The following is a 57,671-nucleotide window of genomic DNA, read 5'->3' on the forward strand; positions in this document are numbered from 1 at the left end:
GCATAAAATACAACAAATTCACCCAAAAAGTGCTGTATATCCATCTTTATGAAGCAAATGATTGTATTAAATGCAACATAGCATGCTCTAGCAGCATTATTAGGTGTATTTGATTGCATGAAGTGCAATCAAGAGCTGGCACGCATTTGCACATTGGCTAGAGCGAGCAGCCTGCACTTATGGAGCACCCGATTCCATATCATTGGAGCTGCTCCGATTCATTTTAACTTGTTTAACTTCCCTTTCTCGCACCATTCTCTCTAATAAGCACATTTGCTGCATCATTGTCACTTGGAGTAGCTCCTCCTACATCGGTGGTATAGCACCGATTTCTCTTTAACTTGTTCCCCCCCACTTCTCACACCATTTACTCTAATAAGCACATCTCTACCCAAACGCAAAAAAAGCCCTCAGCCAAGGAAAACTCCTTAAACTGAAGGCTTCTTTTATTAACCCAGCACCACGCGGTCATCCGACAGCTTGCTGCCGCTGATGTTTTCGAACTCACCGAGCAGCTGCTCCACGGTGAGGTCCTTTTTCCGCTCCTCGCTCACATCGAGGATGATGCGGCCCTTGTCCATCATGATCAGGCGGTTGCCTAGACGAATCGCCTGCTCCATGTTGTGCGTGACCATCAGCGTGGTCAGCTTCATTTCGCGCACGATTTCCTCGGTCAATCGTGTGATCAGCTCCGCCCGCGCAGGGTCAAGCGCGGCGGTATGCTCATCCAGCAGCAGAATCTGCGGCTGGGTGAAGGTCGCCATCAGCAAGCTGAGGGCTTGGCGCTCTCCGCCGGAGAGCAGACCCACCTTCGCGCGCAAGCGATTCTCCAAGCCGATGCCGAGGCGCTGCAGCTGTTCCAGGAACAACGCGCGTCTACGCGCGTTGGTGCCGAAGCTAAGCCCGCGCTTCTTGCCGCGGGTATACGCCATGGCGAGATTCTCCTCGATCGTCATTCGAGGAGCGGTCCCCGCCATGGGATCTTGAAAGACGCGGCCGATCCAGCGGCTGCGCTCATACTCAGGCAGGTGGTGGATCGTCTCACCACTGATCGCCACCTCGCCGGCATCCGGCGTCATCACACCGGAGATGATGTTCATCAGTGTCGATTTGCCGGCGCCGTTACTGCCGATGACCGTGACGAAGTCGCCGGGCTTCAGGGTTAAGTTAATACCGATCAGCGCGATTTTCTCGTCGGCTGAACCAGGGTTAAATAGCTTGGAAACATTCGAGAGCTTCAGCATCAGCGGCCACCTCCCTTATTCATTTGCACGGCGCGGGCGATGAGCTCAGCGGAGCGCCGTTTGGCGGTTGCTTTTTGCCGGACAGACCGCTGCACGGATGGCAGGACGAGTGCGATAATAACGATAATCGCAGTGATTAATTTTAAATCAGAAGCATTGAGCCACTCCACGCGCAGTGCCAAAGCAACCACGATACGGTACACAATGGAGCCAAGAACAGCGGCAAGTGTCGCTCGGAACACGCTCTGGGAACCAAAGATCGCTTCCCCGATAATAACAGAAGCCAAACCAATAACAATCATCCCGATGCCCATGGAAATATCCGCAAACCCGGATTGCTGAGCAATCATCGCGCCGGAAAGCGCTACTAATCCATTAGATAAGCTGACACCAAGAATGGTGGTATTATCTGTATTTGCCCCAAAACTGCGAATCATGCGGGCATTATCGCCCGTTGCACGCAGAGACAGTCCCAAATCGGTATGCAGAAATCCGTCCAGCAACAGTTTAAACAAAATGACAACAAGGAAACCTACCGCAATCGGGGATATGGACGTGAACATGGTATCCGAGCCAAGCAGTGAAATGTTCGGTTTGCCCATAATCCGCATATTAATGGAGTACAAGGCAATCATCATCAAGATACCGGACAAAAGACCGTTAATTTTCCCCTTCGTATGAAGCAATCCTGTACAAGCCCCGGCAGCCAGTCCACCTGCAAAAGCAGCCAAACAAGCGAGCAGCGGAGAATATCCGTGTGAAATCATAATGGCTGCAATTGCGCCGCCAGTCGTGAAACTCCCGTCCACCGTCAAATCAGGAAAATCGAGAATGCGAAAAGTGATGTAGACACCAAGCGCCATCAGGGCATAGAGAAGACCCAGCTCGACAGCACCGCTCATGGAATCCATCATGTTGAAACAACCTCCTAGTTTAAAATAAACAACGCCTAACCTCAGGTAGACGGGAGAAAAAAAGAGATGAACGAAAGTGACGTCCACCCCTTTTGTATCCCAAAATCTTACTGAATAATGTTTTTCTCTTTGTCTTTTACAGCATTTTTCATAGCATCCGTTACTTCAACGCCTTGCGCCTTAGCTGCTTTCAGGTTCAAGATCAGATCCAGCTTATCAGGAACAGTTACTTTCATGTCCGCTGGCTTTTTCCCGTTTTTCAAAATTTCAACAGCCATTTGACCAACTTGGTAACCATGATCGTAGTATTTGAAGCCAACCGTTGCAAAAGCTCCTTTTTCCACGGTATCGCGGTCACTGGAGAAGAACGGAATGTGCTTTTCGTTAGCAATTTGAATGATGCCGTCTACACCGCTAACAACCGTGTTGTCGAGTGTAATCAAGAAAGCGTCTGCGCGTCCAACAAGGGATTGAGCCGCTTGTTTTACTTCAGATGTATTTGTTACTGGCGCTTTTATAAGTTTAATGTTGTTTTTTGCCAAAGCTTGTTCAGCATTTTTCGCCATGATCACAGCGTTTGGCTCACCTTCGTTGATAACAAGACCGACTGTTTTCACTTTAGGCATGTTAGCTGCAACGAAATCCATCAATTGTGCGACCGCCATTGGGTTCGTGTCCGATGCTCCGGAAACCGTGCCGCCCGGTTTGTCTACATTCGTTACGATTTTAGCTGCAACCGGATCTGTAACAGCCGCAAAGAGAACCGGCGCTTTTTTCACTTGCTGAACAACCGCTTGAGCGGATGGTGTTGCGATACCCAGCACTAGGTCGTTGTCAGCGGAAGCAATTTTTTGCGCGATGGATAAATTGTTCGTTTGATCGCCCTGCGCGTTGTTGAAGTCTACCTTCAGGTTCGTGCCTTCTACGATTCCAGCGTCTTTAAGCGCTGCCAAAAAACCCTGACGAGTAGCATCCAAAGATGGATGTTCCACGATTTGCGAAATCGCGATTTTGTATGTCTTTGCCGCAGCTGCCGTTGCTGCTGGAGCTGTTGATGCGCCGCCTGCTGCAGGCGTTGTCTCTGTCTTTTGACCACAACCGGCTACGACCATAAGAGCTGCTGATAATACAAGTGATGCAAGTGCTTTCTTTTTCAACCTAATTACCCCTCTCTTTTTTCCCTTTTGGTTGACTTGAACCCATTGCCCGCTCACCACTTTAACGCTTTTGCTCGACAAAGTGTGTAGGCGCTGTTTGGTATCCAAGCTGTGATGCTAATTTACCATAGTTTAATTGGCTGGCGTGTTTCCGTCAATCGTTTTATCTATTCTGTTAATATATGGACGGGATTAGTGCTGATTCTGGTGGTAAAAGTCGCGCAGCAGCTCATCCATGACCCGATTTGTCCGCGCGGCCGTCCGTCCTGTACTCGGGCTTTTCCCCACGCCTCTCAGCTCATCCACCACCATCCCGATCAAAGGCTGTTGCACATGGGCCGGATTCGGGATTGAAAAATCCTGCACTTGACCGTCCGCTGTTTCCAAGCGAAGATCGCCGCCAAATGTTGAAAACGTGACCTTGCCCAGACTTCCGACAATCTCGTTCACATCGCTGCGCTTGTAGCTGTTAAAGCTCCAAATGCCCGTCCCCATCACGCCTGACTCAAACGCATACGCCGTTGTCACGATATCTTCGACTTGCAGCTGGCCGCTCTGATTGCGCGCAAACCCTTTGACCTCGCCAATCGGCCCCAGCAAATAGTCCAAAACATCCAGCGTATGGCTAGCTAAATCGACAAAAAGTCCGCCTCCCGAAAGCTCAGGCTGCAGCCGCCACGGCAGATCCTGACCCTGGTCTTCTCTGAGCATTTGCAGATAAGTCGTATGAACGAACCGGATTTCCCCCAAAACACCGCTGTCCAGCAGCTCTTTAATTTGAACAAACTTTGGCAAACCCCGACGATAATAAGCAACGAAAAGCGGTACCCCAGCCTCTTCACACGCGGCGATCATCTCCAGGCACTCCCCGTGATTCCGAGCCATGGGCTTTTCCACATAAACCGGCTTCCCTGCTTTTGCCGCCATCAATGTGTATTCATGATGAAAACCAGGCGGCGTGGCGACATATATGGCATTGACATCCGGATCATGAATAAGCGCATTCGCGTCATCATACCATTTAGCAACGCCGTGTCTTCTCGCGTAATCTTCCGCCAACACGCCATTGCGCCGCATGACGGCCACGAGCTCAGAGCCCGCCACCTTTTGGAGGGCTGGCCCGCTTTTAATTTCAGTCACATCTCCACAACCAATAATTCCCCACCGCACTTTATCCATTCACGTATCCCTCCAGATCATCATTTGAATGCTACTCTACTTATTCGACAACCGCGTTCTTCCTCCTTTTGTATACTGGTACACCATTTTCCATTCAAATTGGCACTATATTGGGACCATTCCCCTTGTTACAATATCATTAAATTTAAAAAAGCAGGTGAAAAGCAACATGTACATTCCTTCCTATTTTAAAATAAAAGATGACGACATCATGTATGAGGTTATCGAACAAAATGGCTTTGCAACCCTGATTTCCCAGCATGACAACCGCCCGATGGCTACCCACTTGCCGCTTACGCTCGATCGCAGCAACAAATGCTTGTATGGACATGTTGCTCGTCCGAATCCGCAGTGGAAAGGTCTACAGCAGCAGGAAGTTCTGGTTATCTTTCAAGGGCCGCACAGCTATATTTCCCCCTCCTGGTACGAAACGGGCGATTCCGTTCCGACATGGAATTACGTGGCTGTTCATGTTTACGGGCAAGCCGAGCTCATCGACGATGAACATGAAGTGATGTCCTCCATGATAAGCTTGATTGAAAAATACGAGGAGCCCGATAGCCTCTATGATTTAGAATCCGTAGATTCCGCCTACTTGTCCGGTCTAAGCAAAGTCGTTCAACGCCAAGAACTCGTCATTCAGAGGTTGGAAGCTCTCAATCGAGAGAATGAACGGAATATCGCTGCTTTGATGCGAAAAAACCTTGAGCTTCGTAACACATTTTAATTGAAGATGGGGAACGAGGGGCCTCTATTCCGTGCGAATGAGCCAATCTCAACAGGGATGGGGAACTACAGGCTTCTATTTCTCCCATCTTGCTTCAAATGTAAGATTCTTTGGCGGAATAAGAGCCTGTAGTTCCGTTCAGACCCTGAATTCACCGAATTTAGCTCAAATAGCGCCTTGTAGTTCCGCTAAGCTGCCTTACTCTCAAGTGCAACATACTCTCAACCGCACAAAGGGCTGATTCAAAAGCAAACTAATCTGCTTTTGAATCAGCCCTTATTAGAAACCTGATCTGCAGCAAGCCGCTGCAGGTTACCCTAATTACCGCTGCGAAGGAGCCTCCACGGGAGCCAACGCTTCCTCAGGCACGAAACCCGAATCCGCGGCGAACTGCTCCTGCAGCTGAAGCTGCTGCGTAGCAAACTCGCGGTACATGTCATGCGACTCCAGCAGTTCCTGATGCGTTCCGCTGCCGGTCACCACGCCTTTGTCCAGGAAAATAATCTGGTCGGCATCCACCACCGTCGATAAGCGATGCGCGATGACCAGCGTCGTCCTTCCCTGCATGAGGTTCTGCAGCGCCTGCTGCACCACAACCTCTGACTTGCTGTCCAAGCTGGATGTCGCTTCGTCCAGCATCAAAATCTTCGGATCGCGCAGCAAAGCTCGCGCAATCGCAATCCGCTGCCGCTGTCCGCCGGACAGCTTAATGCCGCGCTCGCCGACTTCCGTTTCATACTGTTGCGGAAGCTCCTCAATAAACGTATCCGCATAGGCCATCTGCGAAGCCCGCTTCAGCTCCTCCAGCGTTACCTCACGCTGCAAGCCATAACAAATATTATCCCGGATCGTGCCTGCTATCAGCGGACTCTCCTGTGAAACATAACCGATCTGGCTGCGCCAGGAAATAAGTGAGAACTGATCAATTGGATCAGATCCTAAGGTAACAGAGCCCTTCTGCGGCGTATAGAATCTCTCGAGCAGGGAGAACGTCGTCGTCTTCCCGCTTCCGCTCGGTCCTACGATTGCCGTCACTTTGCCGGCTTCCATCGTAAAACTGACATTTTTCAGGACAGACTCCCCTTCTTTGTAGCCATAGGTTACTTGATCGAAATGAATCGGCTGTGAAGCATTCGCTACGGGCACACCTGCATGTGGATTTTCTTCTTCATGATCCAGCACTTTGAGGATAGTATCCGTTGCTCCCATCGCCTTTTGAGCCTGATTGAAAAACTGTGTGATCTGCGTAATCGGCATGACAATTTGGAATAAATAGAGCATGAACGCCACCAATTGACCCGCGGTTATCGCGCCTGAGGCTACTCGCATACCGCCGTAACCGAACAGAACAACAAACAGCATCAGCATAACAAACGTAACAAGCGGCGCCATTAAGGCTTGAATCTTGCCTTCGCGAAGTCCAAATTTAAACAGTCTTTGAATCCCTGAGCTGCCTTCCTGGTACTCTACAGGTTCGGCATTGGCTGCCTTCACCAAGCGGATCTCGGATAGGACACGATTGAGCACAGAAGTGAAACTTGCCGTCTCAGCCTGCATGCCCTTGGAGATTTTGAACATTTGCCGCCCCAGTGGAAAAAGAATGAGGAAGGCTATCGGGAATACGCTGAACATGATGAGCGTCATTTTCCAATCCATATACAAAAGCACCGCAATTGAACCAATAATTGAAATAATACCTGTCACGAACCCTGACATATGCTCGGCGATTAGGCCCTTAATCACAGCGGTATCATTGGTCATCCGGGAAATCGTATCGCCCGTCTGATTGTTATCGTAATAGCGAACCGGCAGCACCAGAAGCTTTTTCCATAGTCGCTCACGAATACCGGCCACAACGCTTTGACCCGCGTGATTCAATAAATAAACCGAGACGCCCGAGGCAATTGCCGAGCCAACAAAAGCGATCGCCATGCCGCTAATCTGCATCCAATTCAAGTTGTCGAGCGAAAAGCTGTCGACCACATTTTTCGTAAATAACGGTATCACAAGTCCTGCCAATGTTGAAATAATGCTTAATCCTAATGCTATGCCTAGAAGAAGCTTGGGTGGATTCGCCTGCATGATCAAGCGGATGAATCCCCGCCAATTGCTTGCGCTCTGAGGCGCTTCTTTCCTTGTAACTGCCATGTATCTCTACTCCTTTACCCGATCGAATATTCATCCGTCATCTGAATGATTCTTTGCTTTTCAGTATCTCTTTGCAAAATGAATCATACACCTGTATTTTAAACGGAATATAAACAGGAACGAATCGGTCCGGGGATGTAGAGGGGCTGCTCTCACCCTTTAAACCTCCGTAGAAATCTGCCAAATCACACCGAACGGGTCTTCAAGTCGACCGAACATCGCCCCCCAAAACATGCGCTCAAAGGGCATGATCACCTTACCACCCCGGGATAACGCTTCAAAAATACGTCTCGCCTCCTCTTCACCCTTAAATTCCAATGTCAAATCCAACCCCTTGCCTCTATCCACCGATTCCGTACCTGCATCCGCCATGAAAAAGCGTAAACCAAGCGCCTGAAGCTCCAGATGAAGCACCCGATCCTTCATGGACTCATCAGCCCCCGGCATATCTGCGAACGTACGCAAGCTGACGATCTCTCCGCCAAACGCTTTTACATAAAAGTCCGACTGTTCTCTTGCATTTCTGCTATAAAAATAAGGTGTTAATGTTGCCATGGTGATTCCTCCTATTATGGAGTTGATACAAGCTAGAACCGGTTCTGCGCCTTCATCCTTCTATTTTTGTTTTTTGCTGTTTCTTTCTATACAATATAGGGGTAAGACTACATATAGATGATCTCGAGGAGGTAATTCGATGAATACATTTACTTATTATAATCCAACCACGCTGCATTTCGGACAGGGGACACTCGAGAAATTAACTGCGGAGGTACCCAAATACGGTAAGAACGTGCTGCTCGTATATGGCGGCGGAAGCATTAAACTGAACGGCATTTACACCCAAGTTGTTCACCTGCTGAAAAGCATCGATGCTTCGATTTTCGAGCTGAGCGGTGTTGAGCCTAACCCAAGGCTTACAACGGTCCACCGCGGTGTGGAAATGTGCCGGACTCAGAACATCGACTTAATCCTCGCTGTAGGCGGAGGCAGCGTCATCGACTGTGCCAAAGCGATTGCCGTCGGCGCCAAATATGAGGGTAACTTCTGGGATATCGTTACGCGTAAAGCATCCGCAACTGGGGCGCTGCCGCTGGGCACCGTGCTGACGATTGCCGCAACGGGCTCGGAGATGAACTCCGGCTCAGTGATTACGAATTGGGAGACCAAAGAGAAGCTCGGCTGGGGCAGCCCATTCTCCTTCCCAAAATTTTCAATCTTGGATCCTGCTCACACAACTTCCTTGCCTGAAAATCAAACCGTATACGGTATGGTCGATATCATGTCACACGTCTTTGAGCAATATTTCCATCATGTCGATAATACGCTTCTTCAAGATGGCTTTTGTGAAACCATTCTTCGCACCGTGATCGATACGGCGCCTCGCTTGCTACAGGATCTCACAGATCTGGAGAACCGTGCGACGATTCTATACAGTGGCACAATGGCGCTGAACGGGACACTTAGCATGGGAGTTCGCGGCGACTGGGCGACGCATAATCTCGAGCATGCGGTGTCAGCTGTCCATGATATCCCGCACGGCGGAGGCCTTGCCATTCTATTCCCGAACTGGATGACCTACACGCTGGATGCCAATGTAGCGAGGTACAAGCAGTTCGCGCAGCGCGTCTTCGGCGTTACAACTACCGGCAAAACGGACCGCCAGGTAGCCGAGGAAGGTATCGCGGAGCTTCGCGGGTTCCTTAACTCCATCGGCGCGCCGAGCCGCCTCGCGGATTACGACATCGACGATTCCACGATCGAGCTGATGGCTGACAAAGCGATGGTGTACGGCGATTTTGGAAACTTCAAGAAGCTTACACGCGAGGATGTCGTTAACATTTACCGGATGTCCCTATAAAAAGGAGCTATCCTTGAGCAGATTTTTTTGCTTGAGGATAGCTCTTTTTTTATGGGCAAGCGGCCGGATCACTTATTCCGCCAGCAAAGGGGAACAGCAGGCTGCTATTTATGCTGAATCCGCAAATTTCAGCGGTGAAAGGAACTACAGGGTCTTATTTGTCCTCTGATCGACCCTTTTTTCACCAAATCCGGCGAAATAGCGGCCCCTAGCTCCCTCCATTCTGCCAAATGGTGGATTCGGGGACAAATAGCGAACTGTAGTTCCCGTTGCCTACCGCAGCACTGTATAGTCGCGCCACTCCTCCGGCAGCAACCGCTGATACAGCGGCTGCAGGTACCGGTCGTCAATCAGCAGCAGCACGCCGCGATCCGTTTCGGAGCGGATGAGCCGGCCGCCAGCCTGCTGCACTTTGTTCATGCCGGGGAAGACGTAGGCGTATTCGTAGCCGTTTTTGCCCGTGTCTTCGAGGTAAGCCTTGATCAGATTGCGCTCAGGCCCAAGCTGCGGCAGCCCTACGCCAACAACCGCTACGCCGGTCAGCCGCTCGCCAACCAAATCGATGCCCTCCGAGAAGATGCCGCCCATCACGGCAAAGCCGACCAGCATGCCATCACGTCCCGCTTGGAATTCGGCCAAGTACTGCTCCCGCTCCTCTTCCGGCATTTGAACCGTCTGAACCAGGACACGCAGCTGGCTATCCTCTCCGCGCTCACCTACAAGATCCGTGAAAGCCTCATAGACACTACTCATATACGCATATGAGGGGAAAAACACGAAATAGTTGCCCGAACGACGGGTCACCATCTGATAAATCGAACGGGCAATCGCCTCCCGGCTTCGCTCCCGATCCTGATAGCGGGTCGACAGCGGCTGGACGAAAACCTCCAGCTGTTCCTTGGCAAAAGGCGAAGGCACGCTCACGGAGTAATCCTCCTCTCCCGCTCCCAGCGTGTCCATGAAAAAGGACAACGGTGAAAGGGTCGCCGAGAAGAACACATGCGAGCGATAGCCTTTCCCCATCTGTCTGAGCAGGTGGGAAGGGTCCAGGCAGAAGAGTTTCACGCTGACTTCGTTACGATCGGACGTGAACAACGTCATATAGCGTTCATCGTACAGCTTGGAAATACGTACGAAATTGTGGGCTGCGAAGTAAGTCTCCAGGAGCAGCGGGCTCGCAGGGGTTCCCCCGCTTGCGGCCAGCTCTTTTTCAGCGACTGCAAGGAAACCGTCCAGCAGCGCCAAGAGATCCTCCGGCAGCTCCGGCTCCACCAGCATCTGGCGGTCTCCGATTCTTTTGCGCAGCGTAATGAAATATTGGTTGATGGCCTTAGCCGCATCGTGCAAATCTGCGCGAAAGCCTTTGAACTCCCGCTGCAGCGCAAGAAATCCGGATTTGGAGAGCGTGCTGCTGTACATCTCCCGCGCCCGGTCAATCAAATTGTGCGCTTCATCCACGAGCAAAGTCGTATGCCGCCTCTGCTCCTCGAACAACCTTTTTAAATTGACTCGCGGGTCAAAAATGTAATTATAATCGCAAATAACCGCATCGGCGGCATAAGCGACATCGAGGGAAAATTCAAAGGGACAAACCCGATGCTTCTGAGCATACGACTCAATGACCGTACGCGTCATAATCGTCTCCGATTGAAGAAGATCGAGCACAGCGCCGTTAATGCGGTCGTAATACCCATCGGCGAATTCACAGTACTCCTTCGTGCAGCGGACTTCGTCCTTCAGACACACCTTCTCCTTCGCCGTGATGGTCACGACATGAAGCTCAAGACCATGTGCCTGAAGCAGGCCATATGCTTCCTCCGCCGCCGTGCGGGTGATGGTCTTCGCTGTCAAATAAAAAATCCGCTGAAGCAGCCCCTCGCCAATCGCTTTCACCGACGGAAACAAGGTCGACATGGTCTTCCCGATGCCGGTCGGCGCTTTGGCAAACAGCTTACGCCCTTCACTGATCGTTTTGTACACCGCTCCTGCCAGTTTCCTCTGGCCTTCACGATAGGCTGGAAATGGAAACGCCAGCTCTTTGATACTGCGATTCCTTCGCTGCTCATGCTCATAAATCGCTTGTGCGTAGGGGTAATACTGCTCCACCACGTCATGCACGAACTGCTCCAACTCGTTGATCGAAGCTTCCTTCACAAAGCGGCGCGTAGCTTCCGTCTCCACCTGCATATACGTAAGTTGAACACGCATATGATGAAGCTCGCGATCTTTGGCTACCATATAGGCATAGCACATCGCTTGCGCCCAATGCACGGGGTACGAATCTTCTTCAATCTCGCTGATATCAGAGGAGGTAGACTTAATCTCATCCACTGTCACAGGACCCCCGTCCGCATCTTGAAGAAGACCGTCGCACCGCCCGTCAATCACGAACAGGAGCTCCCGACAGGCAATTTCAGCGGAAACATACACTTCATGCTGATCCGATTCGCCATATTGCTTCTGCAGTTTTTGGTGTGCCTTCGTGCCTTCAACCAGCGCAGTGCTTGTCCGAAAGCCGGACTCAATACTCCCTCTGCGAAACACATATTCAACCAGAGAGCGCACGGAAATGTTGATCGTTTCAGCCATTCGTCCTTCTCCGTTCTAGAACATTTGTTCTTTATTGTAGCATGCGGACGGACCAAATATCTACTTTTTCAGGAAGGGAGCCCCATGTTCTATTTCAGTAAGATATTCCTTAAACTGCTGCGAATGAACAATAAGTTCATCTATAGTCTGGCCTTTCTTTTCATCCTTCTATCAGCTATCAGTGCTTATATGCTGGAAAAAGAAACCTTCGGCAGCGTCTTCAATGGACTTTGGTGGGTGATGACGACCGTGACCACCACCGGGTATGGGGACTATACGCCAAAAACCGTGGCCGGCAAATGCCTCGGCCTCTTTCTATATGTGTTCGGCATTGGCCTCATCTCCGTCACGATCAGTAAAGTCATTGATTCATTATTCGTATACAGACAGCGAAAGGAAGCGGGCAAATTGAGATATCAAGGCGAGCAGCATTTTGTAATTATTAGTTGGAGCAAAAATGCGGAGCTGGCGATTCAAGAAATTTTGAACACCGACACATCAACAGAGGTCGTGCTGATCGATACCCTCGAGAAAACCCCAATTGTACATAATAGAGTTCATTACATAAGGGGTATTCCTACACATATGGAAACTTTGGAGATGGCCAATATGGAAAAAGCCCGCTCCGTGTTCGTCTTCGCCAATGAGATCACGGAAGAACACGCGATGCTGCGCGACCCTTCCTTTGTCGATGGCAAAACGCTGCTAATCGCTACAACCATCGAGCGCAGTTACCGCAACGTCCACTCCATTGTCGAGATTAAAAACAGCGAAAATATGCAAAATTTCCAGCATGTTAACGTGAATGAATTCATCCTTGGCTCCGAGACGATTTCCCAGCTTGCCGTTCGCTCTGCTTTCTCGCCGGGATCATCAAGGATTGTGTCCCAGCTTTTGACCAGGCAGTCCAGCAGCAACTTGCAAGTGCTTCGCAAAAGGAGCTCTTGGCGCACGTACCGCGACGCCTTTGAGCAGCTGCTCCTTGAGGGGGCGACATTGATCTCGGACCGCGATCAATTGAATATTAATCAGAAACTAGATCAACTCATTCCCGAGGATGCGCAGCTTTTCGTCATTTGCGACACGGAAACCTACGAGCGTGTTTCTAAGCTAAAATAAAACAAACAGGACACCGGCCTCTCCGCATAGCGAAGAATGGTGTCCTATAACTTTATTTATCTGCTCAACCCTTCTGCTTAGTAGCCTGTGCCGGCTGAACCCAACGAAACGGTGTCGTATTCCAAAATAAATCCGGATTCACCTGTACATTATGCGCCCAAAATGTAAAGTGCAAATGCGGTCCCGTCGAGAATCCGGTCGTGCCGACGAGCCCGATAATGTCGCCCTGCTTCACATGGTCGCCTGTTTTCACCCGCAGCTCGGAGAGATGCGCGTACTGCGAAAAAAGCCCCATCCCATGATCGAGATAAATGGAATTGCCGGTCAAATACAGGCTCTCGGCCAGCGCCACGATCCCGTCATTGGTCGCTTGGATCGGCGTGCCTTCCTTCGCGGCCAGATCAACCGCCATATGAGCGCTATCGTACTTCCCGTTCACGTAACGGGTGTACCCATATGGCGTCGTCAAAATCCCCTCGATGGGCTTCACGAACGGCCCGCTGAACAGAAATTCCGGCTCGGACTTGCTTCGCGCCAGATCGATTTTCTTCTGATCGGCGTTGATACGCGCCGTATCCTGCTTCATGCTCTCCATCTCCGACGTGACCTTGAGATACTGCGTCTCAAACTTCTTCGTCACGATGGTGAGCGTCTGATCGCCGATCGGGTATTTGCCGGGCTTCGCACTCATCGAAATAGGCAAATAGGTGAAATAGCCCGCTCCATATGGCTGGAGCGTGTATGTTTTGTTCAGCCAGGTAATCGTCCCTGGCTCGTCGTGACGAACAAGCACCGCATCTCCGGGCGCAGCGCTCTCAGGCATGAGCTTCCATTTGGCACTCATGATCCCTTTCGCTGCTTCCTTCGTGGCGTAAAGATCCCTTTCCTTCGCCAGCTGGTCCAAATGGCTCTTCTCTTTGAGGATGGCTTCCTTGACATCCCCGGTCATGCCATCCACCCAAGACTGCCCGCCGTCGACGGTGATCAGCAGCGGATTCTTCGCATCCTTGCTGCTGGCGGGCAGCGCCCAACCAATACGCGGTGTCAGGAACTGCGTTTGCTTCACCGGTAGCGCAGCCCCATCTAACGTGGCCGTCGACGGGGCAGGAGTAGAACCACCTCCAGCTTCCAAGCTGAGCAGCTCAGCAAGATTGCCGTCGACTGCTGTTTCCGCAGCAGCCACTTCTCCAGCGGCCGGTTGCCACATACCGCCGCCATCCTCTGTCGCCGCGATCCCGTCGGCGTATTTCACCCAGCCATGGTCCAGATCGACCATGCGGAACTCCAATGCCACTCTAGGCGGAGGCGTGGGCACTGGTGTTGCTGCAGCCGGAGCATCCTTCCCGGCAGCCTTCCAAGATGAGACCGGGCCAAACGGCGATTTGCCGATCACGATGACGACACATGCCGCAAGCACACAAGCGCCTACCAGCAGCGGCCATTGCCGGCGTTTTTTTGATTTCACAGCATCTATACCTCCCTCGCTTGCGATGGGCTAATTTCTTCCAATACGTGTCCATAATAACATAAAAAACCCGAAGACAGCAGGGTCTCCGGGTTTTTGTTATATTAAATTTGCACGCCTTTTTTGGCCGCTTTCTGATCAATGCTCGTGTTATTAACTAAAGGAAGTAACTTGACGCTTCGAACCATAGTGGACTGACACAAGTGGCAAGTCGGAACGTGATCAAATGTAAAATTATCTCGCATCCAGCCTTTACAACCTTCTTGTTCACAAGACCATATTGTCACATTTTCTAGAGGCATCTCTTCAAAGGACTTTTTTCTGGAATACATGATGGACCTCCTCAGCGTTTTACGTAAGTAAACTTCAATAGCTAAATTGAAAAAAGACTGCCATTACAGAGTAAAGGCAGTCTTTTAAATTATATTACAGTTTTACAACGTTTTCTGCTTGTGGTCCGCGGTTGCCTTGAACAACGCTGAACTCAACTTGTTGACCTTCATCCAAAGTTTTGAAACCTTCGCCTTGGATAGCGGAGAAGTGAACGAATACATCGTTGCCGCCTTCAACTTCGATGAAACCGAAACCTTTTTCTGCGTTAAACCATTTTACTGTACCAGTAGCCATGAGAAATACCTCCAAAAATTATTAACATGTTTTTTATTCTTCAAAGAGAAAAAATTCACACATTGCAAAAGGTTCACTAACAAAAATGAAAACCCTTTACAATATGTGAATTCAGGTTCTTTTTGTCGATTGGATTCATCATAACATATCACATTTGAAAACGCAAACTATTTCCAATTCTTACATGCTAATGAAATCGCTTACCCGACCCACTTGATAAATAAAAAAGAGAGCGTCCCCAACTTTAGTCTAGGTAGTTACTTGGTCCCCGGACCGTTTGCCGCTTCAGGCAGCGTCTCTATACTGAAGGTATCGTAAACACTTAGGAGGGGCTTCATTTTGTACAACATCAGTATTGGAACTATTCTGGCAGCTTCGTTGCTATTTGTGATATTCACCTGGATCGGGAGTGTGAAAGCTTCTCGACTGCTCTATAGCCGCACCATTGAACGCATGCATCGCAAAACGCGCAAGCTGTTGTTCTGGGCCTGGTTCCCAATCATTCCGGCTGCAGCTATTCTAGGGGCTATCGCCTGGATGCAGCAGACCATGCTCACTGCCTTTTGGATCGATCGTGCGCTGATTCAAGCACCGCTAATCCTTTTACCGCTTCTAACCATCTGGTTCGTAGCCGTGCCTAAACTGTTCAAGCTGCGCTCGATTACCAAACAGCCACAAGGTGACAAGGAGCAGGAAGCGACTGTTGATTCAACAGCACACTTGAGAGCTGCCGCTCCAGGCCTCATCATTCCTTTTCAAATGACAGCGCTCGCCGCATTAACTTCCTTTTATTTCGCGCTAGTTCCGCCTGTGCCGTTCAAATGGCTTGATATTTCCATACCGCTGGCTGTCTTCGTGCTGGCAACGGCAGGACTTTGGTGTAGGCATCAGTTCCGTTACAGGGGGGTAAATAAAATGGAAGCTTATACGGCTCCGGCCTTTTGGAAACGAGGCTTGGCTATGGTCAGTGTACTCGCCATCCTGGGAGCATCAGGCTATTATCTTTTTAACTATGCCATGGACAAAAGTGAGCTGCCGCCCGAAATTGATATGGCAAGCGGGACACATGATTATGGCGGCGTAATGCCGGCCGATACGAGTATGCATAATCACCAAAGCGGAATGGCCGCAATGACGAGCAATTCGGGCAAAATGATCTCTGTCGCCGACCTGACGGGCCCGCGCGAGGGGATACCGGATCGTCATTTTACACTAACCGCTCAGAGAAAGACCGTCACGCTCAGTTCCGGCAAAACTGTCGATGCCTGGACGTACAACGGGCAAATTCCGGGTCCCGAGCTTCGCATGAAAGAGGGAGAGTTAATTGAGGTTACACTCATTAACCAAGATATTGAGCAAGGCGTTACGGCGCATTGGCATGGTCTGGATGTGCCGAATGCTGAAGATGGCGTTGCCGGAGCCACGCAAAATGCGGTCATGCCGGGTGAAACGTATACGTATCGCTTTCGCGCCGAGCAGGTCGGCACGTTCTGGTATCACTCCCATCAGGACTCACGCGAAGCCGTCAGCATGGGACTCTTCGGGGCGTTGATCGTGGAGCCGAAAACGGAACCTTTTCAGCCAGTCAAAGACATTACCGTGATGACGCATCGTTGGAAAGGAGCTTCGATTGCCGTTGGCGCCTCGGATCAACTCGAACGCATGGCGATCGCTCCAGGAACGCCTGTCCGAATGCGGCTGATTAATACGGACGATTGGGTGAATCAGAACTTCACACTCGTTGGCACACATTTTGAAGTGGCGGCTATTGACGGAACAGAGCTGAATAAGCCCGATGTGTTAACGAATACACACGTAGTTGTCCCTACAGGTGGAAGGTATGATATCACGTTCATCATGCCTGAACGCCCGGTCTACCTAGATGTAGGAGAGAATCGGAGCGGAGGCATCCTCATGTCTTCAGATGGCAGTGGGGACGTCCCTGAAACTCCGCCAACCGTAGCGTTCGATCCTCTTACCTATGGCAGCCGGGCGGCAACCGCTTTTGATGCGAGCAGCCGCTTCGACAGAGAATTTACTTTGATTCTGGACAATAAGCTCGGTATTTTTAACCGCAAATTTGATTTCCTCTATACTTTGAATGGAGGAGTATTCCCGAATGCGCCGATGTTTATGGTGAAGGAAGGGGATCTCGTGAAAACAACCTTCATTAATCGAGGGAATGTCGACCACCCGATGCATTTGCACGGACATCACGTGCTTGTCCTGTCGCGCAATGGCAAGCCCTCAACTGGCAGCCCTTGGTGGTCCGATACGCTGGACGTACTGCCCGGGGAGACGTATGAGGTCGCCTTTGTAGCCAATAATCCGGGATTATGGATGGATCACTGCCACAATCTTGTGCATGCCGCCGCAGGCATGTCGATGCACCTCATGTATGAAGGTGTGACGACCCCTTATGTCGTGGGCAGCGGAACACAAAATCATCCCGAGTAAAAAGAGGGAAGGGATGTAGGGTTCGTGTTAGCATTCATAACATTTCGTTGACAAAATGCTGATGTCCGTTTACGCTAGAGAAAAGCAGGAACGACACGAACTGAATAATCTCTTTCGTATAACCTTAATAATCGGATTAAGGGTCTCTACTTAGAAACCGTAAATTTCTAGCTACGAAGAATGTGCGCATTTGCATATTTTTCGTGGCTAGTTTTTTTATGTTCCTGACGTCATACAATAAACAGAAGCAGGAGGTTTATGCCCATGGCGACAATTCTTATTAAGCAGGCAGAAATAGTAACAATGAACCGCGACGGGGATATTTTCGTTGGGGATATTCTCATTGAAGACGACAGGATTAAGGCCATTGGACCTGACTTGGATGTGGACACTGCACAGGTGGATAAAGTGATTGACGCTAAAAACCGAACGGTCATTCCAGGCTTCGTGCAGACTCATATTCATCTATGCCAAACGTTGTTCCGAGGCAAAGGGGACGATCTGGAGCTGATGGATTGGCTGAAACAGCGGATATGGCCGCTGGAAGCTTCCCATGACGAGGAATCCATCTATTATTCCGCATTGCTCGGCGTCGGCGAGTTGATTCAAAGCGGTACAACGACCATCGTAGATATGGAGACGGTTCATCATACCGACTTCGCCTTCCAAGCCATCGCATCGAGCGGGATCCGCGCTTTGTCCGGCAAAGTGATGATGGATAAGGGCGATGAGGTGCCATTTCCCTTGCAAGAAAAAACATCCGAATCGCTTCAGCAAAGCGTCGATTTGCTGGAAAAGTGGAATGGCCACGATGGTGGCCGCATCCAGTACGCGTTCTCGCCGCGATTCGTCATCTCTTGCACGGAGGAGCTGCTGCGTGAAGTACGCAGCTTATCCGAGCAGTACCAAGTGAAAGTGCATACTCACGCATCCGAGAATCTGGGCGAGATTGAGATTGTGCAGGCCGAGACCGGCATGCGCAATGTCGTATATCTCGACCATCTGGGCTTAGCGAATGAGCGCCTCATTCTGGCGCACTGCATTTGGTTGGATGATGAGGAGAAGCGCATCATCCATGAGCGAGGCGTCCACGTGAGCCACTGCCCGGGCTCGAACCTGAAGCTTGCTTCGGGCATTGCCGAGACGCCCGACATGCTGAAGCTCGACATCTCGGTCTCGCTTGGCGCTGATGGCGCCCCGTGCAACAACAATCTCGACATGTTCAACGAAATGCGGTTGGCTGCGCTCATCCAGAAGCCCGTGCACGGACCGACGGCAATGAACGCGCAGACGGTCTTCCGCATGGCGACCATCGGCGGCGCCCGTGCGGTCGGTATGGAGCAAGAGATCGGCAGCCTCGAAGTCGGCAAGAAAGCCGATTTGGCGATCCTCGATCTCATCAATTTCCACACGTATCCGTCCTTCGACGTGGACCCGATCTCGCGCATCGTGTACTCCGCGACACGTGCGGATGTGGAGACGACGATCATTAACGGTCGGATCGTCATGGAAAACCGCATCATGCGGACGATCGACAAGGACATTGTCCTGCCTGAGGCAAACCGCTCGATCCAGCGGCTGCTGAAGCGCGCAAATCTGCGCTAACGAGCTAAAGCCAGCCTTCTACCGTATTCCGGTGGGGGCTGGCTTTTTATCCACTATTTACCCCAAAGCAGCTTCCCAGCCTCCAGCTTCGTAAGTTTCGTAACATCGCGCCCTGCGTCCCAGGCATAGGCATCGGTTCGAATTGCACTTGATTCCGATACATAATAGGCTGATCTATTTGAAAATATTATAATATCGGAGAAATATTTTTCTTTTTATAGAAGCATAAAGTAGATGGTAATCAAATACGTCGAAGCACTTTTAATGAAAAAAGTAAGCATAGTAACAGATAAAATAATAACTCGAAAAGTACTGTTTTCGTAACACATGCCTGCTCAATCTAAGAGAATATCAAGTATAATGCAGGTATAAATACCTAAATATTTAGATATTTATACCTAGTTCAATATTTGTGTGCTTGCGAGCTGCTCAGGAGGCGAAGAAGATGCAAAAAGTTAACGGTACTCCCTTGAAATGGGGCTGGACAATTCGGAACAAGCTTATGGCCTTTTGTCTATTGTTGTTATTGATCCCTACACTTTCCCTATCAATAACCAGTTACTTTAACGCCAAAGATGAAACCGACAGGCTTATTGAGAAAAACCTCGAGAACAGCGTCAAACTGATGGTTCAAAATATCATTCAACTGAATAATCTGGTGAAGAACGGTCAATTAACCAAGCAGCAAGCGGAGGAAGACGCTAAACTTATCATGCTAGGCAGCAAGCAGGCAGATGGGACAAGACCGATTAATCGCAATATTGATTTGGGTGTGAATGGCTACTATTTTGTGCTAAATGACAAGGGAGAGCTGCAAGCGCATCCGAGTCTGGAAGGCCAGAACATCTGGGATAAACAGTCGTCGGACGGCATTTATTACATACAGGACATGATTAAACAGGGGCAAAACGGCGGCGGGTTTACGTTTTACAATTGGCCGTTGCCGGGTAGCAGCAAGGAAGCGCTGAAAATCGCCTATGCGCTCAAGGTGCCGGAGTGGAATTGGATTGTTGCGGCGGGATCCTACTACCAGGACTACAATGAAGGGCAGGCTCGCATGCTGCACTCCACGATCACGGTGCTGGTGATCTGCCTTGTGCTCGGAGCGGCGGGAGTTATTTTATTTTCAAACCATATTTCCAAACCGATTAAAAAGATTGCCGCCGAGGCTCGGAAGATGGCGACAGGCGATCTGACTTCGGATGCCTTGCGCATTAAGAACAGGGATGAGATCGGCAAGCTGGCCAGTGATTTTACGACGATGAGTACGAATTTAAAATCGCTGGTGAAGCAAGTGATGCATAGCTCGGATCAAGTTTCCATTGCCTCCCAAACGCTGCAGTCCTCTATTGAGGAAACGACGCAAGCTTCAAGGAATATAGCGGAGTCCACGCAGCAGATTGCGGCCGGCATTGAAACACAAGCGATGAGCACGGAGCAAAGTTCCAGGGCGATGGAAGAAATGACGCAGGGCATTCTGCGCATTGCCGATACCTCCTCGCAAGCTTATGAAACGTCGATTCAATCGAAGACGGAAGCGGAATATGGCTTCGGGCTGATCGAACAGTCGATTGCCAAAATGCAGTCCGTGCAGCAAGCGGTCAACAATATCTCCAAGGTGATGGAGACGTTGAATGTGCGCTCCCAGGAAATTAGCGGCATCGTCACTGTGATTTCGGATATCTCCTCGCAAACGAGCTTGCTTTCGCTGAATGCGTCCATTGAGGCCGCACGGGCCGGGGAACAGGGCCGGGGGTTTGCCGTTGTTGCGTCCGAGGTGAAAAAGCTGGCGGAAATGTCGAAACATTCGTCCGAGCAGATCAAGGAGCTTGTCTTCCAAGTGCAGGCGGACATCGCTTCGGCTTCCAGTTCGACTGTCCAAGGCATCGACGAATTCCAGCAAGGCATGCTTGCTATCGAGCAAACAGGAACAGCATTTGCCAAAATTGTGGAAACGGCCCAAGGCGTCGTAGGTCAAATTCAGGAGGCTTCGGCAGCCTCTGAGCAAATGTCGGCAAGCTCCCAAGAGATTACCGCCACGTTGCAGGAACTGGATCGCATTGCCAGGCATTCGGCCAGAAGTTCTGGGGCGATTACCGCTGCCACAGAAGAACAAATTGCCACGATAGATGAGATCGCGCAATCCTCCAGCTCTCTGAATCACATGGCGACGACCCTCAAGGAGATGGCACATCGGTTTCATATTAAGGAATAGGCGGTATAGCAAACGTCTTGTATACGCGCAGTTCTACAAAGAGAGCGACCGGAAAATTTTCCGGTCGCTCTCTGCTTAGTTGAACCCTCACCTTGCCCCCACGACCCACTCGCAGCTGTTCCTGACGAGTTCCCGGTATACGGGATGCTGGAAGGACGCCGCCACCAGAGACAAACCCGAGCAGGCCAACCCCCTTAACGGACCTATAGTTCTCTAAAACTCATCTGAGGCTATAGTAAACAAGTTTCCGATTTCGTTCTTCGACCATATACTATTGCATTCATTAAATACAGGGAAGGAGGGACTACAATGGTCCACTTCTCAAAGCCCCTTATACAAACTAAGGTCCAAGTAAAGATTAAACAAACCCATAACCCGCAAGTTATCAAAATTGTGCCCGTGGCTGGTCAAGTCAGCGATATTCGCGTTAATTCAACTACAAACCGCGTCTATTATGTCTTTGACGAAAATCTAGTAGGCGTGCTGGACGGTAACACGAATAAAGTGATTGGCAGCGTGCAGACGGGAGATGGCGCTACATTTCTTGCTGTGAACACGCGTACCAACCGAATTTATTCAACAAACTTCCGTGCTGCTAACGTCACTGTTATTAATGGGAAAACAAACAAGGTCATCACCAACGTACCTGTCGGTGAGCGCCCTTTTGGCATTGCTGTCCATCGCATAAGCAATCGCATTTATGTCGCCAATACGAGTGGAACGATAAGCGTGATCGACGGCGTCACCAACCGTGTCCTGAAAACCATAAAAGTCGGCGGATCACCGGCCCTTATCGCTATCGATGAACGAACCAATCGGATCTATGTCACTAATGTAATGAAAGACTCCGTTCATGTTATCGATGGCACTACGTTGAGCGTAATTAAAACGATTAAAGTAGGCAAAAATCCAATCATTACGCCGGGTATCATCCCTGAGACAAACCGGATTTATGTAGCTAATAACCTAAGCCGATTTGCCTCTGTGATATCAGGAACAACGCTCGGTAAAAGCAAGCCCATTCAACTCGGAAAGCTCCAAAGCGAGCTTGCTGTAAACGACCTAACGAATCTCGTCTATCTGACAAGCGCTCAGCAAGAGGGGAAAGGCAAATTGTTCGTTGTTAGCGGGCTAACCCATACGATTACAGCAACCTTATCCATTCCCACGTTCTCTTCGCTCCTCGTCAACCCGTTGACGAACCGTTATTATGTCGGAGATACAGACACGCGAAATTTGTTCGTATACAGCGGACTAACCAATCGGCTGCTGGTCAAGCTGCGAACGGGGCAGTCAGCAGGGAGCATGGCCTTGAATAAGCGGAGCAACCGGATTTATGTCGGCAATGAAAACTCGATCACCGTTGTTCAAGATCATAAATAACAAATAAGCCCCAAAACCCACAGAAGGTGGGCTTGGAGGCTTATTTGCGTCGATGTCGGTCTTGATCGGTCTTGATCGGTCTTGTCCTTGGTTCGTTTTGTTCTTGGTTGGCCTTGAATTTGCTCTTATCCCTCGTTGCTTGCGCGAAGGGTGGTATTTTTGCGCTGTACAGCTTTCATCAGATCAGCATTGGCCGCATGTTCATCGGCCATATGAATCAACGCGCCGACGTCTTTCGGCAAGCATTTGCCGCCGTAGCCGCGATTGTTCTCATAGACAAAGGTGTGGCTTCGCCCTATTCTCGGATCCTCCAGCCAAACCTCTCGAAGCTCGTTGTAATTGATGCCATGGGCTCCGGCAATATCGTAAAACTCATTGCAAAAAGATACCTTAAGCGCAAGGAAGCAGTTCTCCATATACTTCGCCAACTCTGCGGTACGGGCATCCGTCTGCCGAATTCGAACCTCTGCATTATATACTTGCTGGTAGGCACGAATGACAATGGAGATGTCAGCAGATTGCCCACCAAACGTTAACCATGTCCGGTGACGCAAATCTGAGAAATGATGGTCGACGGTTTCCCCATAATATTCGGGTTGAAACACGATTCTTTTTCCTGTCCGTTCCTTCATTGCATCTGTAAAGCCGACAGGAACGGTCGATCGAATCACAATCACAGCAGCGCTCAGCCACGAGATTACTTCCTCAACAATAGAGGTATCACATTGACCATCCGGAAGCGAGGGAGTTGGCACACAAACAAAAGCTACCTCGCAAGCATTTACTTCCGATTTGCTGCCTATTTCCATAGGTGCATCATACACTGACGCATTCGGAAATAATACGTGAATCGCTTTTCCCACATGCCCGTAGCCAACAATACCCATTTTTATCATATAACCCTCGCTCCTTCTCATTCGCTGTTTACAACGTGCTAGATGCTGTTATGCTGCAACCTGATCTTCCTTTTCCTGCTCCCGCTCATGGCGCTTTTTCTGTACACCCAGCAGGATGAAGACCAAGAAATAATATCCCCAATAACCAACGAACTCCTCTAAGGAAGGATTTTGCGTATAGCCTAGGAACGCTTTAAAAAATATCCCAACTTGACCGCTGAGCAGCGGCTCTTTGCCGTAATCCCGAAGATACTGCACACCGTCGATAGGGTGTTCCGGCATGAGGCCCGTTATATTATAGATTTCACCTATTTGGTGACCTGCTGTTCGATATAAACTACCTATAATGCCTAAGTCTTGCATGATTCCAATAGCCTGAACGAATAGGCCTGCTGAGATCATCATCAGAAATACAGCGGTTATGCGGAAAAATGTACCTAAGCGAATCTTTTGGGTTCCTTTGAAAAAAAGAAGCCCAACCACAATGGCCAGTACAAGTCCAAATAGCGCCCCCCAGCTTTCAAGCGCCTTCTGAATGTTGCCGCCTGTGATTGCTGCGAAGAAGAAAACCGTTTCCACTCCTTCACGCACCACGACCAGAAAGGAATGAACAATCATATTCATTGCGCCGCCAATGGTCAGAATATGAGCAACCTTACTCTGAACTTTTCCTTGCAGCTCACTGCTTTGCTTGCCCATGAACATGATCATATGGGTTAACAGACCGGATGAAATCAGCATAATGCCGATTTTCATGTAATTCTGACTACCCATACTTGCAAATCCCGTTAACAACACCTGGAAAGCTAGGGCTAATCCATAACTAACGATTACGGCGAAAAACACGCCGACCCACACCCATTTATGCCACTTCATCGCATCAATACGGGTTAAATAGGTAAGAATGACACCAACAATAAGAATAGCTTCAAGCGCTTCGCGAAACGTAATGAGAAATGCCTGTAAATCCATAGTTCGCCCCCAGTCCTCTATCATCCCTTCATACGGAAAGACACTTGCGCGTTAATAGCGGCACAAGTGTCTTTCTATGAGCGAAAAGATTAACGAAGAATAATGATGTCCCCGTTTTGGTAGAATACGCCGTATCCGAACAATTCAGCTACTGCACGTAATGGAATGAAAGAACTGCCGTTTTCAAGAACAACAGGTTGATCCAGTTTGACCTTCTCATTCACTTTCCCATTCTCAACAACTTGGTCAGAACCAGCCATGATTTCTGTTTTCTTACCATCTTTTGTAATAACAATAGTCTGCGTAGCTTCTACCCATTCTACTTGCGCATCAATCGCTTGAGCAATAACACGAACCGGTACTAGGGTACGGCCGCTCTCTTGATTGACGAACGGAGCGTTCTCAGCCGTGAATGCAGCGCCATTGACTTTATAAGCCTTGTCGCCAACTTTCAAGCTTGAACCATCTTTGTCAACGAGATACTTTAAGATTTCGAAACCAGCTTCTCTGGTAGCCGCAACATCGGATTTATCAACAGCTTCTGTTAATTCCGTGGCTGCAACACTTGCAGCAGCATATTTCTCTTTACCTAGGAAAACTTCCTGGCTAGCAAGGAACATGGTGCCTTCCGCTACATAACCACGAGCACCTTGTAAGTCCCCAGCATCTTGTTTAACAAATACTTGATTGATGTACTCGGAAACTTTCCCAATCATTGTACGTTGAAGCGCGTCGCCAATCTCATCCTTTTTGATTTTGCTAGCATCGCCAGATGCGAATGCATTTTTCACGAAATCAGCATCAGCTGGGCTTCCGCCTTTCAGGTACGTATACACAGGCATGAAGAGGAAGTAGCCTTCTGTAATAGCTTTCGGTTGATCAGCAGGTGCTGCTAATCCAACATTTTCAGCGTATGTATAGGCGGCTAACGCATAGTTCTTAATTAACGTTTTGTCAAGAATTTGACGGTGGAAGTTGAAGTCGTTCAAGTTGTTATCTTTGATATCTTTCTGGATTAATTCAATCGTTGTTTTCAAAAGAGTGACCATGTTCAAGCTGAATTTTGTATCACGTTTCGTAACGTTCGCCTGCAAGGCGCCTTCATAGACTTGAACCACTTTATCGAAAGCAGCAGTCGCTCCAGCAACGTCACCTTTGGTCAACGCAGGACGAACTTGGTTGCTCATCAGATCACGAAGGTAAAAGAAGAAATACCATTGCAGACCTTTGTCGATAGCTTCTTTGGCTTGGCCTACTTGCAAATCGCCTTTAATGGCTGCATCCAGTACTAGCAAGATATTTGCATCGATTTTAGGATCATCAGCTTTAATGTTCACATCAAGACGTTTTACATCCGTTTGGAATTTATCTACGTATAATTTCTTAACATCAGCAAGTACGGTTTTATCTGTAAAAAGAGCTTTGATATCCGTGAACGCTTGAAGTCTATCAGAAATCGTTTGATCTTCTTTGATTTGGAATTTAGTTTCTGCAAAAGCAACGGATGTTACAGTAACGACACTGGATAAAGCGATGGATGCACTTAAAACTACAGCTAGAAATTTACGCATGAGTTTCTCCCCTAATCATTTAATGTATTGGTTGACCTTACGATTTAAATCCACTTCCTCTTGCGGGCAAACCATATGCCCCCGCCTAGTAAAACAATGACCCCACCGATGACAGCTATGCTCACAAATGAGTTTGTTTTGTCTGTACGCTGCATAGGTGCGTGTGCGGACGCCTCTTTGACAGGCTCGGCTTGTTTCGCTGTTGTGCTTGCAGTGTCAGCCGCTTTAGCAGGCGCTGCAGTTGCTGCTGCTGTTGCAGCAGGCGTTGCCGAAGCCGCTTCTGCAGTCGGCGTTGCACTTGCACTTGGACTCGGGCTAGGACTAGCCGATGCAGACGCAGACGGCTCGGGTGCCTTCGCCTCTACGGCAGCTGCCGCATCCGGAGCTTTTGTTTCCGTTGGTTTAGCTTCTTGCTCCGCAGCAACAGGCTGATCTGGCTTAGCTGTCGGCTCAGACTTCACTACGGGCTCCGTCTTAGGTGTTTCTGTCGGTTGAGCGACAGGCGTCGGCTCACTTGTCGCAGCAGGCGCTGCAGCCGCTTGGTAAGGAAATACCGGCTTCACTTTACTGTAGATGAAGTTAACCTTCTCTTTAAAAACGTCAGGCTGTACCGGCTTCTTCCCGACTCCGAACAAACCTGGGTTCCCTAAGGCATCGAGCGCCTCATCAAAAGCTTTCTCGATATCCGCTTTGCCTGAACTCATATAAGGCTGCAGCGTATCATAGGTCGCTTTGGCCTTAGCAAGCAACAGTTTGGATGCTGCATAATCATCGATCCCCTGTATGGCGTAAGTAAAACGCCGATCCAAGTTCATGACGAGCACCCCTTTAAAATTCGCAATGACCGCCTTGCTGTCTTTCGTCTTAAAATTAGCATCTAAGGTACTGCCAACCGCTTCGCCAAAATGAGATATGATTTCTGCTCTTCTCTCTTGATAGGCACTCTCCGCAGCGTTCCAATCGTTCGCCCCGTTACCAATGCTGGATTGCACTAGCTTGAACGTTTCAGCTACGTCTTCTGTATTGGCATCACCGTAGGAATAAGCCAGAGCTGATACTGGCAGAATGACTAACGTTGTCAGAATTACCAGTAGACCAGCCAAAAAATGTCGTTTCAATTCTTCACCCCCAAACTATTTTTTAAATATTTCGAATATTTTTTATTCCGAGTCTATTGCACGATGATAATGATATTCAATATCATTTAAAGTGTCAACAAGTATTTTTAATCACTTTTTCTATCTTTTTCGCTTACCCATTCGTATAAAATGATGTCGTGATAGGCGGGGTCAAACAAAGGCTCCGAAGTAAATTCCGCGATCCGTTTCAAGTGCCCCTCTACAGGCTTCCCCTGTTGAATAAACCCTTGTACGACATGGTCGGTCAGCAGGACACGCCGGCCCGAATTCGAATCTGCTAACGCTTGAAAATACGCGTACGTATAAATCCGCTCATGGTCGTAGTCCGCTTTCAAATAGTGCAGCACCCGCGTCTCCTCCCATGTAAAAAGGACGAAAGGCTCCCGAATCTGACGGACATAGTCATGCAGCTGGTAAACAGCCGGTTCCTCTACGGCTTGACGTTTTTGCAGCGCGGAGCCGTAAATCGTTTGTATCATAATCAGACCAACCAGCAGACTGTACAGAACCGCACGCATGGAGCGTACAACAGACTGCTTAGCTGCCTCTACTCGTTCCGCTAATCGGGCGGTTAGTACGAAAAGCAGCAGGAGAATAGGGGCAAGCAGCGGTACAATGTGGCGTGGCTTTTCAATATTTTGACCTAACAATGCCCAAAGCCCGTATAGAATGGCGCAGCCGACTAGTCCATATATAAACCGATGGTTCTCCCTGCTCTGCGTTTCTTTCCCGAGGAGCAATCGACCAGCGCCTGCCGTGATGGCAAGCAAGCCAAAACCAACGGCTATAAGCGTTGAACCTCCAGTTAATGCAGATCCTAATAGATTTTTGAAAAATAGCTGCGTTATGCGCTCCCAAATAGGCATGGGTGTAGAGATAACTCCACCGCCCCATTCGGAAAAGTGGCCTTCGACGAAGGCTAATGACAGCTTCCAGAAGCCTGCTAATGTGCCTTCGGACATAACCAAACCGGTTACCCACAGAAGTTGAAATAGTAGCGCAACCAAAGCCGCAGCTCCCACTCTGCGCCATCTGCGCGGCCCCTGCCACAGGCTGTGCCATAGAGGTACAAGCGCAAACGCGAATGGAAAAAATGATAATCGTGTACCCATTAAAAAACCGAGCATCATGAGTGACAAGCCATGTCGAAATAGCGAATCTTGGCGCTCCATGGCGTAACGTACGCTCCATAGAAACCACCAAAGCAAAGCCATTCCCGCACATTCGGACATGGGACGCGAGGACATCAGCCATAGATAAGGGCTGCTCAAAACAAGAGCTGGGAGCAATAAACTCATCGTCCCATTGCCGCTTAAACGACGTGCCAGCCAAAAGATCGGCAGCACGGCGCTTAATACAGCTAAAACGTTAAAAATGGACAGCGCTTTCAACCCGTTGTGTATCCATAGGTTAATTATCCATCCGCCTAAAATAAAATAAGGATATCCTGGAAAGTGCGGCTGCATAGCAAGAAGATCAAAGCGCTCTAAAGCCAGCGTGAAATCCACCTCATCCCATGTTCGCACATAGGGACTTGCATAGAAGATGCTAAGGCACGCCACTGTTCCGAGAACAGCAATGGCCAGCAGCATCAGCAGACTATTCACTTCCTTATGCTTCATACACGCGCTTCATCCCTCTTCAACCGAAGACTCGCTTGGCGTTTCTTGGAGACTGGACGTCTCATTTCCTTATAGATTGCGGGAAGAACAGAGGAAACGTACTGTCTGAACTTAATGAAGGATTGACCTTTCGTCCTTACTTGGTAGGAAATCGGAATCTCCTCCAGCCTGTAGCCTTGACGAACGAGATTAATCGTCAGCACTTGGGCGTAGTTGTAATCATGAATAATGACGGCATTCTCCATGGCGTCGCGAGAGAAACCGCGCATCCCCGATTGGCCGTCGTAAATCCACCTGCGCAGAAGAATCGCCTGCAGCAAAGTGAACGCGTAGTTGCCAAGTCTCCGATGCAGCTTCATGCCTTTGATGCTCCCTTTGAAGCGCGAGCCAAAGGTATACTCCGCACGTCCAGCGATTATAGGCGCCAGGACGTCAGGAATTTGTTCCGGCGGATACTCATTATCCGCATCGATCATGATGCCAATGTCGGCGCCAAGTAGGCAGCATTGCTTCAGCCCTTCGCGGACGGCAGCGCCGAGTCCTTGATTGTGCGGAAACGACACAATGTGGTCAGCTCCCGCTGCCTTGGCGACGGCGACCGTACGGTCCTTGGAGCCGTCGTTGATCACCAGCACTTCCACCGCATAGTCGGGGTGGAAGTATCTCGGGACGCGGGCAATGACCCCGCTGATGTTCTCTTCTTCGTTATGTGCCGGCATGAAAACGACAATTTTCTTCTTAGTCATGTTGGTCAATAGCCTCCGTTAGTACAGGTCCTCGGCTATGGCTTGGGAACGGTGCGCCGAGCAGATAGGCGAGCGTTGGAGCCATAGATACAAGGGAATGCTTTTCATCAATGCGGTGGCCTTGTTTGATCGTTGGACCATGGAGGAAGAAAGGTACGTAACGCTCCCCCTCATCCAGATGGCCGTGACCGCCAATACCGTCTGCTTGGCCGTGATCTGCACAAAGAATGAGGGTTGTGTTCTCCATCATCCCCTGCTCCTTCAGCCAGCCCACAAACTCCTCGATCAACTTGTCGGCTTCTGCAATTTTCTGCGTATAGTCGTCATATAACACGCCACGGCTGTGACCTGTTTGATCAACGCCAATCAGTTGGGCAACCAGCAAATCCGGATTTTGCTCGGCCATTATTTTCTTAGCGCGTTCGATAATATTGCGGTCGGCAACGTCATTATGCATGACGGCTGTTACGCTTTCCACATCGTCGCCCATAGAATCAATCAGGTGAGCAATACCGAGGAGGCGCCCTTTTTTACCCACTTTCCGCAGAGAATCAAAGATGCTCTCAACCCGAATTCCCAATCTCCAAACCATATTGGACCGGATACCGTGCTCTCGTGGATACGTCCCCGTGAACATAGAGGAGAAGCAAACAACGGTTCGCGCAGGATACACAGTCTCCATCTGAGCGTACTCCGTACCTTCCGAACGCAGCTTCTTCATGAATGGCGCGTCTGCTTCTTCAAAGCGCTCTTTGCGCATGCCGTCTACCACGATGACGATAACTTTTTTATTAAGTGCTTCACCACCGGCTTGAACCTTACTGGAATCACGGGTATAGGTTGAAATTTCCGCAGGCTTCCAGTCAAATAAGTACCGATGCAGCATAAAGCTGTACAACAGCAAACCAGCTGCAAATAGCAGGCCTGTGCCTACGCCGGAGGAAGTGCCATTTTCAAATTGACGATAGTAATGGTTCCAGACGAACAACAACAGCAAGAACTTAGGCATCTGTTCCTGGGCATTGCCGCTGGTCGAATCGCTGTTCTTCAAAACAAGCTTCCAAAAGCGGGTAAAGTTCCACCAAGTTGTCCCAATTCTCAGACGATAATAAAAAGTCCCCCAGAAGTAGATGGTGAAAAATAAAAATAGTCCAATTGCCAATAAATAAAGTGAAAATTCTGATGATTCCCAGATCAAGATGGCGGCAACAAGGGGAAACCACAAGTAATTGCGTAAAAAAAGCGGAAAATCGAAGCAATAATACAGGATAAAAAGAGGGAGGGTCACAAGAAGACCCAAGCCGCAAGCTGACCAAAAGCCCGGATCGGACCACTGAGTGATGTGATAGAGCAGGAAAACCCCTACAACGAAAATCGGAGTAAACGGTTTGCCTTCGTTAAGAAGGTTCCAGCACCTGGCCGCTACAATTTCAAATGATGAAGCTTTCTTCATACGATGTCATCCTTCCGTAGAAAACCATGTCTTGTTCTTGAGATAGTTGGTTTAAGTCGATGGATCCAATTTTTTATTTCATGCCAATGCAGTGGCATTCGTATAAGGGAGTAAGCGCCTAATGTAAATGCAAATAGGAACTTGAATGTATGCGAGACAAGCGCCGCCCGGTACGCGTCTCTTCCATCTACGCCCAGCAGCAAAAGCGATCCGCTCATAGTGCTTTCATATGTACCAATACCGCCGGGGGTAATATGAAAAATTTGACCGGTGATCGTCATGCTGTTCGCCCACACGAGGGAAATAGCACCCAGCTGTAGACTCATCATGCGGGCAACTGCGTAGATTACACCTGCCTCCAACATCCAACTTAGCGTGATAAGCGCGATGATGGCGACCCCTTTTAGCGAAAGAATTTGAAGGTTAAAATAGGCGGCATGCTTCGCCATGAATGGCATTCGGCGGATGACAGGCAGGAAATGAGCGATCGCCAGAAAAATGGCTCCACCGGCCATAACCGTCACCCATATCCAGGAGGAGGGCAACCCTAGTCGTATAATGCCGATGCCGCCTATCGCCGCTAAGACGAGCATATCAATCAATCGCATAACCGCCACTGAATGAAACGCCTCGTCCCATGTAGCCTTCCCGTGCTTCATGAACAAACCTGCACGTACGCCGTCCCCCGCTTTGATCGGGAGTATATGATTAATGAACAAACTATAGCTGATGGCATGGAAATAAACACCGAACCGCACACCGGTTCCTGCATACAACCGCCAAGCTGCCGCCTTAAATAGGAAGGAAATCAAATAAACACCCGTCATAAACATGAACCACCGAGGCTGGCGGAAAATGAATACGACATCCTGCAGCCATTCCTCTGAATTGAACCATCGCCATGTTAAATAAAGCGAGCACATCACCAGCAGAATTGCGATAAAACGAATGAGCTGCTTCTTTGGCATTTCCTTAACCTTCTTCTATGTAAATATTTCTAACATATTTTTGATAATGATTATCATTACTAATTATAGAAGGTGCCTCGTCTATGCGTCAATGATAATATTTGATGTTTTACCAGTGTTCGATTGTGAATGATTTGTGTTCATTACTCTCATGTTTCAGGGAGCTGTTAGCTTTTATACTAAGCATAAAGATGTTCTGACATGAAAGGCGGTTATTCCCGATGAAAGCTGAAACGAGTATTGCTACACAAAGAGTTCAGTCCCGAAAAATAACATCATCCTTCTCTTTGAAAGGCCGCTGGGAGTCGCCGTTTGCGGGGTATCTGTTTATTTCCCCGTGGCTCCTTGGGTTTCTGCTGCTTACACTTTGGCCGATGATCCAATCGATGTATTATTCTTTTACGAAATATACGCTGCTTGACGCACCGGAATGGATTGGTTTGCGCAATTATGAGCGAATTTTTGCAGATGATGAGATTTTTCGACAGTCTTTGAAAATAACGATTTTGTTTGTCGTATTATCTGTGCCAATTAAGCTGTTTAGCGCGCTGATGGTGGCGATGATGCTCAATAAGAAAATTAAAGGAATTTCGGTCTATCGCACATTCATCTATCTGCCTTCTCTCATTGGAAGCAGCATTGCGGTAGCGATCCTTTGGCAAAACATTTTCGGCATAGACGGCTTTATCAATAAATTTCTAGGCATGCTCGGCATTAACGGCACCAGTTGGATCAGCAACCCCAAGACGGCTTTAGGAACATTGATTATTCTTGTCGCTTGGCAGTTCGGTTCCTCCATGGTGATTTTCCTTGCGGGCCTTAAACAAATCCCCACTGAATTATATGAGGCTTCATCCGTTGACGGCGCTTCAAAAGTAAGACAGTTTGTTAGTATTACCCTGCCGATGCTATCTCCTGTTCTGCTGTTTAACCTTGTGCTGCAAACTATCGGTTCTTTTCAAATGTTCACGCAAGCCTTCATTATTACAAAGGGCGGCCCGATTAACTCGACTTATATGTACGCTTTGTACCTCTATGATCGCGCCTTTTCCCGGTATGAGATGGGTTACGCTTCGGCGCTGGCCTGGATACTTCTCGTGGTAATCGCTGTTGTGACGGCAATCATTTTCGCCTCGTCCCGCTACTGGGTATTTTACGAAACAGAAGGAGCGAAAGGTAAATGAGAAACTCACTTATATCCGCTAAAACGTTAAGAACTCATTCCTTATTGGCTATATTCAGCCTACTCATGATCTATCCCATGCTGTGGTGGTTCGGAGCTGCCTTCAAGTCCAATGCAGAGATGAGCTCTCCTTCTCTTCTGCCCAATGAGTGGTTGTGGAGTAACTTCAGCGAAGGCTGGATCGCCATTCCTAAATTTACGTTCACCCATTTCTATCTCAATACATTTGAGTTAATTGCCGGAGTGCTTATTACATCTGTCATTTCCTGCAGTTTAGTTGCGTTCGGCTTCGCGCGGTTGGATTTTCCGCTAAAAAACTTCTGGTTTGCCATCCTGATGGTTACCCTGATGCTGCCAAGCCAAGTGACTTTGGTGCCTCAGTACATCATGTTTAATACTTGGGGATGGGTGAATACGTACCTGCCCTTCTATGTGCCGCATGCTTTGGCCGGAGGTATTGGAGGCCCCTTCTTCATCTTCCTGCTGGTGCAATTCATCCGCGGCATTCCGCGTGAGCTCGACGAGTCGGCCAAAATGGACGGCTGCAACTGGTTCGGCATCTACTGGCGAATTGTGCTTCCTCTTACAAAGCCAGCGCTCGTCACGGTCGCTATTTATTGCTTCCTTTGGAACTGGGACGACTTCTTCGGTCACCTGCTATATATTAACTCGGTTAGCAAATACACTGTCGGTCTGGCTTTGAAACTGTTCGTGGACAGCCAGTCTGCCCTGCCTTGGGGACAATTGCTGGCGATGTCGCTTCTATCCATCATCCCTTCGCTCATCATCTTTTTTATGGCGCAGCGCCATTTTGTTGACGGCATTGCCTCCGGTGCTGTGAAAGGCTAAAATGAAATAAAATATGAAAAAGGTTGCGAAATTGGCAGCCTTTTTCCAGTTTCACAGCATCTTATGAGGGGGATCAGCCTTGTTTACTATGTTCAAGCGTGTCCGCATCGGCCGGCTGTTCTTCGGCAGCTTCGCCGCCTTCATCGCCGTGCTGCTGCTCGTCACCTCATGGATAAGCTACAGCCTCACTTCGCGCGAGCTGGCCAGCAATACCGCTAATTATCAGCAGGATCTATTAAATGAGTTAAATAAACGCCTGGTCATTCAGCTAAACTCGATAGAGCAAATGTCATTGGCCGCTTCCAGAAACATCGATATTATCGGATACGATCCGCTCGAAAGCGACTTATTTGAGCGCAATCGCCGGAAGCAGGATTTGGAGAATTTGCTGGCGAGCATCACCTACAGCACAACCATGGTGCAGTCGATTTATTTGTATACGGAGCGGCCTTTTATGCCGGATTCGCAGGGTCCTATTCGCGTCTATAATTTGCAAAAAGTACGCGAAGAAGACTGGTTTCCGGATATTCAAAATAACGATTCCGCTTGGATTAAAGAACGGACGATTCAGACCAACAAAGGTCCGCTCAATGTAATCGGCTATGCCAGAAAGCTTTATAACAACTCCGGTATTTACTATGGCATGCTGATGCTGAATGTGAAATCTTCGGAAATTCAGGACCTGATTCGCGGAGAAACGGAAGGCCGTAGCCGGCTGTTATTCGATGCTAGCGGCAGGAAAATGACCTCGATTGGGGATCAAAGCCTGCAAGTTGATGAACTGGATAAATTGAAAGTCGTAACTGAAAAGTCCGGAAGCACGCATCTGTCAACCAAACAGCAAAGCGATTCCCTACTGGTATGGAGCAAATCGCCCTCCAACTGGATGTTGGTTGAGGTCACGCCTTGGAAGAACATCATTAACGGCAGTATCCGTCTGGCACTGATTCTTTTAACGGTAGGTCTTTCCGCTATTATTATTGGATTTTTTGTCACGTTTTTCATTTCCAGACAATTTACCAAGCCCATCCGGTTACTGCTCGCCTTCATGAGCAAGCTGCCAGACCGGGGTTTTGCTGCAGACTTGCCTCAAGACTATACCAATGAGTTCGGAAACCTGTTTAACGGTTATCGCAAACAAATGGAACGCATTGAGGAACTGCTGGATTCCTTGAAAGCGCAGCATAAGCGCCAGCGTGAAGCGGAAATTCAAGCGTTGCAAGCGATGATTAACCCTCATTTTTTATATAATACGTTGGATCAACTAAACTGGTTGGCCATTGATTCAGGCCAAGACAAAATTAGTAAAATTCTCTCCTTGATGGGCAAAATGTTCCGTATCGGCCTATCTAACGGAGAGACGCTCATTCCGATCGCCGACGAGATCACACATGTCGAATGTTATTTGCAAATTCAGCAGATCCGCTGGGGCGACCGATTGTCAATCACTATTAACGTCGACGAGTCCGCCAGAGAGCTCTATATTCCAAGGTTAACGCTGCAACCTTTTATTGAGAATGCTATTATTCATGGTTTCCACGGCAGAAAAAAAGGTGAGATCAAGGTGAACGTACAGCTGATCAATCAAGACATCCAATTCCAGATTGAAGATGACGGGGTGGGGCTGCGTCCCGATTGGAATCAACCGAAGGTAAGGAAGACGGGCGGTTATGGCGTGCGCAACGTGAAGGAGCGGATTGAAGCCTATTTCGGGCCTCCCTACGGTGTTCAAATGACCAGTTCCAAAGGCAATGGCACGCTTGTCACGGTTCTGCTGCCACAAATTCAATACAAAGAACAGGTGGAGGAGCGGTATTATGTGGAAAATACTCATCATTGACGATGACTTTCAAGTGCTCGAAGGCATGAAAAAGGCAATTCCTTGGGAAGCCATTGACGCTGAATTTGCAGGCGAGGCCAGCGATGGAGCCGAGGGGTTGGAGATGATCAGTCAAACCCAGCCGGATATCGTTATTACGGACATTTATATGCCTGTGATGAACGGGCTTGAAATGATTGAAAAACTCCGGGAAGCGAACTTCCCAGGAGAGATTATTATCCTGAGCGGGTACACCGATTTCCAATATGCACGGCAAGCCTTGCGTCTTCACGTCAGTGACTATTTATCCAAACCCGTTACCGTAGATGAGCTTCGGACTGTGCTGGAGAAAGTCATTAAAGAACTAGAAGCCAAAGAGCTGATCAAGATGGAACAAGAAGACATCAGAAAAAAGCTGATGCTCTATGAACCATTCGGACAGCAGGAATGGCTGAAATCGGTCATGACCGGGACGTCCCACAAATGGGTTTCCGGCCTAAATCTCCCTCCTGCTGAGCAGCAGCACTGGATTCATCGCCACCACCTTGTCATGGGCATTGAGCTGATGAGCACAATACGCACGGCAAACCTGTCGCTAATCGATTGGAATCTATTCCGTTTTGCACTGGCTAATATCATTCAGGAAATTTTATCGGAAGATTGGCCTGAATCGGACTTCATCGAGCTTCACAGCCATCATGCTGCGATCATGTTTCATATAGAGCCTTCGGAGCCTGCTGACGCAGCCCTTAGCCGTATTCACGCAATCGGCAATCGGATTACTGACTGTGTGCTCATGTATCTTAAACTGAACATCCGAATCGGAATAGGTCAAATGAAAACAGCTTGGCAGGAAATATCCGATTCCACCGAGGAGGCTTTCCTGGATCTGCTCCAGCAAACGATGACTCCGCAGCCAGGCAAATCAACCTCCCTGCCATCGGATTTGGCGATTCGGCCAATCAAGTTTTATCAGGAGCTTGCGGAAGCCATTGTGTATTCGAAGGAAGAGACTGCTTCGCAAATTGTAGATGCCTATATTCATCAATTGCAGCAAACACCAACGATAACGCCTGCTTACTTGCAGTATCTATGCACAGAGTTATGGACGATCTTCGCCTATTCCCTGTACAGCGTTGGCATTGTGCTGGATGAGCTGTTTCCGGACATGCATCTGCCGTCGGAAATCATGCAAATTCAAACGACAACCCACTTGCAAGAGTGGCTGCGCGCCAAAATTCATATCATCGCCACTAGCCGGCATTGGAATGAGAATTCCAAACATAAAGAAGCTGTCGATTTCATGATTCAATATGCGCATGACCACTATGCCGAAGAGGTATCCTTGGAAGATATGTCGAAAAAGCTGTACTTATCCCGGAACTATTTGAACCAGATTTTCAAAAAATCAACCGGCGAAACGTTCACCAACTACCTGATTCAGGTTCGAATGAAGAAAGCGCAGGCCCTACTGGCTGAAGGCAAACATCTCATTTATGAAATTTCTGAGAAGGTCGGGTACAAGAACGTCCCTTATTTCAGCTCTATTTTCAAAAAGTATACAGGTATGAGTCCAAGCGAAGTAGGCAAAAGCGGATAACCATCGTTCACCAAATCAAGATTATGTTTTGTGCTTTGTTATTTTGTGATCAAAAGTGAAAGAAGTGTGTTCATTACTATCATTCTTCATTTTTTCCGTTAATCCTATAATGAGATTGTAGGGACGACTAGCCAGCGAGAGGGGATTATCAATGAAAATGCAGATGAGACAATGGGGCATGCTGAGCATGACTGCTTTGATAGCGCTGTCTTTAAGCGCATGCGGTTCTGGGAATAAAGCAAATACAGCAGGAGGCAGCACAGCTGCAACGACAGCGCCGAACGCTGCAAGCACTCAGCCTGTGAAACTGCGTATTGTATGGTGGGGCTCACAAGCAAGACACGATGCTACGCTAAAAGCACTGGATGCTTATACGAAAAAACATCCGAATGTAACCTTCGAACCGGAATTTTCGGGATTTGACGGCTATGCCGATAAGCTTGCTACCCAAGCAGCTGCCAAAAATGCGCCTGATATCATTCAAATGGACCCGGCTTGGCTTTCCGAATATGCGGGCAGAAACCAGCTTGCTGACTTATCCAAAGGCATTCGCACCGAAGATATCGACAAGTCGCTCGTCGACTCAGGCAAGTACAAAGATAAACTTTACGCGATCCCGTTAGGCAATAACGCAACCGGCATGATTTACAACAAAAATGCGGTTGATAAACTCGGAATCACGCCACCTAAAAATAACTGGACATGGGATGAATATTTCCAATTCGGCAAAGATGCCAAAGCCAAACTGGAAAAAGATAAATATGTCTTAATGGACGCAACATCTGACTATACGGTCTACACCGCTTATCAACTGAGCCAAGGCAAAGGCTATCCGATTACAGAAGACGGCAAATTCAACATCGACAAAGACACCTACCTGACTTTTGTTAAAAAATATGCCGAGCTCCGCACAGCTGGTGTCATTCCTCCGGCAGAGATTGCGACCACGGATAAAGAGTCTGACGCAAAGCTCGATCTCATGAACAATGACAACGTGTTTATGAAGCGTACTTTCGCCGCTCTGCTGCCTGGCTATGAGGCTGTAAAACCTAACGTTTATTCCCTTGTGAATCAACCGAAAGGCGTGCAATCCAGCGGTTGGCTGAAGCCTTCCATGTTCTGGTCTGTGAGCGCGGATTCCAAATATGCCGAAGAATCCAAGAAATTCATCGACTGGTTCGTGAATGACAGCGAAGCGGCAGATATTCTAACCACAACACGGGGCGTACCGGTTTCCAAGAAAATGCTCGAGTATTTAACACCGAAACTCACCCCTGCGGATAAAATGCAAATTGAGCTTATTAAGAACGTAGCTCCTGACGCTCAACCTTTCAATGCCGGGGCTAAAGGCTGGAGCAACTACACAGCGAAGGATTTCAAAACGATTGGCGAGAAAGTTATGTTCGGCAAAGTTACCCCGGAAGCTGCTTATGACGAGCTTGTGAAAAAGGCCAAAGAGTATCAATAAATTCCCATAGATAGATAAGCACCAAGAAGGGCTGCCCTGAAGTAGATCATCTACTCGAGGGCAGCCCTTTTGTATGGCACGGGCGCCTCCTGAGAGGCGTCTGAGCACGTCTCTGTTCCGTTTATTACACAGTAACGAACTAACCCCTCTTCGAGCCTCGGAGCGCATCGCAAAATGCCTCGTATGGGCAGCATCTGTGTGGCAGGCCTGTGACCTGCGGATGCTGAGTGGACACACTCTAGGCGCCCTTCGCGAGCTCTGTGTCAACAAGCATGATGGAGGGAACTATGATCCTCTATTCAACCGAAAACTGAGTTGTTTCCTCTTTGAGAGGAACTACAGGGTCTTATACGACCTGCGGATGCCTGTTTTCAGGTGAAATTATCAAAATAGCGGAACCCAGTTCCCTCCCGGGTGAAAAATGCCACTTTTCATGGAAATAGCGCCCCGTAGATCCCTACGGCAAAAAAAAGAACTCTTAACATAATGTTAAGAGTTCTTCTCCGAACTGCTATCTATGCAAGCAAAAGCTTACAGCTTTACAACGTTCTCAGCTTGTGGTCCGCGGTTGCCTTGAACAACGTTGAACTCAACTTGTTGACCTTCGTCTAAAGTTTTGAAGCCTTCGCCTTGGATTGCGGAGAAGTGTACGAATACATCGTTGCCGCCTTCTACTTCGATAAAGCCAAATCCTTTTTCTGCGTTAAACCATTTAACTGTTCCTACTGCCATGGGTAATACCTCCAAAGTTTTAATTAACATGTCTTTTTTCTTGTTTCGAACAAAAAAATTACACATTGGAAAAGGTTTCACAATCTAAAATGATAACCCTTTGCAATAAGCAATTCAGGTTTTACCCCAAAGACTATTAATACTGTACCACACATATTTGGGTAATGCAATTACCCTTCAGAGGCATTTCTTGCTAAGGATAACAGTTCCTCTTTATCCTCTATTTTCAAGGCAATTGTTAGTGCAATTACGACATCATTCGACGGTTGTATTCGACCATTTTCGATGGAATTCAGGATGGAATAACTGACGCCCGCTTTCTCGCCAAGTTTGCGCAGCGTTAGATTTTGCTGTTGTCTCAGCTCTTTCAGCCTGGTATGAAATAACATGCCTCTTCCTCCTCCACTGAAAACTTATTTATCGTTCATTTGCCTGCGAATTTCTGCTCTAATTTTGTCGAAAGGGTCCTGCCAGTCGGGGGGCTTAATGGTTTTGCCAAATTCGTTCTTATGGACTAGACCGTCCGACCACACTTTGGACATGTTAGCGTGATGCACGATGTCAAAAATCGGCCCTGGCTCGACCCCCATCTCAACTAAGGTACCCAACACGAAGTACAATTCATCAATCATGGCATCCACTTCATCTTCCAGTGTCGCCGCCTCTTTAAACTCGTCCAGCTCTTCCTGCATCCAAGCCAAGCGAGCTGCCTTGCGGCTCTCCGACAAGCGCTGCGGCGTCGTGCCTACCGGGTGCTCAAAGGTCTGGTGAAACTTTTTCACATCGTCAAAAGCATTTTTCAAAGTCATTATCGTTTCCCTGCTCCCTTATGTAGGTTTTCTTTTATATAACACTAAAGGGAGCCATCGGTCAATTACAACCGACGGCCTGTGATATATCGATTTTTCCAGTAGCTATCATTCATATCCAACATGACGACGCCGGAGCTCGCCGTGTTGCTCACGAACTTGCCATTCCCGACATAGATGCCCACATGATTGATGCGGCCGGGCTTGGACGTACTGAAGAAGACGAGATCTCCTTCGCGCAGGTTCGCTTTCTTCTTAACGGCCGTCCCCAACTTCGCTTGATCTGCCGAACTCCATGGGATCGTGATCCCATTTTTCTTGAAAACCAGCTGTGTAAAAGAAGAACAATCCAGAATCAAACGCGACGTGTCTCTGACGCCAAATTTGTAGCGCACTTTACCAATATAGGATCGTGCCGTTCGTACAATACCGCTTGCTTTGCTTGAACTCGTACTTGTGGCACTATAGGCTGCAGTTGCTGCAGAATCGCTCGCAGCAGCGAAGGCTGACTGAGGTCCGAATAACATGGTTCCGGACGTTAATAAGGAAAGCGCAAGGCCGATTCCCACGAATGATTTGCTAAGGCGGCTCTTTTTCACTAGTAGCATGATGGGATATCCTCCTTCATGGATCATGGTGTTGGGCTTGTTTGGCCCTGGGTCCACCATAACACACATAAAAGGACCGGTATTTACCAGTCCTTTGGGATATCCAAGCGGCGCCTAGCTTTAAGCGCTTTTATTAGAATTTGCTTAAAGTTGGCTGAGTCCCTACCTCTTGACAACACTCACACCGAGTTCGGCGTTTGCTCATTTCGGTATTCAGAGGGGGTCACACCATATTTCTTGCGAAACACCTGGGAGAAATGACGCATATCCTGATATCCGATCCGATCGGCGACGTCCGCCAGTTTCAGCTTAGGGTTCAAAAGCAGCTGCTTCGCCTGTTCCAAGCGAAGATGCGTGACATATTCCTTGAATCCCTGTCCGATCTTCTGCTTAAATAACTGACTGAAATAAACCGGATTCAAGTACACGATCGCTGCGACCTTCTCCAGCGACAGGTCGTCATGATAATGCGTGCGAATATATTGCAGAGCCACATCCACCGAGCGGTCGCTGCCGCTCGCATGATGCTCGTAGACCTGCGTCGTCGAAGCTTGACGCATGCGCTGTACTTCGGCTGGCACCGCCTCGAAGCGGTTGATCTGTTCGGAGCTCATAATCTGAAAGGGCACCTTCAAATACTTCACGAGGTGGCTGCGCAGCTCATCCACGAGTGTCGTCAAGAGCGCGGCATCCGGGAGTGTGACGATGCCGAGCAGGCTTTTGCTGTCGTGGACCGTTACGAAACCTTTGCCGTAGCGCTCGATCAGCTCTTGGAGGACGTTCTCGATAATGAAATTTTCGAGGAACACGGCCTTATCGCTCTCCATTTTCACCATAATGAGATGGAAATGCGGGTGCTGCTCCATGAAGGGCTTCATATCGATGCGGCCGGTATCCAGCCCTTGTACAAAGCGCTGAAAGACAGCTTCCTGCAAATATTTGCGGTTCGCCTTCAGGAGCTCAGACTCCTCGTTCAGCTCGATTTCGTGAGCGATTTCCTCGCCAAGCTTCCGGATCATCTCGCTGAGTACCTCTTTGCCGATCGGCTTCAGCAAATAATCCTTGGCTCCGAGCCGCACAGCCTCCTGCGCATACGAAAATTCAGAATAGGCGGAGATGACCACCCATTTCACATTCGGATGCCGGCTCCGGGACATATTCATGAGCTCCAGCCCAGTCATACCCGGCATGAGAATGTCGGTGAGGACGATTTGAATGCGATGGCTCCGCAGCAAGGCAATCGCTTGCTCTGCGTTCGCCGCGAGATGAACCTGATGCTCAGGGAAGCGGTTGAGCAGCGTACGCTGGATGCCCTCCCGAATCACCGTTTCATCATCTACGATGAGAATGTCCATGGTTTTACTCTCCTTTCCGAGGGAGCGGCATCGCAATGACGACGGTCGTTCCTTCTCCTTGCTTGCTATGAATGCGAAGTCCATAAATATCTCCGAACATAAGAACGATCCGGCGATGCACGTTGGTAATGCCAATGCCCCGTCTAGTTTGGCCGGATGCACTGGTTGTCTGTGTAGATTGCAGGGATGCCATAGCGCCGTCAATATCCGATGCGTCCTTGATGAGCTGCTCCTGCATGCTCTGGAGGGCACTCTCCTCGATGCCGACACCGTTATCCTCAATCACAATCCGCAGCTCATGCTCGCTGATCTCCGTGTAGACCCGCAGCAAGCCAGGCCGATCGAGCGGCTCTAGTCCATACTTAACCGCATTCTCAATGATTGGCTGAAGCGTCATTTTCGGAAGGACCACATCCAGACATTCGGGCGCAACGTCCAAAACAGTGCTGACCCTGCCTTCTAAGCGGCTCTCAATGATCGTCATATAATGACGCATTTGATCCAACTCTTGGCGAAGGGTGGTCTTCGATGCCTCCTGCCAGTCGCTGCTGTAGCGAAACATATGGGACAAAGCTAAAATCACTTTACCTAAACGGTCGTTTTCCCGTTCGTCTAGCATCCAATAAATCATATCGAGCGTATTATAGAGAAAATGCGGATTAACTTGAGATTGCAGCGCCTGCAGCTCCGCGTTCTTCTCACTCACGGTGGCGAGCGTGATGCGATCAATCAGCTCATCCATCCGATTCACCATGCGGTTAAAGGAAGATACAAGCGAGTTGATTTCTTCGAACGATTTGACCGTTACTGAACCTTTGAAATTCCCCATCTCCACCTGCTTCATCTCCCGGATCAGCAGCTTAAGCGGCGAGGAAATGTTCTGGGAAATAATGCTCGCAAGCACCAAGGACAGGAACACCACCGCCAGAATCACGAGGTACAGGTACTCTCTCGTTTTCACAACCTCAGAGTTAATATCACTTTTGGGAGTTAAACCGAATACGGTCCAATCGGACATCTTCGCTTTGGCGGAAACAATCAGTTGTTCCGTTCTGTCGTCCACGACGATCTCATTGTTTTGCGGGCGCGGCAGGCCTCCGAAAGAAGGTGGACTGTCCTTCTCCCCCGCGGTAGAGGCAATCATATGATCTTCCTTATCGACGATATAAACCTGGCTGTTCGGGGAAATCCTCACGTTCGAAAGCGCCGCCAGAATCGGCTGCGGGTTCGTTTCAATCACCAGAACGCCAATCAAGCGATGATCGGTTAAATCGTACAGTTTGCGTCCGAATACGAAAACGGAGTCTTGCTGAAACCGGTTGATGATCGAACCTTTGGATAGACCCAGCCAAACCATTTCACCGGAGGAATCCTGCAGCTTATGGTACCAGGCCGTACTGGCATAGTCCGCATTAATGACACTGTCAAAGCCGCGTTCATAGTTATAGTTTTTGCCCGCATTCGTAATGATATGAATTCCGAAAATGTCGTCTCTGGAGTAGTAGGCGGCTCCCATGATATTCGTAATGGTGCGCTCATTAATAATGTTAACTGCTTCATCTTTGCTCGTATCACGGTCATGGATTAATCTAAGCATCTCGTAATTACTGTTAAGCGATTTCGTAATGCTGTCATAACCCTGCAGAAGCAATTCAAACAGGCCCACTGTTTGGGAAATATTTTTCTCCGCCAAATCACTGATTTTGCTATGAATAATGTCCGTTGTTTTCTTGTAATAGAGCACGCTTACCAAGGTTAAGAGGATCAGCATGCAGGAAATAAAAAGCAAAAACAGCCGGCTATGAATAGAATGAAGGCCCCGTGTCACTTCGAAATCGGTCCCCTTTCGTTAGTCGTTACAGGTTATCATATCACAGGCTGTTTCCTAAACGGCAAAAAGAGAGGGGTGAGGTTAACCCTTCACCGCTCCCGCTACCATACCTTTTGTAATTTTATCGGCTAATAAGAAATAAATGATAATGACCGGCAGCGCGCCTAACACGAGAAACGCCCCGATTGCCCCGTAATTAACCGAATATTGACTCACGAAGCTGTTCACCCCGAAAGGCAGCGTTTTGAGCCGCTCGGACGAAATGAATGTCGCCGCAAGGATGTACTCGTTCCAAATATTGATGAACGTCAAGATACATACTGTCATCATTGGAGGAATCGAAATCGGTAGAATAATGCTTCCAAAGATTCGGAAAACCCCCGCGCCGTCTACGACAGCAGATTCTTCAATCTCAGCCGGAATGGATTTCATGAAACCGCTGAGGATAAAAACCGCAATCGGCGTCTGAAACGCGATATAAGGCAAGATGATGGATAGATGCGTGTTCAAAGCATTGAGATTTTTGAAAATAATCATCAGCGGCAGCAATGTTGCTTGCATCGGAACCATCATCCCGATCAGGAAGATGATCATGACGACTTGGCCATATTTCCACTTAAACCTTGTAATCGCGAAAGAAACCAAGGAGCTAAGCAAGATAACGCAGACCATTGTAACTGATGTGACGAAAAGACTGTTTTTCAAGTACTGGAAGTAATGCCCCGCCTCTACAGCAGAGGAAAAGTTCTTCCATTGAAGCACTTGCGGGAGGGCGAAAAACCGCCCCGACAAGATTTCCTCATTCGTTTTTAACGAATAAATAAACAACCAAAGCAGTGGATACACTTGTGTAACTACGAGCAACGACAAGAGTGCAATGACCAAAACTTTCAGGATAGAGAAGCTTTTGCGTCTCCGAGTCATTGCAGGCGCAGCTACCGCTGCTTTCCTGACATCTTGCATGGTGACACTCCCCTTCCTTAAGTAAATCTTCTCTCTAGTTTATTAAAGATACCATTGATAATTACAGTTGCAATCAAACATAAAACAACCAAGAATGCAGCGATCGCACTACCATATCCATACTTCATGGATAGGAAGGACATGTTGTACATATGTGTAGAAATGACGTCTGTCGCATGCGCTGGGCCGCCTCCGGTCATAACCATGACCATGTCAAACGCTTGTAAAGAGCCGATAAAGGCAAGAACGATCGATATTTTGAAAATCGGAATATTCATAGGGAAAGTGATATACCAGTCAGCTTTAAGACCTTCCGCTCCATCAATTCGCGCTGCTTCATAAATATCAGCAGGAATGTTCTGAATGCCGGTAAACTGGATCAAGGTGTGGTACCCCAGGTACTGCCACAGGGCCACGAAATACAGAGAGTACATAGCAATCTTCGGATCCGTTAACCAAGATCTAGACCAGCTATGCAGATTCAACATGTCCAATACTTGATTGAGCATACCGCCCATTGCGGCAGGGTTATAAATGGTTTTCCAGAGCTGTCCGACGATAACAACAGACAAAATAACCGGTAAAAAGTATGCAGAAACTAGAAAATTCGGCTTTTTGATGAATCGGTTCAAGAGAACGGCTACACCTAAGGCAATTGGAATTTCAACCATTGAAAATACAGCAAACATTAAAGTCCGTTTCACGGACGGCCAAAACACAGGATCATGAAACAACAAGTTACGGAAATTCTCCAAACCAACGAATTTTGCACCGCTGATCCCGTTCCAATCCAGCAAACCACTATATAACGATACTAGAATCGGTACAAAAACGAGACAGACATAAATCAACAAACATGGCAGTACAAACATGGCAATCGTCCACTTGGAGACTCTTAACACATTCACTTGGCTCGCCTCCTTCATGAGATATACCAATCGGAATTCATCCTCCACACCCTTGCGGCGCTTAGGATAAATTCCGATTTGGCTGCTAAATGATTATTTATTTACTTTTTGTTCGTATCGTAAGCTGTTTGGTGCTCTTTGCCAACTTCAGCAGGATCTTTCTTCTGAACGAAGAGGTTTTGGATGCTTGCCAAGTGGCCTTGTGCTGTTCCTGGGTTCATTGTGTTATCGAATGCAAGGTCGCCGCCTTTAACTTGTTTGAACATATCCAGAACTTCCATCGCCATATCGGAGTATCCAGCCGCTTTGAAGTCACCGTCAACCTTTTGAGCGATACCTACTGCGCCTTTAACCGCGAATGCTTCTTTCGGGAAGTTCAGCATGAAGTAGTTCAAGAAATCTTTCGTTTCTTTCAAGTGTTTGCTGTTAGCAGAAATTGCGAACGCGCTTCCTGGTGCAAGCATGAACTCGTCAGGGTTACCTTTGCCTTTAACCGTTGGGAATTTGAATACGCCGACTTTACCGTTAACGGAAGAAGTCTCGATACCGCCTGTTGCCCATGAACCCATGTAGTACATAGCGGCTTTACCTGTTTTGAACAAGTTTTCACCTGCGTTGTAGTCAAAAGAAGTTGCGCCTTCTTGGAATGCACCAGCTTGAATCAGGTCTTGGAAGCTGCTTACAGCATCCGTGAATGCTGGATCTGCGAATGTTTTCTTGCCATCAACAACGGCTTGCAGGAAGCCAGGGCCGCCATTTGTGCGAAGCAGCACGTTCATGAACAAGAAGGAACCGGTCCAGGAATCTTTTTCACCGATCGCCATTGGCTGAATGCCTTTGCCTTTCAGTGTTTTTACAGCTGCAACCATATCTTCGAATGTTTTCGGTACTTCTACGCCAGCTTGTTTGAACAAGTCTTTGTTGTAGTAAACGAGACCGATGTTGTTACCATCCGGCAATGCGTAGATGTTATTGTTGAATGTGTACCAGTTCAAGATGCCTTCTTGGAACGTGCCTTTCAGGCCGTTTTGCTCAACCATGTCGTTAAGCGGCGCGAACAATCCTGCGTCTACGAAAGGTTTCATTTGAGCGGCTGGATTCACGATCGTGATGTCCGGAACTTCTTTGGATGCTGCTTGTGTTTTGAGCTTCAGCTTTTGTTGGTCCGTGTTCAGGGAATCAAGCTCGATTTTGATGTTCGGGTTTTTCGTTTGGTAGTCGTTCACGATCTTTTTCAACATGCCGTTTTTCGGATCTGTCGGATCGGGATATATGTTTTGGAACGTAATCGTTACGTTTTCTTTCGTTGTGCTTCCACCGCTTGGAGCTGCTGATGCGCTTGCGCCCGGTGCCGGTGTCGTTGTGCTGCCGCCTGCGCCACATGCTGTTAAGGAGATAGCCAGTAAGCCTGCTGCTGTTAATTGAAGACCTTTATATTTTTTAATCAATGTGAATCCCCCTCGTTTGATTGGTGAACTTGATGACCCTATTATCGCTCGAAAATGGCAGCCCTTACAATGTGTGAACTTTAGGATTCATGTTTACTTTTTATAGGTTTATGTACCTGAATGTATCCTTTCAAGGGCTTGGAAAATGCCAGCGATAGGGTTTAATGAGCTTTGAATGGTGCTTGGAAAGAGTTTGAGATGCGTTTGAAAATAGCTTAAAAGCGTTGAGAGATGTGACTGTCAAAGAGCATGAAGAGTGGTAAAGCATGCAGGGCTAACAAGAGCGTGAAAGTACTCTCAAGACGTAAAGAGCTTTGAAAGTGGAGCAATGCTTGCCATAGCCCCGGTATTCAGTAGGATACCCCTTATTGTTGATTGTAGTGACGTACAGAGGCGGTAAGATGTGGCTTGGTATCGCAAATTTGGTGGGCTTGCACGAACAACTAACTGGAAAAACTATCACTAATTCAGCCAGCTTCGAGGTTTTATCTTAAATAAATGGAGTTTCTCAGGCTAAATTCATATAATTGCTCTGTAAAGCATAGAAACCTAGCAGTTTAGTTGGAATTTTTCCAGTTAATCCATATTCACGCCTCAGTAACGCTCAAATAACTAGATTTACCCACTATTTTCTAATAGCTCAACTCAACGCATGCCGTGAAAATAAAAAAACCCTCCCGCCAAATTGGCAAAGGAGAGCCGTTCTAATAAATAGCCTAGTAAGCCTTAGGCACCTCAACACGATGAGTCACGCCATCTTCCGTAAAATAAATATGCGTGTCGAACCCTTGATCGTCCATGAAATAGGACACATACTTCGGCTCGCCATGCTTAATCGGCACCAGGAGCGTAGCAATCCGGTGGCTGCGCGCCGGCTTCGTCGTCGCCTTGAGATGCCAATGCAGCGGCAAACCTTCGATCTCGCTCATGTCCACATCCGCGAAGCCCTCATGCTGCGTAAGCTCCAGCTCGCCGGAAGAGCAATAGACGAAGCGACCGTCCATATCGGCTTTGCGGCCTTGGACTTTGAAGGTCTGTCCGTTCAGCTTCATTTCGTACAGCGTCTGGAACAGCCAATCCACGGTGCCCGTCTGCGACAGATCGATGTGATCCACGACGACAACATAGGTCCCAAAGAAGTACAGCTCGCGTACGTACCGCTCCAGATAAGGAACGTACTCCTTATACGCTGCTGTGGCATTGCTGCGGGAGTAGCCGTAGCCTTTGCGCTGCTCAGCTACTTCAACGAACCCGTTCGCCGCCATGTTCAGCACTTTGTTCTTCTCCGCGTATTGGCCAAGGCCGTCGATCAAAATATTATTCGTCGAACGCGTCTGTCTGCGCCAGTTCATGTGCATCGTGGAGCTGAACGCCACGTAGTAGCCGCTCTCAATCGCAAGCGGTTCACCATAAGCGTGCAGCAGGAACCCGTTTTGGTCGCCATGGCTATGGCTGACAGAGCCATATTTGCTGCTCTTCGTAAGCAGCATAATGTGGCGCTCAGGATCCGCCATATTCGAGTGGAAGGCGACCCAACCGATGTCGCGGAACCATTTTACCTGTTCGATATTCGCATCCGTTGGCACAATGGCCTCCACTTGGGGATAATCGTGACGGAAAACCATTTCGTCAAAACGGAAGTCCCACCAGCCGTAGTTGTAAAACTTCATTTCAGAATCGGTATCTGTCTCACGTACCCGCTCAAAATACCACTGATACAGGCCGTTACCCGTCACTCCGGCGAATTGGCGGATGTTGAAGCCTGTTTTCAGGCTAACAGGATCCCCCAGCGTGGATTGATCGCCAAAGCTTGCGCGAAGCGTATCCGGGCTGAAAGCGTACAGCGGGAAATCACCTGTTTTCGTAAAAAATGGCCGCTTATAGAAGTTAATGCCCGTATATTTTTTCAGTAAGTTCATCGCTTCCGTAACAAAAGCCATCCCGGTCGTCCAATACATCGGACCTTCCGCCCAGCCTCCATCCGGTCCGCCCCAAGGGGAATAGATGCATGCATAGTATTCGAGGGTATAATCCAGCCATTCGCGCGCTTCCGGCTCTTCCTCTAACAAGGCAATGCAGCTCGGGACCAGCACGCTGGACAGCGAACGAACGGCGTGGCTGTCAAATGGCACGTGATGAATTTTGGAGTGGTCTATGACATGTGTAGCAATTTGCCGTGCACGTGCAAGCAAAACCTCTCGTACAAGCTTCCGCTCAATCTCCGTTAACTGCCCATGCAGCCAGTCGTAGCCCCATGCGATCGCTCCCGTCATTCGGAAGGATGCCTCATCATTGTAGTCGCGGCTTGTTGTACCGTTGACATCCCAGCTGCAGACGTGAAGCAGCCAAGTTTTGGCGCGGTCCAGCATCTCTTCGTCAGCCAAAATCGTTCCGGCTACCGCCAAATGACGGATGGCATACAAAACTTCCTGTGTGTCCATGTACATTTGACGCCATAACTTGGCAACTCGTTTGTTGCCTGGATAAGGCTGTGGCTCAGCGATGAGTTCGCGATCCATCCATAGTTTCACAGACTTTTCATAAAAGACATCGAACCCGCAATAAGTCGGATCAGCCTCCAACTCGCGTCGGAAAGCATCAACCTCAGCGGACTGGAGCCACAACCGAGGGTGCTGCAAGGAGGCTTCGGCATAACGGCGATCCCGACTAGGCAGCGGAGTTTCCGGCAGATCAGCCGGGACTTCGAAACGTCTCACCTTACTCCAAGCGGTCTGTTCGTCTTTCTCCCCGAGCAAAGCATAGCGCCAGAAGTAAGTTCCTGCCTCAAAGGCATCATCCGGTGTATATAAATTATAGGGAATCGGCTTGATCGTTTGCGTGTCTGCCTCAGAAAATACGTCCGACTGCGAAATTTGCAGCACGTAACGGTCGTTCTCCAGTTGGGCCGGAATCCACGTGAATCGTGGCGGGTTCTCCAACAGTTTAGTTTGCTCATTCGGTTCGTATTGTACGGTTAATACGCCGCTCTGCGGTTCGTATAATGGCGACAGAGTTGTCATCACGATGCTCCCTTCTTCTATATGAAAATTAACCCTTTATCTTCCGTAAGTTGAATACGTGATGTGCTTTCCGGTTGACCGGGTACGGCAATCTCAATTTCCTGCGCGGATACGCGGGTGATTGAAGCGCTGCTATCGGCCCGATACACGTGGATGAAATCAGCTCTACGGTCATTACGACGGTGCAGGACCGCTGTCAACGGTTGACTCGGGTCGATAGAATCCCCTGGCGTATGTACCGCCAGCAGCTCGTCGCCCGGCTCCGCCAAGGCTGTGTGGAACACAACGGTGTTCTCACCGAGTGCATAAGACAGCTGCAGTTGGCCAACATCCGGCACCAGCCCGCCAATGATCGGCAGCTTCTGTTCTGCCAACGAGGAAGCATCCTTCTCTTGAATCCGAAGTGTGTACACCTCGTCCCGTTCTTCAAGCGTTCCTGTTAAAGGCTGAACAGCCGGGTGCATCCACCATTCCATGTTTCGCGCCCCTTCGGCAAGCTCCACCTGGAACCAATCCAGCAGCCACTCTTCCGTAAGCATCAGGTGGCGATTCATCGTGCAGCCTTCGTAGGCTCCGGTAGATTGCAACCAGGCATAGACGGACTTCCCGTCACTAGCCGCCTCATAACGAACGCAGCGCCCTTCATGCGGCGCTTGCGACATGCCGTCCAGCGACACGGTGTTGTGGCTGGACGTTTCGGCAAACCACGATTTCCGCATAGGCGAGCCGTAAGGCACCATGCCAAAATCGGGAGTAAGCGTTTGCGCAGGGTGCATCAACGTCAGATGCAGCTTGTCGTAGTGGCCGTGGGAACCGCCATGCTCGCCGAAATCGGCGAGGAACGACAGCGGGTTCCCCGCCACGCGGCCGATGACGAATCCGGCATCCGGCCAGAGTCTCGAAGCCCGCGGAGCCGTAGGAGCCTGCGGGCGCTCGTCTGTGCCATAGAGCAGCGCTTCCAGCTGCTCGCCGCCGGCAGCGCACAGCTGCCGGTACGCTTCGCGCAATACCGGCGCGAGGCCGGCAATGCCGTAGATCGCGAGCCCTTGCTCCGCGATCTCAGCGATCTCGCGGGCATAAGGAGCACGCGCGAGCGGCCCGTCATGCAGGGCAGGCAGCGCGCCCTGGTCGTCGGCCAGCTCGGCGAGCGCCTCCAGCATGCCGCGCATGGATTGGCCCTCTGCGCCTGTGACGGCGTAGAGGTCAATACCGAAGCGCTGCGCCATCTCCGCAGCGATCAAGTACGCCCGAAGCACGAATACGTGGTAATACGTGCTTCCTTCGAACTCGAACTGATCGGGTTTCACGCCGATCGAGAGATGATGCTTGAAGCCGCCTTGGCCTTCAATCAGCGCTTCCAGCGCCGCTTGTTCGCCGCGAGCGGCGTAGACGCAAGACAATGACGCGTTCAGCCAAGCGGTGTAATTGTTCTCCGCATTGTTCCGCTCATGAATGAGAATGTGCCGGTATTCTTCCATACTCCCGGCAAGCAATCCCAGGAAGACGTCGATAGCCGCCTGCTCCTTCTCATCGAACACAACGCCTTTATCGCGCAATAATAAGTAAGCGCGAATCAGGGTTGTGGACCAGATCGCTTCCGTGAGCGCTTGATGGAACGCGCGCCCTTTCAGCATCCAGCTTTGCGCTTCCGGATGCACGGGGTAGAGCGGGAACTGCTCGGCGTATTCGACGAGCAGTCTTTTGCTAAGCTGGGCGTAAGAAGCTTCGCCAAGCGTCGCATAGACAGCCGCTGCCTGCAACGCAACGCGTGCCAGCGACTGATGTTTAAACACGAGCCAAGCGCCGCGGTAAGCTTCGCCTTCAATGCTGCAGCCGTGCGGGCACGCGAACTCGGATGCATCGACTTGCCCATCATCGAACACCAGTTCGGTATGATGATGCGGACAAACATACTGGTGCCACCAGCCACCAGGTTCTTTCGGAATCGACAGGCTGCCGGCTTGCTGCAGCTTGTCGATTTCCTCTTTTAATAGATGGGCTATACGGTCCGATCTAAGCGCGGTACTCATCGCATCATCATCCCGCCGTTGATTTCAATCGTTTCACCTGTTACATAAGAAGCCAAATCGGAAGCCAGGTAAAGCACGGCGCCAGCTACATCATCAGGCGCTCCTTCACGTCCAAGCGGAATGCCGTTAATGGTCGCTGTACGAGCTGCGTCCGTTGTAAATGTCGCGTGGAACATCGTGTTCCCGATAAATCCTGGGGATACGTTATTCACAGTAATACCACTTGCTGCGACTTCTTTCGCCAAGCCTTTGGAGTAAGTAAGTACGGCTGCTTTACTTGCTGCATATACGCTCGAACCTGGTCCGCCGCCGTTATGCGCAGCAACAGATGTCATGTTGACGATACGGCCATAGCCTTTGGCTTTCATGCCGGCAAGCACTCTTTTACACATAAACACGGTGCTTTTCAAGTTAACATCCATGATGCGGTCGTACATCTCTTCAAACATTTCGGAATTCGGCACACGCTGTACCAGATGACCGGCATTGTTGACTAAAATATCAATGGTGCCACCCAGCGCTTGCTCCACTTCATTAACGAGTCTATCGATCTGCTCGATATTCGTCACATCGGCTTGCACTAACACAGCTTCCCCGCCTGCCGCTTGAATGGCTGCGACAACTTCTTGCCCTTGTGCTACGTTGTTCAGGCAGTTCACGCCAACTTTTGCTCCATTGCTAGCCAAAGCCAGTGCGATCGCGCGTCCGATCCCCGCGTTTGATCCTGTTACCAGTGCAATTTTCCCCGTTAAGTTGATGTTCATATGAATTCCTCCCATGTTTTGTATAAGATATATATGAATGGGAAAATAAGAGCCTCTAGCGACTTCTATTTCCCGTTTACCAACGAAAATTTTGATCGTTCGCCTTGGCGTCTAGACGTCTCGATGAGTGTAACGGACTCTAGGAACGTTAAATGAGTCTATTTGCTTCTTTTTTGAAGGCTAACGGAGGTGAGCGACTCTATTTCTTCTTCAGAGCATAGAAATGCCATCATATCAAGCCAATAAGGTCTTCTGTGTCCTTTAAAATAGTTGGCGATAGACTTTTGAGCCGATTAAGGTCATCTGAGTCCGTTAGCTTTTAGATGAGCAGAGACGTGGGGAGAGTGGCGGATTGGCAACCTTCGAACCTGCTGATTTCTCAGCCTTCCAGCCATCGTCTCGAAGAAAGTCTCTAGTTGTTGCCTCAAGTGCTCTCAGATTGTGTCTCAGCGTGACTCAAGCGTTCCCCAGGCGTTCCTCCTCCGCATTCAGCCCAACTCGCTTGCCCGTAGATGGGCAGTGGCAAGGCGGGTTTGGCCCGCTTCCATCAGTTCCGCATCTTCGGCCGCGTCGTCTCCGGCATCGTCATCGTCAGGCACGAGCCGCGTCCCCACTCGCTGTCGACAGACAGCCCGTAAGCCTCGCCGAACACCATCTGTATGCGTCGATGCACGTTCATGAGGCCAATGCCGCCTCGGCGAGGCGAGCCGTTCTCTTCCGGCTCCGCCAATCGGTTCTGCTCCAGCTTCTTCCGCAGTTCCTCAAGCCGCTCCGGCTTCATGCCGATGCCATTGTCTTCCACAAAAACCTGGAACAAGCCGTTTTCCTTCTTGGCATTAATACGGATAAAGTGATGCGGCTCCACACCGTCCGGAAAAGCATGCTGAAAAATATTTTCAATCAATGGCTGCAGTGTCAGCCGAACCATTTTCTCCAGCAGCAGATATGGCGGGATCGCCACGTCAATTTCAAACTCCTTGCCCGTTCGATGCTGCAAAACAATCATGTAGTTGCGAACATGGTTCAACTCATTTGCCACTGTAATCTCTTCCAGGTTGGTTTGAACGGAATAACGGAGCATGAACGCCATGGCTTCCACCATCTCGGTGATTTCCGTTGAATCCTGAACAATGGCATAACAGTTAATCGTTTCGAGTGTGTTATATAAAAAGTGAGGATTAATTTGCAGCTGCAGCGACTGATATTCCGCCCGCTGCCGCTCCAGCTTCGTCTCCCCTAGCTCCAAGGCATTTTTCTGCTGTTCCAGCTCCGCCTCGTAGACCCGCTCAATCATATCGGAAAGGCGCGTCACCATCAGGTTGTAGCTGTGAATAAGTCCGCCGATCTCGTCCGTGCGGCCGGATTCATCAATGTACTGCCAATTTCCCTTTTCCGTCTCTCTCATACTGTCTTTCAACCAACGAATCGGCGCAATAATCGAACGCCCGAAACGGGTTGCCAACCACAACGCAATGGCCAGGGTAATCAAACCTACGCTGATCGTTGTCGTTCGAATCGTATCAGCTGGTCGCCGCAGCTCGTCAACCGGCATGGAAGCGACCAGATTCCAATCGGAGTAACCCGATTTGCGCGACACAAACATGCGCTCCTCACCGTCATACTTGTAAATGAAGGTCTGGTTGCCGCTTGCCAGCACATGCGAAGCCAAATCGTCCTGCGGCTTGCGCTCGCTCATCGAACGAGGGTAAATGTAGTTCCCGGCATCGTCTATGATGAAAAAGAAACCTTTTTTCCCCAGACTCACCCGATCCCACGTCTTCGCCAGCTCATCCAGCTTGATCTCGATGGCGACGACCCCGCGATTGGCATCCCCGTAAGAAGGTCCTCTTACTTTACGCGCCATCGTCACGACAGAGCCCTGATCCACCTCGCGAATACTCATATTCAGCAGCGAGATTTTGCCGTCTACCGGCGTCATTTTCATCAAATAATCATACTTTTCTTTCACCAGTACGGGATCGAAGTTCAGCAAATTCTGATTCTCATAGATGACTGAGCGCCCATGCTGGCCAACCGCATAAATCATGTTCAACTGTTTATATAACGTCACAACGGAAATGACCGAAATACGTGCAAATTCCTTGATTTTTTCGCTGTAAACATAGTACTCGTACGAATCATCCGGTTTGATTTCCATAAATGCGCGCACATCCGAATTGGAGGAAAACGCGTTGCTGAGGAGCTCGTAAGCTTGCAAATAACTATCCGTCTGATAGTTGGCACTATCGATCATTTGCTCCATGTACTGCTTCACCTGGCCATCGAGCGCTCTGGAAGACTGCACATAGGAGAAAGCGCCAACCGATACGAGGGAGAGCACGATCACAATGAGAAAGTTGGAAAAAATTTGCCGTGACAGCGTCTTGCCTCTCATGTACGAATCCCCATTTGCTGGCGATACTCGGATGGAAGGCAGCCTTCATACTTCTTGAATGTTTTCGTAAAATGCGGGTGGTCAGCGTATCCGACTTCCCCCGAAATATCCGTGATGCGCCATTGCGGCTGCTCCAGCAGCTTTTTCGCTTTTTCCATGCGCCTGCGTGTGCGGTACTGCACGAATGTTTCCGATGTACTTTGCTTGAATAGTTGGCTAAAATACGACGGGTTGAGTCCGATGAATTCAGCTACTTCCTCTAAGGAAACTTCCTCTGCGAGGTGCGTCTCCATGTATTGCTTCGCTACCTCTACGGGGTCTTTCAGCTTCCCTTTCCGCTTATTCCTCAGCTCATCCAGGTGGCCGTAGACCGCACCGGTGAATCGGAGCCAAGCTTCCTCTTCGCTGTCAGCGCCGGTTAGGGCAAGCTCGCCTTGCATGAGATAAACATCGCGCACATTCAAACGTTGATGCAGCAGGGTATGAATTTCCTGCAAAATATCGAGAAGCCGGTTCAGCTTCAGCTTATAATCTTTGAGCTCTGTATGAATTTCTTCGAGCAAGCTGTCTAATTCCGCCTGGTGCAGCATCCAGACCGCATGCTCCATGCGGCTTGCCCATTGTTCCAGCTTCGTTACGGCAATGAAAGATTCCGAGCTTACTTTGGACTTGGTACGGATCAGCTTCTCCAACACGTTCTGAAACCCTTTGATATTTACAGGCTTCAGCAAATACTCTTTGACACCATAAGAAACACATTTCTGGGCATATTCAAAATCGCTATACCCGGAAATAACGACAACCTGGATGTCCGCATCCATTTCGGCCACGCGGGCACACAGCTCCAAACCGTCCATTTTGGGCATACGAATATCCGTAAATAGGAAGTCAGGTCGATCCTCTTGAATCCGCTGTAAGGCGACAACACCATTCTCAGCCGTTCGCAGGCTTTCGATCGGCAGCTCCGATTGTTCGACTAGCTTTTGTAATCCTTTGCGTATCATCGGTTCGTCATCGACAATGAGGATGCGGTACATGAGGCGGCAGCTCCCTTCTTACCCTTCTGAAATGCCCGCTCCCCACGCGCTGGTGTGCTCGTGAGGAGTCGGTCATGCTCAATTGCTTGAGCTTATTTACGCGGCATCGACACAGTCGTACCGGAATCTTTGCTATTGAACTTCTCTGTAGCTTCCTTGATCACTTCGTTGCCGCCTTTGGACTTCCACTCTTCCAATACTTTTGGCCAATCGGAGATCGGCTCTTTGCCGTACACCATTTTGACCATGTGAGAAAGAATAACAGGAGGCGCTTGGTCGGACAGCGGTGAAATATCAGGATTTTTCATTAAGGACTCCAAGCGCGGCTCGAAGTTGATGCCGTCGCGTCCTTCATTTTTCAAAGTCGTATCGTACACGTTCATTAATTTCTTGCCATCTTCTGTCATACTAAGTGTGCCTTTATTATAAGTTGTATCTTGAACCAACCACAAGAAGGATTGGCGGTAACGCTCTTCATCTACACCAGCAGAATCTGTCGGCGATTTGTAGTCGATTTTGCCGTCTACCGTTTTGTACGTGTCGCCTTCGATACCGAATGTGAAGAACTTCTCAGCTTCGTCTGACATCATCCAGTCGTAGAACTTGATGATTTGCGCAGCATTTTTCACGTTTTTGTTGATGAAGTAAGCACGCGGCGCAGGTCCATACAAGTAGTGGCCGCCTTTACCGTCCGGTCCTGTCGGGGACGCGATGATTTCGATATCGCCCGTTGGCACCGTCGTTTTCAACTGTGTTTCCCATTGCAGCATTTCATTGGCGTTCATGGACCACATACCT

The 57,671-nt window shown here is 49.1% G+C and carries 45 protein-coding genes and 1 riboswitch (1 of these 46 running past the window's edge); of the genes, 12 read left to right on the forward strand and 33 right to left on the reverse strand.

The features are described from left to right. Positions 1–449: 449 nt before the first annotated feature. The 4 genes from PCH02S_RS13590 to PCH02S_RS13605 all read right to left on the reverse strand — a co-directional run bounded on the left by PCH02S_RS13590 (position 450) and on the right by PCH02S_RS13605 (position 4,494). Entirely contained in the window at positions 450–1,244 is a 795-nt protein-coding gene (locus PCH02S_RS13590; protein WP_127453829.1) for an ABC transporter ATP-binding protein, read from the reverse strand. Beyond that, positions 1,244–2,158: an ABC transporter permease gene (locus tag PCH02S_RS13595; protein ID WP_127453831.1), complete on the reverse strand. Its 915-nt coding sequence runs from the start codon at positions 2,156–2,158 to the stop codon at positions 1,244–1,246. The genes PCH02S_RS13590 and PCH02S_RS13595 overlap by 1 nt, the downstream gene beginning before the upstream one ends. Before the next feature lie 107 nt (positions 2,159–2,265). Further along, positions 2,266–3,315, reverse strand: coding sequence for an ABC transporter substrate-binding protein (locus PCH02S_RS13600; RefSeq protein ID WP_127453833.1), 1,050 nt, complete (start codon positions 3,313–3,315; stop codon positions 2,266–2,268). A gap of 192 nt (positions 3,316–3,507) precedes the next feature. Further along, a complete protein-coding gene (locus tag PCH02S_RS13605; RefSeq protein ID WP_127453836.1) occupies positions 3,508–4,494 on the reverse strand; it encodes a Gfo/Idh/MocA family protein in 987 nt (328 codons plus the stop codon). A gap of 169 nt (positions 4,495–4,663) precedes the next feature. Between PCH02S_RS13605 and PCH02S_RS13610 the strand changes: the two genes are divergently transcribed. Next, positions 4,664–5,221 (forward strand): FMN-binding negative transcriptional regulator, encoded by a 558-nt coding sequence (locus PCH02S_RS13610; RefSeq protein WP_127453838.1) that lies wholly within the window; start codon positions 4,664–4,666, stop codon positions 5,219–5,221. A gap of 321 nt (positions 5,222–5,542) precedes the next feature. On the opposite strand, the gene PCH02S_RS13615 is transcribed toward PCH02S_RS13610, so the two are convergent. After that, positions 5,543–7,369 (reverse strand): ABC transporter ATP-binding protein, encoded by a 1,827-nt coding sequence (locus PCH02S_RS13615; RefSeq protein WP_127453840.1) that lies wholly within the window; start codon positions 7,367–7,369, stop codon positions 5,543–5,545. 159 nt (positions 7,370–7,528) lie between these two features. Next, the gene (locus PCH02S_RS13620; RefSeq protein WP_127453842.1) at positions 7,529–7,924 is read right to left on the reverse strand and encodes a VOC family protein; all 396 of its coding nucleotides are present in this window, start codon (positions 7,922–7,924) and stop codon (positions 7,529–7,531) included. Positions 7,925–8,063: 139 nt separating this feature from the next. On the opposite strand from PCH02S_RS13620, the gene PCH02S_RS13625 reads away from it, so the two are divergent. After that, the gene (locus PCH02S_RS13625) at positions 8,064–9,227 is read left to right on the forward strand and encodes an iron-containing alcohol dehydrogenase (protein WP_127453844.1); all 1,164 of its coding nucleotides are present in this window, start codon (positions 8,064–8,066) and stop codon (positions 9,225–9,227) included. 273 nt (positions 9,228–9,500) lie between these two features. On the opposite strand, the gene PCH02S_RS13630 is transcribed toward PCH02S_RS13625, so the two are convergent. After that, the gene (locus PCH02S_RS13630; protein WP_127453846.1) at positions 9,501–11,816 is read right to left on the reverse strand and encodes an ATP-dependent DNA helicase; all 2,316 of its coding nucleotides are present in this window, start codon (positions 11,814–11,816) and stop codon (positions 9,501–9,503) included. Between the two features lie 84 nt (positions 11,817–11,900). Between PCH02S_RS13630 and PCH02S_RS13635 the strand changes: the two genes are divergently transcribed. Then, complete coding sequence (locus PCH02S_RS13635; protein WP_127453848.1) at positions 11,901–12,935, forward strand: potassium channel family protein; 1,035 nt, start codon at positions 11,901–11,903, stop codon at positions 12,933–12,935. Positions 12,936–12,999: 64 nt separating this feature from the next. Here PCH02S_RS13635 and PCH02S_RS13640 read toward each other — a convergent pair whose 3' ends face one another. From PCH02S_RS13640 to PCH02S_RS13650, 3 genes are all read right to left on the reverse strand, one after another. Continuing rightward, a complete protein-coding gene (locus PCH02S_RS13640) occupies positions 13,000–14,400 on the reverse strand; it encodes a M23 family metallopeptidase (protein ID WP_246069071.1) in 1,401 nt (466 codons plus the stop codon). 104 nt (positions 14,401–14,504) lie between these two features. After that, positions 14,505–14,732 (reverse strand): cold-shock protein, encoded by a 228-nt coding sequence (locus tag PCH02S_RS13645; RefSeq protein ID WP_127453852.1) that lies wholly within the window; start codon positions 14,730–14,732, stop codon positions 14,505–14,507. A gap of 94 nt (positions 14,733–14,826) precedes the next feature. Further along, positions 14,827–15,027 carry a cold-shock protein gene (locus PCH02S_RS13650; RefSeq protein ID WP_127453854.1) on the reverse strand — a complete coding sequence of 67 codons (201 nt, stop codon included), beginning with the start codon at positions 15,025–15,027 and terminating at the stop codon, positions 14,827–14,829. A gap of 339 nt (positions 15,028–15,366) precedes the next feature. Here PCH02S_RS13650 and PCH02S_RS13655 point away from each other — a divergent pair, with 339 nt between their 5' ends. The 4 genes from PCH02S_RS13655 to PCH02S_RS13670 all read left to right on the forward strand — a co-directional run bounded on the left by PCH02S_RS13655 (position 15,367) and on the right by PCH02S_RS13670 (position 22,687). After that, on the forward strand, positions 15,367–17,484 hold the full coding sequence (locus tag PCH02S_RS13655; RefSeq protein WP_246069072.1) for a multicopper oxidase family protein: 2,118 nt from the start codon (positions 15,367–15,369) through the stop codon (positions 17,482–17,484). A 94-nt stretch (positions 17,485–17,578) separates the two neighbouring features. Beyond that, positions 17,579–17,678: riboswitch (purine riboswitch) on the forward strand. Positions 17,679–17,748: 70 nt separating this feature from the next. Next, complete coding sequence (locus PCH02S_RS13660) at positions 17,749–19,089, forward strand: 5'-deoxyadenosine deaminase (protein WP_127453856.1); 1,341 nt, start codon at positions 17,749–17,751, stop codon at positions 19,087–19,089. Positions 19,090–19,534: 445 nt separating this feature from the next. Continuing rightward, positions 19,535–21,304, forward strand: a complete 1,770-nt coding sequence (locus PCH02S_RS13665) for a methyl-accepting chemotaxis protein (RefSeq protein WP_127453858.1) — start codon at positions 19,535–19,537, stop codon at positions 21,302–21,304. A 309-nt stretch (positions 21,305–21,613) separates the two neighbouring features. Next, positions 21,614–22,687, forward strand: coding sequence for a YncE family protein (locus PCH02S_RS13670; protein WP_127453860.1), 1,074 nt, complete (start codon positions 21,614–21,616; stop codon positions 22,685–22,687). Between the two features lie 125 nt (positions 22,688–22,812). Here PCH02S_RS13670 and PCH02S_RS13675 read toward each other — a convergent pair whose 3' ends face one another. The 8 genes from PCH02S_RS13675 to PCH02S_RS13710 all read right to left on the reverse strand — a co-directional run bounded on the left by PCH02S_RS13675 (position 22,813) and on the right by PCH02S_RS13710 (position 32,054). Then, positions 22,813–23,583, reverse strand: coding sequence for a UDP-glucose/GDP-mannose dehydrogenase family protein (locus tag PCH02S_RS13675; protein ID WP_164819561.1), 771 nt, complete (start codon positions 23,581–23,583; stop codon positions 22,813–22,815). 48 nt (positions 23,584–23,631) lie between these two features. Then, positions 23,632–24,555, reverse strand: coding sequence for an FTR1 family iron permease (locus tag PCH02S_RS13680; protein ID WP_127453864.1), 924 nt, complete (start codon positions 24,553–24,555; stop codon positions 23,632–23,634). 89 nt (positions 24,556–24,644) lie between these two features. Further along, positions 24,645–26,126 carry a copper amine oxidase N-terminal domain-containing protein gene (locus PCH02S_RS13685; RefSeq protein ID WP_127453866.1) on the reverse strand — a complete coding sequence of 494 codons (1,482 nt, stop codon included), beginning with the start codon at positions 26,124–26,126 and terminating at the stop codon, positions 24,645–24,647. A gap of 44 nt (positions 26,127–26,170) precedes the next feature. Beyond that, positions 26,171–27,244: a hypothetical protein gene (locus tag PCH02S_RS13690; RefSeq protein WP_127453868.1), complete on the reverse strand. Its 1,074-nt coding sequence runs from the start codon at positions 27,242–27,244 to the stop codon at positions 26,171–26,173. Between the two features lie 107 nt (positions 27,245–27,351). After that, complete coding sequence (locus PCH02S_RS13695; RefSeq protein ID WP_127453870.1) at positions 27,352–28,887, reverse strand: ArnT family glycosyltransferase; 1,536 nt, start codon at positions 28,885–28,887, stop codon at positions 27,352–27,354. Then, the gene (locus tag PCH02S_RS13700) at positions 28,884–29,633 is read right to left on the reverse strand and encodes a glycosyltransferase family 2 protein (protein ID WP_127453872.1); all 750 of its coding nucleotides are present in this window, start codon (positions 29,631–29,633) and stop codon (positions 28,884–28,886) included. Before PCH02S_RS13700 ends, PCH02S_RS13695 begins: the two co-directional genes overlap by 4 nt. Beyond that, positions 29,626–31,086: an alkaline phosphatase family protein gene (locus PCH02S_RS13705; protein ID WP_127453874.1), complete on the reverse strand. Its 1,461-nt coding sequence runs from the start codon at positions 31,084–31,086 to the stop codon at positions 29,626–29,628. Before PCH02S_RS13705 ends, PCH02S_RS13700 begins: the two co-directional genes overlap by 8 nt. Further along, positions 31,083–32,054 carry a lysylphosphatidylglycerol synthase transmembrane domain-containing protein gene (locus tag PCH02S_RS13710; RefSeq protein WP_127453876.1) on the reverse strand — a complete coding sequence of 324 codons (972 nt, stop codon included), beginning with the start codon at positions 32,052–32,054 and terminating at the stop codon, positions 31,083–31,085. The genes PCH02S_RS13705 and PCH02S_RS13710 overlap by 4 nt, the downstream gene beginning before the upstream one ends. Positions 32,055–32,275: 221 nt before the next feature. Between PCH02S_RS13710 and PCH02S_RS13715 the strand changes: the two genes are divergently transcribed. From PCH02S_RS13715 to PCH02S_RS13735, 5 genes are all read left to right on the forward strand, one after another. After that, complete coding sequence (locus PCH02S_RS13715; protein ID WP_127453878.1) at positions 32,276–33,238, forward strand: carbohydrate ABC transporter permease; 963 nt, start codon at positions 32,276–32,278, stop codon at positions 33,236–33,238. Continuing rightward, a complete protein-coding gene (locus tag PCH02S_RS13720; protein ID WP_127453880.1) occupies positions 33,235–34,086 on the forward strand; it encodes a carbohydrate ABC transporter permease in 852 nt (283 codons plus the stop codon). Before PCH02S_RS13715 ends, PCH02S_RS13720 begins: the two co-directional genes overlap by 4 nt. Positions 34,087–34,174: 88 nt before the next feature. Then, entirely contained in the window at positions 34,175–35,926 is a 1,752-nt protein-coding gene (locus tag PCH02S_RS13725) for a cache domain-containing sensor histidine kinase (protein ID WP_246069077.1), read from the forward strand. Then, positions 35,904–37,505, forward strand: a complete 1,602-nt coding sequence (locus PCH02S_RS13730; RefSeq protein WP_127453884.1) for a response regulator transcription factor — start codon at positions 35,904–35,906, stop codon at positions 37,503–37,505. Before PCH02S_RS13725 ends, PCH02S_RS13730 begins: the two co-directional genes overlap by 23 nt. 151 nt (positions 37,506–37,656) lie before the next feature. After that, positions 37,657–38,973, forward strand: a complete 1,317-nt coding sequence (locus tag PCH02S_RS13735) for an ABC transporter substrate-binding protein (protein ID WP_127453885.1) — start codon at positions 37,657–37,659, stop codon at positions 38,971–38,973. Positions 38,974–39,504: 531 nt separating this feature from the next. Here the strand turns inward: PCH02S_RS13735 and PCH02S_RS13740 are convergent. From PCH02S_RS13740 to PCH02S_RS13810, 15 genes are all read right to left on the reverse strand, one after another. After that, positions 39,505–39,705: a cold-shock protein gene (locus PCH02S_RS13740; protein WP_126140957.1), complete on the reverse strand. Its 201-nt coding sequence runs from the start codon at positions 39,703–39,705 to the stop codon at positions 39,505–39,507. Between the two features lie 170 nt (positions 39,706–39,875). Then, positions 39,876–40,094 carry a helix-turn-helix domain-containing protein gene (locus tag PCH02S_RS13745; RefSeq protein ID WP_127453887.1) on the reverse strand — a complete coding sequence of 73 codons (219 nt, stop codon included), beginning with the start codon at positions 40,092–40,094 and terminating at the stop codon, positions 39,876–39,878. Positions 40,095–40,118: 24 nt separating this feature from the next. Further along, positions 40,119–40,514 (reverse strand): pyrophosphohydrolase domain-containing protein, encoded by a 396-nt coding sequence (locus PCH02S_RS13750; protein ID WP_127453889.1) that lies wholly within the window; start codon positions 40,512–40,514, stop codon positions 40,119–40,121. Positions 40,515–40,579: 65 nt separating this feature from the next. Continuing rightward, positions 40,580–41,122 (reverse strand): C40 family peptidase, encoded by a 543-nt coding sequence (locus PCH02S_RS13755; RefSeq protein ID WP_127453891.1) that lies wholly within the window; start codon positions 41,120–41,122, stop codon positions 40,580–40,582. 179 nt (positions 41,123–41,301) lie between these two features. Further along, positions 41,302–42,477, reverse strand: coding sequence for a response regulator (locus PCH02S_RS13760; RefSeq protein ID WP_127453893.1), 1,176 nt, complete (start codon positions 42,475–42,477; stop codon positions 41,302–41,304). Between the two features lie 4 nt (positions 42,478–42,481). Beyond that, positions 42,482–44,305 carry a sensor histidine kinase gene (locus tag PCH02S_RS13765; protein WP_127453895.1) on the reverse strand — a complete coding sequence of 608 codons (1,824 nt, stop codon included), beginning with the start codon at positions 44,303–44,305 and terminating at the stop codon, positions 42,482–42,484. Between the two features lie 84 nt (positions 44,306–44,389). Then, the gene (locus PCH02S_RS13770) at positions 44,390–45,232 is read right to left on the reverse strand and encodes a carbohydrate ABC transporter permease (protein ID WP_127454106.1); all 843 of its coding nucleotides are present in this window, start codon (positions 45,230–45,232) and stop codon (positions 44,390–44,392) included. Between the two features lie 56 nt (positions 45,233–45,288). Beyond that, positions 45,289–46,179, reverse strand: coding sequence for a carbohydrate ABC transporter permease (locus PCH02S_RS13775; RefSeq protein WP_127453897.1), 891 nt, complete (start codon positions 46,177–46,179; stop codon positions 45,289–45,291). A gap of 101 nt (positions 46,180–46,280) precedes the next feature. Continuing rightward, on the reverse strand, positions 46,281–47,627 hold the full coding sequence (locus PCH02S_RS13780) for an extracellular solute-binding protein (RefSeq protein ID WP_127453899.1): 1,347 nt from the start codon (positions 47,625–47,627) through the stop codon (positions 46,281–46,283). A gap of 716 nt (positions 47,628–48,343) precedes the next feature. After that, on the reverse strand, positions 48,344–50,647 hold the full coding sequence (locus PCH02S_RS13785; protein WP_127454108.1) for a DUF4962 domain-containing protein: 2,304 nt from the start codon (positions 50,645–50,647) through the stop codon (positions 48,344–48,346). 17 nt (positions 50,648–50,664) lie between these two features. Next, complete coding sequence (locus PCH02S_RS13790; RefSeq protein ID WP_127453900.1) at positions 50,665–52,677, reverse strand: heparinase II/III domain-containing protein; 2,013 nt, start codon at positions 52,675–52,677, stop codon at positions 50,665–50,667. Further along, entirely contained in the window at positions 52,674–53,441 is a 768-nt protein-coding gene (locus PCH02S_RS13795; protein ID WP_127453902.1) for an SDR family NAD(P)-dependent oxidoreductase, read from the reverse strand. The genes PCH02S_RS13790 and PCH02S_RS13795 overlap by 4 nt, the downstream gene beginning before the upstream one ends. A 547-nt stretch (positions 53,442–53,988) precedes the next feature. Beyond that, complete coding sequence (locus PCH02S_RS13800) at positions 53,989–55,836, reverse strand: cache domain-containing sensor histidine kinase (RefSeq protein ID WP_127453904.1); 1,848 nt, start codon at positions 55,834–55,836, stop codon at positions 53,989–53,991. Further along, on the reverse strand, positions 55,833–56,873 hold the full coding sequence (locus PCH02S_RS13805; protein ID WP_127453906.1) for a response regulator: 1,041 nt from the start codon (positions 56,871–56,873) through the stop codon (positions 55,833–55,835). Before PCH02S_RS13805 ends, PCH02S_RS13800 begins: the two co-directional genes overlap by 4 nt. Positions 56,874–56,965: 92 nt before the next feature. Then, positions 56,966–57,671, reverse strand: partial view of an extracellular solute-binding protein gene (locus PCH02S_RS13810; protein ID WP_127453908.1) — the final stretch only. 878 nt of this gene lie beyond the right edge of the window; 706 of the gene's 1,584 nt are visible here — the last part of the coding sequence; its start codon lies off the right edge, out of view; its stop codon occupies positions 56,966–56,968.

The sequence above is a fragment of the Paenibacillus chondroitinus NBRC 15376 genome (assembly GCF_004000765.1).
In the GTDB taxonomy this organism is placed as follows: domain Bacteria; phylum Bacillota; class Bacilli; order Paenibacillales; family NBRC-103111; genus Paenibacillus_E; species Paenibacillus_E chondroitinus.

Excerpts from the sequence above, each read along its gene's own strand:
- PCH02S_RS13635 (WP_127453848.1), top strand. The coding sequence starts at position 11,901 with ATGTTCTATTTCAGTAAGATATTCCTTAAACTGCTGCGAATGAACAAT.
- PCH02S_RS13660 (WP_127453856.1), top strand. The coding sequence starts at position 17,749 with ATGGCGACAATTCTTATTAAGCAGGCAGAAATAGTAACAATGAACCGC.
- PCH02S_RS13790 (WP_127453900.1), bottom strand. The coding sequence starts at position 52,677 with ATGAGTACCGCGCTTAGATCGGACCGTATAGCCCATCTATTAAAAGAG.
- PCH02S_RS13705 (WP_127453874.1), bottom strand. The coding sequence starts at position 31,086 with ATGAAGAAAGCTTCATCATTTGAAATTGTAGCGGCCAGGTGCTGGAAC.
- PCH02S_RS13675 (WP_164819561.1), bottom strand. The coding sequence starts at position 23,583 with ATGATAAAAATGGGTATTGTTGGCTACGGGCATGTGGGAAAAGCGATT.
- PCH02S_RS13650 (WP_127453854.1), bottom strand. The coding sequence starts at position 15,027 with ATGGCTACTGGTACAGTAAAATGGTTTAACGCAGAAAAAGGTTTCGGT.
- PCH02S_RS13590 (WP_127453829.1), bottom strand. The coding sequence starts at position 1,244 with ATGCTGAAGCTCTCGAATGTTTCCAAGCTATTTAACCCTGGTTCAGCC.
- PCH02S_RS13615 (WP_127453840.1), bottom strand. The coding sequence starts at position 7,369 with ATGGCAGTTACAAGGAAAGAAGCGCCTCAGAGCGCAAGCAATTGGCGG.
- PCH02S_RS13625 (WP_127453844.1), top strand. The coding sequence starts at position 8,064 with ATGAATACATTTACTTATTATAATCCAACCACGCTGCATTTCGGACAG.
- PCH02S_RS13755 (WP_127453891.1), bottom strand. The coding sequence starts at position 41,122 with ATGCTACTAGTGAAAAAGAGCCGCCTTAGCAAATCATTCGTGGGAATC.
- PCH02S_RS13795 (WP_127453902.1), bottom strand. The coding sequence starts at position 53,441 with ATGAACATCAACTTAACGGGGAAAATTGCACTGGTAACAGGATCAAAC.
- PCH02S_RS13725 (WP_246069077.1), top strand. The coding sequence starts at position 34,175 with ATGTTCAAGCGTGTCCGCATCGGCCGGCTGTTCTTCGGCAGCTTCGCC.
- PCH02S_RS13685 (WP_127453866.1), bottom strand. The coding sequence starts at position 26,126 with ATGCGTAAATTTCTAGCTGTAGTTTTAAGTGCATCCATCGCTTTATCC.
- PCH02S_RS13735 (WP_127453885.1), top strand. The coding sequence starts at position 37,657 with ATGAAAATGCAGATGAGACAATGGGGCATGCTGAGCATGACTGCTTTG.
- PCH02S_RS13720 (WP_127453880.1), top strand. The coding sequence starts at position 33,235 with ATGAGAAACTCACTTATATCCGCTAAAACGTTAAGAACTCATTCCTTA.
- PCH02S_RS13620 (WP_127453842.1), bottom strand. The coding sequence starts at position 7,924 with ATGGCAACATTAACACCTTATTTTTATAGCAGAAATGCAAGAGAACAG.
- PCH02S_RS13745 (WP_127453887.1), bottom strand. The coding sequence starts at position 40,094 with ATGTTATTTCATACCAGGCTGAAAGAGCTGAGACAACAGCAAAATCTA.
- PCH02S_RS13785 (WP_127454108.1), bottom strand. The coding sequence starts at position 50,647 with ATGACAACTCTGTCGCCATTATACGAACCGCAGAGCGGCGTATTAACC.
- PCH02S_RS13750 (WP_127453889.1), bottom strand. The coding sequence starts at position 40,514 with ATGACTTTGAAAAATGCTTTTGACGATGTGAAAAAGTTTCACCAGACC.
- PCH02S_RS13665 (WP_127453858.1), top strand. The coding sequence starts at position 19,535 with ATGCAAAAAGTTAACGGTACTCCCTTGAAATGGGGCTGGACAATTCGG.
- PCH02S_RS13800 (WP_127453904.1), bottom strand. The coding sequence starts at position 55,836 with ATGAGAGGCAAGACGCTGTCACGGCAAATTTTTTCCAACTTTCTCATT.
- PCH02S_RS13700 (WP_127453872.1), bottom strand. The coding sequence starts at position 29,633 with ATGACTAAGAAGAAAATTGTCGTTTTCATGCCGGCACATAACGAAGAA.
- PCH02S_RS13630 (WP_127453846.1), bottom strand. The coding sequence starts at position 11,816 with ATGGCTGAAACGATCAACATTTCCGTGCGCTCTCTGGTTGAATATGTG.
- PCH02S_RS13805 (WP_127453906.1), bottom strand. The coding sequence starts at position 56,873 with ATGTACCGCATCCTCATTGTCGATGACGAACCGATGATACGCAAAGGA.
- PCH02S_RS13740 (WP_126140957.1), bottom strand. The coding sequence starts at position 39,705 with ATGGCAGTAGGAACAGTTAAATGGTTTAACGCAGAAAAAGGATTTGGC.
- PCH02S_RS13730 (WP_127453884.1), top strand. The coding sequence starts at position 35,904 with ATGTGGAAAATACTCATCATTGACGATGACTTTCAAGTGCTCGAAGGC.
- PCH02S_RS13710 (WP_127453876.1), bottom strand. The coding sequence starts at position 32,054 with ATGCCAAAGAAGCAGCTCATTCGTTTTATCGCAATTCTGCTGGTGATG.
- PCH02S_RS13595 (WP_127453831.1), bottom strand. The coding sequence starts at position 2,158 with ATGATGGATTCCATGAGCGGTGCTGTCGAGCTGGGTCTTCTCTATGCC.
- PCH02S_RS13605 (WP_127453836.1), bottom strand. The coding sequence starts at position 4,494 with ATGGATAAAGTGCGGTGGGGAATTATTGGTTGTGGAGATGTGACTGAA.
- PCH02S_RS13645 (WP_127453852.1), bottom strand. The coding sequence starts at position 14,732 with ATGTATTCCAGAAAAAAGTCCTTTGAAGAGATGCCTCTAGAAAATGTG.
- PCH02S_RS13670 (WP_127453860.1), top strand. The coding sequence starts at position 21,614 with ATGGTCCACTTCTCAAAGCCCCTTATACAAACTAAGGTCCAAGTAAAG.
- PCH02S_RS13760 (WP_127453893.1), bottom strand. The coding sequence starts at position 42,477 with ATGGACATTCTCATCGTAGATGATGAAACGGTGATTCGGGAGGGCATC.
- PCH02S_RS13610 (WP_127453838.1), top strand. The coding sequence starts at position 4,664 with ATGTACATTCCTTCCTATTTTAAAATAAAAGATGACGACATCATGTAT.
- PCH02S_RS13715 (WP_127453878.1), top strand. The coding sequence starts at position 32,276 with ATGAAAGCTGAAACGAGTATTGCTACACAAAGAGTTCAGTCCCGAAAA.
- PCH02S_RS13770 (WP_127454106.1), bottom strand. The coding sequence starts at position 45,232 with ATGACTCGGAGACGCAAAAGCTTCTCTATCCTGAAAGTTTTGGTCATT.
- PCH02S_RS13695 (WP_127453870.1), bottom strand. The coding sequence starts at position 28,887 with ATGAAGCATAAGGAAGTGAATAGTCTGCTGATGCTGCTGGCCATTGCT.
- PCH02S_RS13680 (WP_127453864.1), bottom strand. The coding sequence starts at position 24,555 with ATGGATTTACAGGCATTTCTCATTACGTTTCGCGAAGCGCTTGAAGCT.